Origin of the sequence: Mycobacterium sp. IEC1808, from assembly GCF_002101935.1 — a bacterium.
GTDB lineage: Bacteria > Actinomycetota > Actinomycetes > Mycobacteriales > Mycobacteriaceae > Mycobacterium.
Genome location: NZ_LQPV01000006.1, coordinates 110,190 through 165,735 on the forward strand (window position 1 = coordinate 110,190; position 55,546 = coordinate 165,735).

At 65.7% G+C, this 55,546-nt stretch carries 56 protein-coding genes, 5 tRNA genes and 1 pseudogene (1 of these 62 running past the window's edge); 31 read left to right on the forward strand and 31 right to left on the reverse strand.

Annotation, left to right across the window (positions count from 1 at the left end; genetic code table 11):
- The first annotated feature begins 63 nt into the window (after positions 1 to 63).
- The 6 genes from AWB92_RS03975 (at position 64) to pstB (ending at position 5,834) form a co-directional block, all read left to right on the forward strand.
- On the forward strand, positions 64 to 840 hold the full coding sequence (locus AWB92_RS03975) for a response regulator transcription factor (RefSeq protein ID WP_068179233.1): 777 nt from the start codon (positions 64 to 66) through the stop codon (positions 838 to 840).
- Positions 837 to 1,760: a mycothiol synthase gene (gene mshD / locus AWB92_RS03980; RefSeq protein ID WP_085184171.1), complete on the forward strand. Its 924-nt coding sequence runs from the start codon at positions 837 to 839 to the stop codon at positions 1,758 to 1,760. Before AWB92_RS03975 ends, mshD begins: the two co-directional genes overlap by 4 nt.
- Positions 1,761 to 1,918: 158 nt before the next feature.
- Complete coding sequence (gene pstS, locus AWB92_RS03985; protein WP_241523355.1) at positions 1,919 to 3,043, forward strand: phosphate ABC transporter substrate-binding protein PstS; 1,125 nt, start codon at positions 1,919 to 1,921, stop codon at positions 3,041 to 3,043.
- Between the two features lie 44 nt (positions 3,044 to 3,087).
- Positions 3,088 to 4,134: a phosphate ABC transporter permease subunit PstC gene (gene pstC / locus AWB92_RS03990; protein WP_085184350.1), complete on the forward strand. Its 1,047-nt coding sequence runs from the start codon at positions 3,088 to 3,090 to the stop codon at positions 4,132 to 4,134.
- The gene (gene pstA, locus AWB92_RS03995) at positions 4,131 to 5,045 is read left to right on the forward strand and encodes a phosphate ABC transporter permease PstA (protein WP_068179226.1); all 915 of its coding nucleotides are present in this window, start codon (positions 4,131 to 4,133) and stop codon (positions 5,043 to 5,045) included. Before pstC ends, pstA begins: the two co-directional genes overlap by 4 nt.
- Before the next feature lie 12 nt (positions 5,046 to 5,057).
- Positions 5,058 to 5,834, forward strand: a complete 777-nt coding sequence (gene pstB / locus AWB92_RS04000) for a phosphate ABC transporter ATP-binding protein PstB (protein WP_068179224.1) — start codon at positions 5,058 to 5,060, stop codon at positions 5,832 to 5,834.
- Here pstB and phoU read toward each other — a convergent pair.
- The 5 genes from phoU to AWB92_RS04025 all read right to left on the reverse strand — a co-directional run bounded on the left by phoU (position 5,831) and on the right by AWB92_RS04025 (position 11,775).
- Positions 5,831 to 6,499 (reverse strand): phosphate signaling complex protein PhoU, encoded by a 669-nt coding sequence (gene phoU, locus AWB92_RS04005; protein ID WP_085184173.1) that lies wholly within the window; start codon positions 6,497 to 6,499, stop codon positions 5,831 to 5,833. The two genes, pstB and phoU, sit on opposite strands and share 4 nt — an antisense overlap.
- A 58-nt stretch (positions 6,500 to 6,557) precedes the next feature.
- Complete coding sequence (locus AWB92_RS04010; RefSeq protein ID WP_085184174.1) at positions 6,558 to 8,657, reverse strand: LCP family protein; 2,100 nt, start codon at positions 8,655 to 8,657, stop codon at positions 6,558 to 6,560.
- 204 nt (positions 8,658 to 8,861) lie between these two features.
- Positions 8,862 to 9,995, reverse strand: coding sequence for a tRNA dihydrouridine synthase DusB (dusB, locus tag AWB92_RS04015; protein WP_085184175.1), 1,134 nt, complete (start codon positions 9,993 to 9,995; stop codon positions 8,862 to 8,864).
- A gap of 16 nt (positions 9,996 to 10,011) precedes the next feature.
- The gene (locus tag AWB92_RS04020; protein WP_068111083.1) at positions 10,012 to 11,028 is read right to left on the reverse strand and encodes an acyl-ACP desaturase; all 1,017 of its coding nucleotides are present in this window, start codon (positions 11,026 to 11,028) and stop codon (positions 10,012 to 10,014) included.
- Between the two features lie 132 nt (positions 11,029 to 11,160).
- On the reverse strand, positions 11,161 to 11,775 hold the full coding sequence (locus tag AWB92_RS04025; protein ID WP_085184176.1) for a TetR/AcrR family transcriptional regulator: 615 nt from the start codon (positions 11,773 to 11,775) through the stop codon (positions 11,161 to 11,163).
- Between the two features lie 67 nt (positions 11,776 to 11,842).
- On the opposite strand from AWB92_RS04025, the gene AWB92_RS04030 reads away from it, so the two are divergent.
- Positions 11,843 to 12,856: an oxygenase MpaB family protein gene (locus AWB92_RS04030; protein ID WP_085184177.1), complete on the forward strand. Its 1,014-nt coding sequence runs from the start codon at positions 11,843 to 11,845 to the stop codon at positions 12,854 to 12,856.
- Between the two features lie 25 nt (positions 12,857 to 12,881).
- Here the strand turns inward: AWB92_RS04030 and AWB92_RS30320 are convergent, their stop codons facing one another.
- The 3 genes and pseudogenes from AWB92_RS30320 to AWB92_RS04045 all read right to left on the reverse strand — a co-directional run bounded on the left by AWB92_RS30320 (position 12,882) and on the right by AWB92_RS04045 (position 14,017).
- Entirely contained in the window at positions 12,882 to 13,085 is a 204-nt protein-coding gene (locus tag AWB92_RS30320) for a zinc transporter Slc39a7 (RefSeq protein WP_085184178.1), read from the reverse strand.
- Positions 13,082 to 13,498, reverse strand: a complete 417-nt coding sequence (locus tag AWB92_RS04040; RefSeq protein ID WP_085184179.1) for a metalloregulator ArsR/SmtB family transcription factor — start codon at positions 13,496 to 13,498, stop codon at positions 13,082 to 13,084. The genes AWB92_RS30320 and AWB92_RS04040 overlap by 4 nt, the downstream gene beginning before the upstream one ends.
- 18 nt (positions 13,499 to 13,516) lie before the next feature.
- Positions 13,517 to 14,017, reverse strand: a pseudogene (locus AWB92_RS04045) (nucleoside deaminase).
- A gap of 93 nt (positions 14,018 to 14,110) precedes the next feature.
- Here AWB92_RS04045 and AWB92_RS04050 point away from each other — a divergent pair.
- Positions 14,111 to 15,010, forward strand: coding sequence for a class I SAM-dependent methyltransferase (locus tag AWB92_RS04050; RefSeq protein WP_085184180.1), 900 nt, complete (start codon positions 14,111 to 14,113; stop codon positions 15,008 to 15,010).
- On the opposite strand, the gene AWB92_RS04055 is transcribed toward AWB92_RS04050, so the two are convergent.
- Both AWB92_RS04055 and AWB92_RS04060 read right to left on the reverse strand, forming a co-directional pair.
- Positions 15,000 to 15,809 (reverse strand): TIGR04255 family protein, encoded by an 810-nt coding sequence (locus AWB92_RS04055; protein ID WP_068179196.1) that lies wholly within the window; start codon positions 15,807 to 15,809, stop codon positions 15,000 to 15,002. The two genes, AWB92_RS04050 and AWB92_RS04055, sit on opposite strands and share 11 nt — an antisense overlap.
- A 114-nt stretch (positions 15,810 to 15,923) precedes the next feature.
- Positions 15,924 to 15,996, reverse strand: a tRNA-Lys gene (locus AWB92_RS04060).
- A 135-nt stretch (positions 15,997 to 16,131) separates the two neighbouring features.
- Here AWB92_RS04060 and AWB92_RS04065 point away from each other — a divergent pair.
- From AWB92_RS04065 to AWB92_RS04075, 3 genes are all read left to right on the forward strand, one after another.
- Positions 16,132 to 16,204: transfer RNA gene (locus tag AWB92_RS04065), tRNA-Glu, on the forward strand.
- Positions 16,205 to 16,233: 29 nt separating this feature from the next.
- Positions 16,234 to 16,310 (forward strand) — tRNA-Asp (locus AWB92_RS04070).
- Positions 16,311 to 16,336: 26 nt separating this feature from the next.
- Positions 16,337 to 16,413, forward strand: a tRNA-Phe gene (locus tag AWB92_RS04075).
- Between the two features lie 32 nt (positions 16,414 to 16,445).
- On the opposite strand, the gene AWB92_RS04080 is transcribed toward AWB92_RS04075, so the two are convergent.
- The 5 genes from AWB92_RS04080 to AWB92_RS04100 form a co-directional block, all read right to left on the reverse strand.
- Positions 16,446 to 17,603, reverse strand: coding sequence for a site-specific integrase (locus tag AWB92_RS04080; protein ID WP_008263933.1), 1,158 nt, complete (start codon positions 17,601 to 17,603; stop codon positions 16,446 to 16,448).
- Positions 17,604 to 17,837 (reverse strand): helix-turn-helix domain-containing protein, encoded by a 234-nt coding sequence (locus AWB92_RS30325; RefSeq protein WP_008263943.1) that lies wholly within the window; start codon positions 17,835 to 17,837, stop codon positions 17,604 to 17,606.
- A 10-nt stretch (positions 17,838 to 17,847) separates the two neighbouring features.
- The gene (locus AWB92_RS04090; RefSeq protein ID WP_020821580.1) at positions 17,848 to 19,194 is read right to left on the reverse strand and encodes a hypothetical protein; all 1,347 of its coding nucleotides are present in this window, start codon (positions 19,192 to 19,194) and stop codon (positions 17,848 to 17,850) included.
- Positions 19,191 to 19,613: a hypothetical protein gene (locus tag AWB92_RS04095; RefSeq protein WP_008263947.1), complete on the reverse strand. Its 423-nt coding sequence runs from the start codon at positions 19,611 to 19,613 to the stop codon at positions 19,191 to 19,193. Before AWB92_RS04095 ends, AWB92_RS04090 begins: the two co-directional genes overlap by 4 nt.
- Positions 19,614 to 19,712: 99 nt before the next feature.
- Positions 19,713 to 20,507 (reverse strand): GntR family transcriptional regulator, encoded by a 795-nt coding sequence (locus AWB92_RS04100; protein WP_020821582.1) that lies wholly within the window; start codon positions 20,505 to 20,507, stop codon positions 19,713 to 19,715.
- Positions 20,508 to 20,586: 79 nt separating this feature from the next.
- On the opposite strand from AWB92_RS04100, the gene AWB92_RS04105 reads away from it, so the two are divergent.
- A complete protein-coding gene (locus tag AWB92_RS04105; protein ID WP_008263949.1) occupies positions 20,587 to 21,018 on the forward strand; it encodes an NUDIX hydrolase in 432 nt (143 codons plus the stop codon).
- Between the two features lie 7 nt (positions 21,019 to 21,025).
- Here the strand turns inward: AWB92_RS04105 and AWB92_RS04110 are convergent, their stop codons facing one another.
- Positions 21,026 to 22,594 carry a hypothetical protein gene (locus tag AWB92_RS04110; RefSeq protein ID WP_224097130.1) on the reverse strand — a complete coding sequence of 523 codons (1,569 nt, stop codon included), beginning with the start codon at positions 22,592 to 22,594 and terminating at the stop codon, positions 21,026 to 21,028.
- 264 nt (positions 22,595 to 22,858) lie between these two features.
- Between AWB92_RS04110 and AWB92_RS04115 the strand changes: the two genes are divergently transcribed.
- The gene (locus tag AWB92_RS04115) at positions 22,859 to 23,305 is read left to right on the forward strand and encodes a DUF6188 family protein (RefSeq protein WP_014710938.1); all 447 of its coding nucleotides are present in this window, start codon (positions 22,859 to 22,861) and stop codon (positions 23,303 to 23,305) included.
- Positions 23,306 to 23,333: 28 nt separating this feature from the next.
- On the opposite strand, the gene AWB92_RS04120 is transcribed toward AWB92_RS04115, so the two are convergent.
- Both AWB92_RS04120 and AWB92_RS04125 read right to left on the reverse strand, forming a co-directional pair.
- Positions 23,334 to 24,230 (reverse strand): alpha/beta hydrolase, encoded by an 897-nt coding sequence (locus tag AWB92_RS04120; RefSeq protein WP_014710939.1) that lies wholly within the window; start codon positions 24,228 to 24,230, stop codon positions 23,334 to 23,336.
- Complete coding sequence (locus tag AWB92_RS04125; RefSeq protein WP_024636820.1) at positions 24,227 to 27,313, reverse strand: MMPL family transporter; 3,087 nt, start codon at positions 27,311 to 27,313, stop codon at positions 24,227 to 24,229. Before AWB92_RS04125 ends, AWB92_RS04120 begins: the two co-directional genes overlap by 4 nt.
- 796 nt (positions 27,314 to 28,109) lie before the next feature.
- On the opposite strand from AWB92_RS04125, the gene AWB92_RS04130 reads away from it, so the two are divergent.
- Entirely contained in the window at positions 28,110 to 28,745 is a 636-nt protein-coding gene (locus tag AWB92_RS04130; protein ID WP_014710941.1) for a TetR/AcrR family transcriptional regulator, read from the forward strand.
- A gap of 58 nt (positions 28,746 to 28,803) precedes the next feature.
- Here AWB92_RS04130 and AWB92_RS04135 read toward each other — a convergent pair whose 3' ends face one another.
- Entirely contained in the window at positions 28,804 to 29,997 is a 1,194-nt protein-coding gene (locus tag AWB92_RS04135; protein ID WP_014710942.1) for a cytochrome P450, read from the reverse strand.
- 83 nt (positions 29,998 to 30,080) lie between these two features.
- Between AWB92_RS04135 and AWB92_RS04140 the strand changes: the two genes are divergently transcribed.
- Positions 30,081 to 30,662 (forward strand): TetR/AcrR family transcriptional regulator, encoded by a 582-nt coding sequence (locus AWB92_RS04140; protein WP_014710943.1) that lies wholly within the window; start codon positions 30,081 to 30,083, stop codon positions 30,660 to 30,662.
- 57 nt (positions 30,663 to 30,719) lie between these two features.
- On the opposite strand, the gene AWB92_RS29265 is transcribed toward AWB92_RS04140, so the two are convergent.
- Positions 30,720 to 31,031 (reverse strand): hypothetical protein, encoded by a 312-nt coding sequence (locus AWB92_RS29265; protein ID WP_131806047.1) that lies wholly within the window; start codon positions 31,029 to 31,031, stop codon positions 30,720 to 30,722.
- A 59-nt stretch (positions 31,032 to 31,090) separates the two neighbouring features.
- Positions 31,091 to 32,464, reverse strand: a complete 1,374-nt coding sequence (locus AWB92_RS04145; protein WP_224097131.1) for a hypothetical protein — start codon at positions 32,462 to 32,464, stop codon at positions 31,091 to 31,093.
- Between the two features lie 302 nt (positions 32,465 to 32,766).
- Here AWB92_RS04145 and AWB92_RS04150 point away from each other — a divergent pair.
- A tRNA-Phe gene (locus tag AWB92_RS04150) sits at positions 32,767 to 32,834 on the forward strand.
- A gap of 1 nt (position 32,835) precedes the next feature.
- Here the strand turns inward: AWB92_RS04150 and AWB92_RS04155 are convergent.
- From AWB92_RS04155 to AWB92_RS04170, 4 genes are all read right to left on the reverse strand, one after another.
- Positions 32,836 to 34,488 (reverse strand): PE-PPE domain-containing protein, encoded by a 1,653-nt coding sequence (locus AWB92_RS04155; protein WP_085184181.1) that lies wholly within the window; start codon positions 34,486 to 34,488, stop codon positions 32,836 to 32,838.
- Positions 34,489 to 34,541: 53 nt separating this feature from the next.
- Positions 34,542 to 34,994 carry a tautomerase family protein gene (locus AWB92_RS04160; RefSeq protein WP_085184182.1) on the reverse strand — a complete coding sequence of 151 codons (453 nt, stop codon included), beginning with the start codon at positions 34,992 to 34,994 and terminating at the stop codon, positions 34,542 to 34,544.
- A 12-nt stretch (positions 34,995 to 35,006) separates the two neighbouring features.
- The gene (locus AWB92_RS04165) at positions 35,007 to 36,125 is read right to left on the reverse strand and encodes an LLM class flavin-dependent oxidoreductase (RefSeq protein ID WP_277622278.1); all 1,119 of its coding nucleotides are present in this window, start codon (positions 36,123 to 36,125) and stop codon (positions 35,007 to 35,009) included.
- A gap of 109 nt (positions 36,126 to 36,234) precedes the next feature.
- The gene (locus AWB92_RS04170) at positions 36,235 to 37,947 is read right to left on the reverse strand and encodes a CocE/NonD family hydrolase (protein WP_085184184.1); all 1,713 of its coding nucleotides are present in this window, start codon (positions 37,945 to 37,947) and stop codon (positions 36,235 to 36,237) included.
- Between the two features lie 62 nt (positions 37,948 to 38,009).
- On the opposite strand from AWB92_RS04170, the gene AWB92_RS04175 reads away from it, so the two are divergent.
- The 7 genes from AWB92_RS04175 to AWB92_RS04205 all read left to right on the forward strand — a co-directional run bounded on the left by AWB92_RS04175 (position 38,010) and on the right by AWB92_RS04205 (position 44,269).
- Positions 38,010 to 38,615 carry a TetR family transcriptional regulator gene (locus tag AWB92_RS04175; protein ID WP_085184185.1) on the forward strand — a complete coding sequence of 202 codons (606 nt, stop codon included), beginning with the start codon at positions 38,010 to 38,012 and terminating at the stop codon, positions 38,613 to 38,615.
- A gap of 36 nt (positions 38,616 to 38,651) precedes the next feature.
- Positions 38,652 to 39,338 carry a M15 family metallopeptidase gene (locus tag AWB92_RS04180; RefSeq protein ID WP_085184351.1) on the forward strand — a complete coding sequence of 229 codons (687 nt, stop codon included), beginning with the start codon at positions 38,652 to 38,654 and terminating at the stop codon, positions 39,336 to 39,338.
- Positions 39,339 to 39,397: 59 nt separating this feature from the next.
- Entirely contained in the window at positions 39,398 to 40,210 is an 813-nt protein-coding gene (locus AWB92_RS04185; protein ID WP_085184186.1) for a methyltransferase domain-containing protein, read from the forward strand.
- 77 nt (positions 40,211 to 40,287) lie between these two features.
- Positions 40,288 to 41,865: a methylmalonyl-CoA mutase family protein gene (locus tag AWB92_RS04190; RefSeq protein WP_085184187.1), complete on the forward strand. Its 1,578-nt coding sequence runs from the start codon at positions 40,288 to 40,290 to the stop codon at positions 41,863 to 41,865.
- Entirely contained in the window at positions 41,866 to 42,294 is a 429-nt protein-coding gene (locus tag AWB92_RS04195; RefSeq protein ID WP_085184188.1) for a cobalamin-dependent protein, read from the forward strand.
- Positions 42,279 to 43,235, forward strand: coding sequence for an LLM class F420-dependent oxidoreductase (locus AWB92_RS04200; RefSeq protein WP_085184189.1), 957 nt, complete (start codon positions 42,279 to 42,281; stop codon positions 43,233 to 43,235). The genes AWB92_RS04195 and AWB92_RS04200 overlap by 16 nt, the downstream gene beginning before the upstream one ends.
- Positions 43,232 to 44,269: a CoA transferase gene (locus tag AWB92_RS04205; RefSeq protein WP_085184190.1), complete on the forward strand. Its 1,038-nt coding sequence runs from the start codon at positions 43,232 to 43,234 to the stop codon at positions 44,267 to 44,269. The genes AWB92_RS04200 and AWB92_RS04205 overlap by 4 nt, the downstream gene beginning before the upstream one ends.
- Here AWB92_RS04205 and AWB92_RS04210 read toward each other — a convergent pair.
- Positions 44,255 to 45,169: a LysR family transcriptional regulator gene (locus tag AWB92_RS04210; RefSeq protein ID WP_085184191.1), complete on the reverse strand. Its 915-nt coding sequence runs from the start codon at positions 45,167 to 45,169 to the stop codon at positions 44,255 to 44,257. The genes AWB92_RS04205 and AWB92_RS04210 overlap by 15 nt on opposite strands.
- 164 nt (positions 45,170 to 45,333) lie before the next feature.
- Between AWB92_RS04210 and AWB92_RS04215 the strand changes: the two genes are divergently transcribed.
- Positions 45,334 to 46,227: an SDR family oxidoreductase gene (locus tag AWB92_RS04215; RefSeq protein ID WP_085184192.1), complete on the forward strand. Its 894-nt coding sequence runs from the start codon at positions 45,334 to 45,336 to the stop codon at positions 46,225 to 46,227.
- Complete coding sequence (locus tag AWB92_RS04220) at positions 46,224 to 47,147, forward strand: LLM class flavin-dependent oxidoreductase (RefSeq protein ID WP_085184193.1); 924 nt, start codon at positions 46,224 to 46,226, stop codon at positions 47,145 to 47,147. The genes AWB92_RS04215 and AWB92_RS04220 overlap by 4 nt, the downstream gene beginning before the upstream one ends.
- Before the next feature lie 88 nt (positions 47,148 to 47,235).
- Here AWB92_RS04220 and AWB92_RS04225 read toward each other — a convergent pair whose 3' ends face one another.
- From AWB92_RS04225 to AWB92_RS04235, 3 genes are read right to left on the reverse strand one after another with little or no spacing between them, the layout of a single operon-like run.
- Positions 47,236 to 48,498, reverse strand: coding sequence for an amidohydrolase family protein (locus AWB92_RS04225; protein WP_085184194.1), 1,263 nt, complete (start codon positions 48,496 to 48,498; stop codon positions 47,236 to 47,238).
- 13 nt (positions 48,499 to 48,511) lie between these two features.
- Positions 48,512 to 48,826, reverse strand: a complete 315-nt coding sequence (locus tag AWB92_RS04230) for a DUF4286 family protein (RefSeq protein WP_085184195.1) — start codon at positions 48,824 to 48,826, stop codon at positions 48,512 to 48,514.
- Positions 48,827 to 48,845: 19 nt separating this feature from the next.
- Positions 48,846 to 49,205 (reverse strand): 2Fe-2S iron-sulfur cluster-binding protein, encoded by a 360-nt coding sequence (locus AWB92_RS04235; RefSeq protein ID WP_241523356.1) that lies wholly within the window; start codon positions 49,203 to 49,205, stop codon positions 48,846 to 48,848.
- 86 nt (positions 49,206 to 49,291) lie between these two features.
- On the opposite strand from AWB92_RS04235, the gene AWB92_RS04240 reads away from it, so the two are divergent.
- From AWB92_RS04240 to AWB92_RS04255, 4 genes are read left to right on the forward strand one after another with little or no spacing between them, the layout of a single operon-like run.
- Positions 49,292 to 50,695 (forward strand): class I adenylate-forming enzyme family protein, encoded by a 1,404-nt coding sequence (locus AWB92_RS04240; protein ID WP_085184197.1) that lies wholly within the window; start codon positions 49,292 to 49,294, stop codon positions 50,693 to 50,695.
- The gene (locus tag AWB92_RS04245) at positions 50,673 to 51,578 is read left to right on the forward strand and encodes an acyl-CoA dehydrogenase family protein (RefSeq protein ID WP_085184352.1); all 906 of its coding nucleotides are present in this window, start codon (positions 50,673 to 50,675) and stop codon (positions 51,576 to 51,578) included. The genes AWB92_RS04240 and AWB92_RS04245 overlap by 23 nt, the downstream gene beginning before the upstream one ends.
- Positions 51,565 to 52,662 carry an acyl-CoA dehydrogenase family protein gene (locus AWB92_RS04250; RefSeq protein ID WP_068179144.1) on the forward strand — a complete coding sequence of 366 codons (1,098 nt, stop codon included), beginning with the start codon at positions 51,565 to 51,567 and terminating at the stop codon, positions 52,660 to 52,662. Before AWB92_RS04245 ends, AWB92_RS04250 begins: the two co-directional genes overlap by 14 nt.
- Positions 52,663 to 53,430 carry an enoyl-CoA hydratase/isomerase family protein gene (locus tag AWB92_RS04255; RefSeq protein ID WP_085184198.1) on the forward strand — a complete coding sequence of 256 codons (768 nt, stop codon included), beginning with the start codon at positions 52,663 to 52,665 and terminating at the stop codon, positions 53,428 to 53,430.
- Between the two features lie 57 nt (positions 53,431 to 53,487).
- Here AWB92_RS04255 and AWB92_RS04260 read toward each other — a convergent pair whose 3' ends face one another.
- Positions 53,488 to 54,378 (reverse strand): proline iminopeptidase-family hydrolase, encoded by an 891-nt coding sequence (locus tag AWB92_RS04260; RefSeq protein ID WP_085184199.1) that lies wholly within the window; start codon positions 54,376 to 54,378, stop codon positions 53,488 to 53,490.
- Between the two features lie 85 nt (positions 54,379 to 54,463).
- Positions 54,464 to 54,697: a hypothetical protein gene (locus AWB92_RS04265; RefSeq protein ID WP_085184200.1), complete on the reverse strand. Its 234-nt coding sequence runs from the start codon at positions 54,695 to 54,697 to the stop codon at positions 54,464 to 54,466.
- Positions 54,698 to 54,839: 142 nt separating this feature from the next.
- On the opposite strand from AWB92_RS04265, the gene AWB92_RS04270 reads away from it, so the two are divergent.
- On the forward strand, positions 54,840 to 55,358 hold the full coding sequence (locus tag AWB92_RS04270; RefSeq protein WP_085184201.1) for a phenolic acid decarboxylase: 519 nt from the start codon (positions 54,840 to 54,842) through the stop codon (positions 55,356 to 55,358).
- 102 nt (positions 55,359 to 55,460) lie between these two features.
- Positions 55,461 to 55,546: the beginning of a thiolase family protein gene (locus AWB92_RS04275; RefSeq protein WP_085184353.1), read on the forward strand. Its footprint extends 1,054 nt past the window's final position; 86 of the gene's 1,140 nt are visible here — the first part of the coding sequence; it begins with the start codon at positions 55,461 to 55,463; its stop codon lies off the right edge, out of view.

Below are 55,546 nucleotides of genomic sequence, written 5' to 3' on the forward strand. Positions count from 1 at the left end.
AACCAACGCGTCGTGGCGTTATCGAAATTGGGAGACGCCTTTCCCACGATTTGGAGGGGCTTTTTGGAGCTTTTACTGCTGACCTCGGAGCTGCATCCCGATCCGGTGCTGCCGTCGTTGTCGTTGCTTCCCCACACCATTCGGACGGCGCCGCCAGAACCCTCCTCGTTGCTGGAGGCCGGAACCGCGGACGCCGTGCTCGTCGACGCGCGCACCGACCTGTCGTCGGCGCGCGGGCTGTGCCGGCTGCTGAGCACGGCGGGCCGGTCGGTCCCCGTCCTGGCGGTGGTGAGCGAAGGCGGCCTGGTCGCCGTGAGCGCCGACTGGGGACTCGACGAGATCCTGCTGCCCAGCACCGGGCCCGCCGAGATCGACGCGCGGCTGCGGCTGGTGGTCGGCCGCCGCGGCGGGCTGGCCGACCAGGAGAGTGCCGGCAAGGTCAGCCTCGGCGAGCTCGTGATCGATGAGGGCACCTACACCGCGAGGCTGCGGGGCCGCCCCCTCGATCTGACCTACAAAGAGTTCGAGTTGCTCAAGTACCTGGCCCAGCACGCGGGCCGGGTCTTCACCCGGGCGCAACTGCTGCACGAAGTGTGGGGTTACGACTTCTTCGGCGGCACCCGCACGGTCGACGTCCACGTGCGTCGGCTTCGGGCCAAACTCGGCCCGGAGTACGAGGCCTTGATCGGCACGGTGCGCAACGTGGGTTACAAGGCCGTCCGCCCGGCGCGCGGCCGCGCGCCGTTGTCCGGACCCGATGATGTCGACGCCGTCGACGACGCCGAGCCCGACGCCGAGGAGCTGCAACACCCGCTGGGCGACCCGCTGCGCAGTCAGTGAATTCGCCGGAGTGGCGCTCCGCTCTGACCCCCGATGAGCAGCGGGAGGTGCGCGAAATCGTCTCGGCGGCAACCGATTTCGACGGCGTGGCGCCGGTCGGCGAACAGGTGCTGCGTGAACTCGGGCACGACCGCACCGAGCACCTGCTGGTCACCGGCGGCCACCCGGGCCCGATCGACGGCTATCTGAATCTCAGCCCGCCCCGCGACGGCGGCGCGGGCATGGCCGAAATGGTGGTGCACCCACAGGCGCGCCGGCGCGGTATCGGTGCGGCGATGGGGCGCGCTGCGGTGGCCAAGACCGCCGGGCGCAACCAATTCTGGGCGCACGGCACCCTGGAGCCGGCCCGGGCGACGGCGTCGGCGCTCGGCCTCGTCGCGGTCCGCGAGCTGGTCCAGATGCGACGATCGCTGCGTGACGCCGGCGACCCGGTGCCGCCCGTTCCCGGGGTGCAGATCCGTACCTACCGAGGCACGTCCGACGACGCCGAGCTGTTGCGGGTCAACAACGCCGCGTTCGCCTACCACCCCGAACAGGGCGGGTGGACCGAGGCCGACTTGGCGGAGCGGCGCAGCGAACCCTGGTTCGACCCGGCCGGCTTGTTCCTGGCGTTCGGCGCCCCCGATGGCGACGAGGCGGGCAGGCTGCTCGGCTTCCACTGGACCAAAGTCCACCTTGACCGGCCGGGCATCGGGGAGGTCTACGTCGTCGGCGTCGACCCCGCGGCGCAGGGCCGGCGCCTGGGGCAGACGCTGACGGCCATCGGAATTCAGTACCTGGCAGGCCGGCTGTCCGGCTTGGCCGAGCCGACCGTGATGCTCTACGTGGAGTCCGACAACGTCGCCGCCGTGCGGACTTACCAGCGCCTCGGGTTCACCACCTACAGCGTCGACACCGCGTACGCGCCCGCGCCCGGCTGACGCTAGCCGTGTGGACGCGAAGTGTTCACATTGCATTCATCTCTACCGACTTCTGTGGGTCTAGTCGCCGCATATTTTCGCGGTGGCTTGGCAACCTCCTTGGGGAAGCGGCCGGCGACGCCCGCACGCGTCCCGGAATGCGTCAGAAAGCGAGATCGGTGAGGCTCGACAGGCAGGGGAGGGCGCTGGCGAGGGTCGCGCTGGCGCTGGCCGTTTGCGGTGGAGCCCTGACCGCCTGCCACAGCGACGACAACCACAGCGGCGCTTCGCCGACCACCCTCTCGGGACCAACCGGTACGGCGGGGTGCGGCGGGAAGAACGGGTTGACGGCGGAGGGCTCGACCGCTCAGCAGAACGCGATGTCGCTGTTCAACCAGGTCTGGGGACAGTACTGCCCGGGCAAGGGCGTGTCGTACAACCCGACCGGGTCGGGCGCCGGCCGCGAGCAGTTCATCGCGGGCCACGTCGACTTCGCGGGAACGGATTCCCCGCTGGTCGCCGACCAGATCGGCCCGGCCGCCAAGCGCTGCGACGGAAACCCGGCGTGGGACCTGCCGCTCGTCTTCGGCCCGGTCGCGCTGGTGTACAACCTGCCTGGCGTTTCGAACCTGGTTCTCAGCAGTGACGCCCTGGCCAAGGTCTTCAGCGGCCGGATCACGGTCTGGAACGACCCGATACTCGCGGCGCTCAATCCCGGCGTGGCGCTACCCGCTACCAAAGTGGTGCCGATCTACCGGTCGGACTCCTCGGGAACGACCGACAACGTCCAGAAGTATTTGACGGCCGCCGCGCCGCAGAGTTGGACCCGCGGCGTGGGCACCGAGTTCCAGGGCGGCATCGGTGAAGGGGCCGCGAAGTCGGCCGGCGTGATCCAGGCCGTGCGGTCCACACCCGGTGCCATCGGCTACGTCGAGAAGGGGTTTGCCGACCAGGGCGGTTTGCCGTATGCCCTGATCGACACCGGCAACGGCGTGGTTCCGCTCACCGGCGACACCGCCAACAAGGCCATCCAGGCGGCCAGCTTCGTGGCCGATGGCAACGATCTGGTGCTCGATCTGAACCCGATGTACGCCGCCCAGCAGCCGGGCGCCTACCCGCTGGTGCTGGCGACTTACGAGATCGTCTGCTCGAAGGGCTACGACCCGGCCACCTCCGCGGCGATCAAATCGTTCCTCGGCGTGGCGGCGACCAACGGGCAGCAGGGCCTCGCGTCCGCCGGTTATGTCCCGCTGACCGATAAGGTCAAGGGGCGATTGGTTACCGCGATCAACGCCATGCAGTGACCGGTGGGCGCAATGAGCGACAGCACGACTGTGACGGAATCACAGTGACAGAGTCTTCGATCCCGAACCCTTCCGCAGCGGGTGCGGGTGCGGTCGTCGCTGCGCCCTTTCCGGAATCGCCCGTCGTGCCGATCAGCCCGTGGGGACGCGCCCAGCCGCGCATGGCGGACCGGATATTCCGTTGGCTCGCCAGGGGTTCGGGCGTTCTCATCGTGGTGCTGATCGCCGCCATCGGCGGATTCTTGTTGTTGCGTGCGATCCCGGCCCTGAAGCGCAACCACGAGAACTTCTTCACCTACGGCGGTAGCTGGGTCACCACCGACACGTCGGCCATGCATTTCGGAATCCCCGATCTGCTGCAGGTCACCCTGTTCGTCTCGGTGTTCGCCTTGGTCCTGGCCATGCCGGTCGCCCTGGGCGTCGCCCTGTTCATCACGCAGTACGCACCGCGGCGGCTCGCCGGTCCGCTGTCCTACGCGGTCGATCTGCTCGCCGCGGTTCCCTCGATCGTCTACGGCGTGTGGGGCCTGTACGTCCTGGCGCCGCAGCTGCGACCGGTCGCCAACTGGCTGAATCACAGCCTCGGTTGGTGCTTCCTGTTCGCCACCGGCAACGCGTCGGTGGCGGGCGGCGGCACCATCTTCACGGGCGGGATCGTGTTGGCGGTGATGATTCTGCCGATCATCACCGCGGTCACCCGGGAAGTGTTCGTCCAGACACCGCACGAGGAGATCGAGGCGGCACTGGCCCTCGGCGCCACCCGGTGGGAAGTGGTCAAGACGACCGTGCTGCCCTTCGGGCGATCCGGATACGTCAGTGGCGCGATGCTGGGCCTGGGCCGCGCCCTGGGCGAGACGGTCGCGCTGCTGATCATCTTGCGGGGCACCCAGGCGGCATTCGGGTGGTCGCTGTTCGACGGCGGCTCGACCTTCGCGACCAAGATCGCCGGCGCGGCAGCGGAATTCGACGACCGCTACGAGGCCGGCGCCTACATCGCCGCGGGGCTGGTCCTGTTCGTGCTTACCTTCCTGGTCGACACCCTGGCCCGTGGCGCCGCGGCCGGGGCCCGCAGCCGCAGGGGCCGCCGATGACCTCGATGCTCGATCGTCCGCTCAAGGCGCGGGCGTTGTCCGATCTCGGCCGGCGCCGCCGGGTCGCAGACAACACCGCGACGGTGTTGGTGACGCTGGCCATGGTGATCGCCGTGATCCCGTTGCTGTTGGTGCTGTGCTCCGTAATCGCCAAGGGGCTCAAGGTGATCGCCTCCACCGCGTGGTGGACGCATTCCCAGGCCGGCATGACGGCGTTCGTCGCCGGCGGTGGCGCCTACCACGCGATCGTGGGAACGCTGCTGCAGGGATTGGTGTGCGCCCTCATCTCGGTGCCGATCGGCATCATGGTGGCGATCTATCTGGTCGAATACGGGGGCAGCACACCGCTGGGCAGGCTGGCCTCGTTCATGGTCGACATCCTGTCCGGCGTGCCCTCGATCGTGGCGGCGTTGTTCATCTACGCGCTGTGGGTGTCGACGCTGGGGCTGCCCCGCTCCCAATTCGCGGTGTCGCTGGCGTTGGTCCTGATGATGCTGCCGGTGATCGTGCGGGCCACCGAGGAGATGCTCCGGATCGTGCCGGTGGATCTGCGGGAGGCCAGCTACGCGCTGGGCATCCCGAAGTGGAAAACCATTGCCAGCGTCGTGATTCCCACCGGGCTGTCCGGCATCATCACCGGGATAATGCTGGCGGTGGCCAGGGTGCTCGGTGAGACGGCGCCCCTGCTGATCCTCGTCGGTTATTCGCAGTCGATGAACTTCGACATCTTCCACGGATTCATGGGATCGTTGCCCGGCATGATGTACGACCAGACCGTGGCGGGCGCGGGCGTCAACCCGGTACCCACGGATCGGTTGTGGGGTGCGGCGCTAACCCTCATTCTGGTCATCGCGGTCATCAATGTCGGGGCCAGGGTGATCGCGAAATTCTATGCCCCCAGGAAGTCGTAGGCAGGAGCACTAGTGGCCAAGCGGTTGGACCTCAAGTCCATCAACATCTACTACGGGTCGTTCAAGGCGGTCGCCGATGTGACGATGTCGATCCTGCCCCGCAGCGTGACCGCGTTCATCGGTTCGTCGGGCTGCGGCAAGACGACCGTGCTGCGCACCTTGAACCGGATGCATGAGGTGATCCCCGGTGCGCGTGTCGAGGGCAGCGTGCTGCTCGACGATCAAGACATCTACGCCCCGGGCGTCGACCCGGTCGGGGTGCGCCGGGCGATCGGGATGGTGTTCCAGCGGCCGAATCCGTTCCCCGCTATGTCCATTCGGGACAACGTCGTCGCCGGCCTGAAGCTGCAAGGCGTACGCAATCGCAAGCTGCTCGACGAGACGGCCGAACACTCGCTGCGCGGGGCGAACCTGTGGGAAGAGGTCAAGGATCGGTTGGACCGGCCCGGCGGTGGACTATCCGGCGGCCAGCAGCAGCGCCTGTGCATCGCACGCGCCATCGCCGTGCAACCCGATGTGTTGCTCATGGACGAGCCGTGCTCCGCGCTGGACCCGATCTCGACGCTGGCCATCGAAGAACTGATCAGCGAGTTGAAGCAGGACTACACCATCGTCATCGTGACGCACAACATGCAGCAGGCCGCCCGGGTAAGCGATCAGACCGCGTTCTTCAACCTGGAAGCCACCGGAAAGCCCGGCAAGCTCATCGAGGTCGACGACACCGAGAAGATTTTCTCCAACCCGACGCAGAAGGCGACGGAGGACTACATCTCCGGCCGCTTCGGCTAGCGCGAAGTCGGTTTGGTGTCGTCCTCGGGAAGATGCCCGGTCGCCTGGAAAATGACCCGCCGCGCCACTTCCACGGCGTGGTCGGCGAAGCGCTCGTAGAAGCGGCCCAGCAACGTCACGTCCACCGCGGCGGCGACGCCGTACTTCCATTCACGGTCCATCAGCACCGAGAACAAATGCCGGTGCAGATCATCCATGGCGTCGTCTTCCTCACGGATCCGGGCGGCCTTCTCCGGGTCGCGTGACAACACCACCTCTTGGGCGTTGTTGCCCAATTCGACTGCGACCCTACCCATTTCGGCGAAGTATCCGTTGACCTCTTCGGGCAGCGCGTGCTGAGGATGGCGCCGGCGCGCGATTTTGGCCACGTGCAGGGCCAGCGCGCCCATCCGGTCGATGTCGGCCACCATCTGGATCGCACTGACGATGGACCGCAGGTCACCGGCGACCGGTGCCTGCAGCGCCAGCAGCACGAACGCGCTTTCCTCGGCCTGGGCGCTCAGTGTCGCGATCTTCTCGTGGTCGGAAATCACCTGTTCGGCCAGCACCAGATCCGCCTGCAGCAGCGCCTGGGTGGCCTGCTCCATGGCGATACCCGCCAGCCCGCACATCTCGCCCAGGCGCTCGGATAACTCGGTGAGCTGCTCGTGGTAGGCCGTCCGCATGCTGCCAAGCCTACGTTCTCGATGCCGGAAACGGGTGACGCGGTAGCGCCAAAATTCTTTACTCGCAGGTGGTGTCGGCCGCGTTAGTGACCGTCAGGTCGTCGGGCAGCTTGGTCGGGGTGTTGCCGGACCCGCGCTCGATCTGCATGCTGATCGACGAGCCGCTGGGCGCGGGAGTGGCGACGGAGTTGAAGTCCGGCCCCAGCACCACCTGGATGACTTGCCCGTAGCCCGACACCCGCTGGACCTTCGCGTTGGCGAACGACGAGGCGACCGTGGCCGCGGCCTGCTCGTTGCCGGGCGAGAACAACACGGTCGTCGTGTTCACCGAACTGGGATAGTCATCCGGCGTCATCACGTTGAACCCGTTCCGCTTGAGCTGGCTGGTCGCGGTGGCGGCCAACCCGCTCTGCGTGGTGGCGTTCGATACCCGGACCGTGATGTCTTGCGGCGCGGTCGTCGTCACCTGCTGGTGTTGGGCTTCCGGGGCCGCGGTGGGGCTGGGCGCCTTTTTGGTGGTCGGGGCCTTGGTTGAGCCCGAGCCGGACCCCTGCGCGGACGACTTCCCCAAATTCAGCGCGTTCTGGTCGTTTTCCTCGGGGAGCGGGTCGTCGTTGATGATCGCGTCGAAAAGCGCACGCATGTCGGCCATCCGCGGCGGCTCGTCGCCGTTCTGGTCCGTCACGCCGGTGGGCACGGTGACAAACGTCATGTGTCCGGCCGCCATGCCCTGCAATGACTGGCCGAGCTGGACCAGGTCCTTGGTCTTGACGTTGTCCACGTAGGTGTCGTTGATGACCATGTTGACGACGTTGTTGAGCTTGTTGAGGTCAAGCAACGTGTCCTCGGAGATCAGCGAGCGCAACAGCGACGACAGGAACAGCTGTTGGCGCTTGATGCGGCCGTAGTCACCGTTGGTCTCGGTGGTGACCTGGCGGGCCCGCACGTAGTTCAGCGCGGTCGGTCCGTCGAGCACTTGGCGTCCCCCGTGCTCGAGGACTGTGCCCAGTTCGTAGTCGTGAATCGGTGTGCTGCTGCATACTTCGATGCCGCCGAGGGCATCGACCATCTTCGCGAAGCCGGCGAAGTCGACGCCGATGAAGTGGTTGATGCTCAGGCCGGACAGCTTCTGAATCTCCTTGACCAGACACTTCGGGCCGCCGAAGGCGAAGGTGGAGTTCAGCTTGGTCTCGGTGTAGACCATCTTCGGACCCCAGGTCTTGGTCTTCTGGTCGTACAGGGGTCCGTACTTGCCGGTGTCCGGGTTCCACGCCTCGCATTGGATCGGGGTGATCGCGAGGTCGCGGGGGAACGACACCGCCACCACGCGTTTGCGGTTGGCGGGAATGTTGACCAGCATCACGGTGTCCGACCGCGTCCCGCCGGCGTCCTCGGTGTCCCCGGCACCCATGTTGGCGTTCTCCCCAGAGCGGGAGTCCATCCCGACGATCAAGAAGTCCTCGTCGCCGTACTGGCCGCCGGGGTCGCGGATGTCGCTCGAGTTCGGGTCGAGTGCGTTGATGATGTTGAGGCGGTTGTTCTTCGACGCGCTCCACTGCCACGCCCCGCCGGTCAGGACCAGCGCCAGCACGGCCGAGAACGCCGCCATCGAGCGCGCGGCCAGCAATATCGGGCGCCGCCGTCGCTTGGCCTTCGGCTCGAGGTTCTCGGATCCCGCCCCGGGGCCCGGGCCGCCCTCGGCCTCGTCGGGCTCGAACTCGTCGTAATCCGCGTAGTCGGCTGTCCCCAGGTCGGGCAGCTCCGACGGCGGGTCGAGCAGATAGGCCGGGGCGTCGATCACCTGCGTTTCCTGCAGGTCGATCGGCGGGTCGGGCTCGGGCTCGGGAGGCTCGGAGGGCTCGGGGTCGGGCGCGACGCGGTGGCGACTGCGCCGGCTGGTGCTCGGGGCCCCGACCTTGGCGATCAGCTCGGCGACGGTGAGCCCGCCGTCCGTGTGGCACCCGCTTTTCTCGGTCTCGGCGGGCGGCTCGGCGGGGTCGACGGCCTCGACGGGCTCATCCGGGGCCGGCTCGGTCAGCCAGCGGTGGACGCTGTGATCGGACGGTGGTTGCGCGAACCGCTCCCACGGGGCGGCTCCCGGCGTCGGCTGCGGGGTGCGCCGATGGCCACGAGTGGCGTCAGTGCCGCCATCACCCATGTCCTATCGGCCTCCAAAACTCTGATGCAACTCCGATGCGACGCCGGGACTAGCCATCAGCGCCGCGAGCCGCGCCACCCGTGGTCACGCGGTGTTCTCACGCTCCCGCGGCGGCACGCAACCGACCCCCACCGAAGCGCAATGCAGCAAGGTCCACATCGTACTGAGTTATCGGCGCGGACGCGATTTCGAGCGTGTTAACGCTTAGCCACCCGAGTGCATCACGTCCGCCCCCGCGGGCACCGTGCAGTCGTCGGGGTCGGTCAGCCAGCCCTCGGGAAGGGCCACCCGGGCCGGTGAACCCTGCCGGCCACGAGGACCGCACGCGGCGTCCGGAAACGGGACGGTGCGGTCCAACCGGTCGAGCAGAGTGTCGAGCTCATCCAACGTCGTGACCATCGCCAGTGCGCGCCGCAACTCCGATCCGGCGGGAAAGCCGTGCAGGTACCAGGCGACGTGCTTGCGGATGTCGCGCATGCCCTTGTCCTCGCCGAAATGCGTGGCCAGCAGCCGGCCGTGCCGGCGCACAATGTCGGCGACCTCGCCCAGGGTGGGCGGCGTCGGGGCCGGGGTGCCGGTGAACGCGGCCGACAACTCGGCGAAGAGCCAGGGCCGGCCTAGGCAACCGCGACCGATGACCACGCCGTCGCATCCCGTGCTGGCCATCATCGCCAGCGCATCGCTGGCGTCGTAAATGTCGCCGTTGCCGAGCACCGGGATGGTCCGTACCTGCTGCTTGAGAAGGGCGATCTGGTCCCAGTCGGCCGTCCCCGAGTAGCGCTGCGCCGCCGTGCGGGCGTGCAACGCGACCGCGGCCGCGCCCTCGGCCTCGGCGATGCGGCCGGCGTCCAGGTGGGTGTGGTGCTCGTCGTCGATGCCGATGCGGAACTTCACGGTCACCGGAATGCGGGTGCCCTCGGTGGCCCGCACGGCCGCGGCCACGATCTGGCCGAACAGCCGCCGCTTGAACGGCAGCGCGGCCCCGCCGCCCCGCTTGGTGACCTTGGGCACCGGGCAGCCGAAGTTCATGTCGATGTGGTCGGCCAGGCCTTCGTCCGCGATCATCCTGGCGGCTGCGTAGGTGGTCGCGGGGTCGACGGTGTACAGCTGCAGTGAGCGGGGCGACTCGTCGGGCGCGAACGTCGTCATGTGCATCGTGGCCGGATGCCGCTCCACCAGGGCGCGCGCGGTCACCATCTCGCAGACGTACAGCCCGCTGACCGTGCCGACCTTGGATAGCTCCAGCTCACGGCACAGAGTCCGGAACGCGACGTTGGTTACGCCCGCCATCGGGGCCAGCACCACCGGGCTGGCGAGCGTGATCGGACCGATACGCAAGGCGTCTACCGAAGGGTCACCGACGACTCATGGCGAGCTTGCCGGCGGTCTTGTGCAGCTCGTAGGCGGTGGTCTTCTTGCCGGTCCGGGCCTCGCGGTCGAGCTGGCGCTGCTTGGACACCTCGAACTTGTCGCAGGACGCCTCGAGTTCCTTGATTAGCACGCCGAGGTCGTCACGCAATTCGGCCGCCTCGCCGGTGAAGTCCTCGCGCTCGAAGATGCGCCACTTCTTCAGAATCGGCATGACGACGTCGTCGAGGTGGATACGCGGGTCGTACACACCACCCATGGCGATGATCACGGCCTTGCGCCGGAACTCGGGCACCTGGAAGCCGGGCATCTGGAAGTTCCGCAGGATCAGGTGCAGCGCCTTCATCGCCGTGTTGGGGGCGAGCTCGAACGCGGCCTCGCTGACGTCGCGATAGAAGATCATGTGCAGGTTCTCGTCGGCCGAGATCTTGGCCATGAGTTGCTCGGCGACGGGATCGTTGCAGGCCTTGCCGGTGTTGCGGTGCGAAATCCTGGTGGCCAGTTCCTGGAAACTGACGTACAAGACGGAGTGGGTGAGGGTCTCGGCGAAGTACTCGCCCTGGTGGTTCTGGCCCGGGCTGAAGCCCCGGTTGACCACCTCGAGGCGCAGCAACTCCAGCTCGACGGGGTCGACCGCGCGGGTCACCACCAGGTAGTCGCGCAGCGCGATGCCGTGCCGGTTCTCCTCGGCGGTCCACCGGTTGACCCACTGGCCCCAGGCGCCGTCCATACCCATATTCATCGCGATCTCGCGGTGGTATGACGGCAGGTTGTCCTCGGTGACCAGGTTCTGCACCATCGCCACCTGCGCGACGTCGGACAGCTTGCTCTCCTCGGGGTGCCAGTCCTGTCCGCCGAGCGCGTAGTAGTTCTTGCCGTCCGACCACGGGATGTAGTCGTGCGGGTTCCAGGGCTTGTGCACGCTCAGATGCCGGTTCAGGTACTTCTCCACGACCGGTTCGAGTTCATGCAAAAGCTGTAAGTCCGTCAGCTCCGCTGACATGGCCCCTCCAGTTATCTGTGTCTGCGGGTAGCAGTCAATATATCTGTGTCCCCCGGTAGCATCAAGTTCCTCGGCGGCGCGGCACGCCGCAGTTTTCAAAGGGCTAACCGCTTCGGGGTGTGGGCGAAACCGCTACTCGGATTTGTCCTGCTCGGCCGGGGGTACGTAGGGCGCCGCCGCGTTGAAGAGCATGTTGACGCAATAGTCGATGAACTGCTTGCGGGTCGCCGCGAGCTGGCCGTTCAGGTAGGCGGTGAACAGGCTCGTCAGCCCGCCGACCAGGCTGGTGGCGATCATTTTCTGCAGCACCGGATCGCCGATGCGCGACAGCTTGCGCTGCAGCAGGTCGATGAAGTTGGGCATCCACTCGGCACCCGACCGGGTCAATACCGGCTCCACCGCGGGGGCCAGCAGCAGCACCCGTCCCCGCACGGGATCGTCGACCATGAGCTCGACGAATTGTTCGACGGCCTCGCGCGGCGTCTTCGCCGAAACCAGGGTGTCCATCGCCCGCGCGCAGACATCGTCATAGACGGCGCGCACGAATTCGTCGCGGTCGGAGAAGCTTTCGTAGAAGTAGCGTTCGGTCAGCGCGGCTTTCCGGCACACCGCACGGACCGTCAGCGCGGGGCCGCTGTCGCTGCCGAGCAGCTGCACGCCCGCGGTGATGAGATTGTCGCGGCGCAGGGCGAGGCGGCTCTCTAGGGGAACGCCGGTCCAACGACCCCGTCGTTGACCCGTCTGCACATCGCTCCTAAGCTCTAAAGTGACAACGCATGTAGTCAGAATTGCCGATACTTACAGGGATCTAATAGTGACCCAACATACGTCCGCAGCGCGCCCGCTGAACAGCGGCGCCCCCGACGGCGTGGCCGGCGGGTGTCCGGTGTCGCCGCTGGGCTACGCCTCGCCACCCGCCCCGCTCGGCCCCGATTCATTGACCTGGCGGTACTTCGGGGACTGGCGCGGCATGCTGCAGGGCCCCTGGGCAGGATCCATGCAGAACATGCATCCGCAACTCGGTGCGGCGGTCATCGATCACTCGACGTTCTTCCGGGAGCGCTGGCCACGCCTGCTGCGCTCGCTATACCCGATTGGCGGTGTCGTCTTCGATGGCGAGCGCGCCCCGGACACGGGTGCCGAGGTGCGCGACTATCACACCGACATCAAGGGTGTCGACGAACAGGGCCGCCGCTACCACGCGCTGAACCCGGACGTCTTCTACTGGGCGCACGCCACCTTTTTCGTCGGCACAATCCATGTGGCAGAGCGGTTTTGCGGGGGGCTGACCGACGCGCAGCGGCGCCAGCTCTTCGACGAACATGTCGAGTGGTATCGCATGTACGGCATGAGCATGCGGCCGGTTCCGGCGTCCTGGGAAGAATTCCAAGAGTACTGGGACCACATGTGCCGCAACGTGTTAGAGGACAACTACGCGGCCCGCGCCGTCCTCGATCTGACCGAGTTGGCCAAACCGCCTTTCGCCCAGTGGCTTCCGGATCGGTTATGGGTCGCGCAGCGCAAACTGATGGCGCAGTTCTTCGTCTGGCTCACCGTCGGCCTCTACGATCCGCCGGTGCGCGAGCTGATGGGGTATCGGTGGTCGCGCCGCGACGAATGGCTGCACCGCCGATTCGGCGACCTCGTTCGCCTCGTCTTTGCCTGCGTGCCAACGCGATACCGCAAACACCCGCGGGCGCGCGCCGGCTTCGATCGCGCGACCGGCCGAATCCCTTGCGACACACCACTGGTGCAGACGCCGGCGCGCAACCTACCGCCGTTGGACGAGCGCGACAATCCGAAGCATTACTGCCCGAACGTCTCCTAGCCCGCGGCCTTCGGGGCGGGTGGCGTCACTCGTGAGCGTGGCTGTGCGACCCTTCGAGGTCGGACTGGTGCACGTGCTGATGAGTGTGTTCGGTTCCGTCGTCGTGGGTGTGGGCGTGTTCGTGTGTGACATGGTCATGCTCGTGGGTGGTGTGCGCATGTGAGTGAGTGCCGTCGGCATGTCGGTGCTCGTGCGCGTGCGGCGCGTCATGGGTGTGCTGTTCGGTCATCGTTTACCTTCCGAGTGTGAAACGGTTTGTCGTTTAGGGCCGTTCGGCGACGACACGGCCTTCAGCACGCTCTCGCCCCGGTGATGGGGCGGCACGCCCGGACCGGCGTGCTCCGCGTTGCGGACCGCATCGATGACGAGTTGGCGGACGTGGTCGTTCTCCAGGCTGTAGAAGATGGTGGTTCCCTCGCGACGCGTCTGGACCAACCGCGCCATCCGCAGCTTGGCCAGGTGCTGGGAAACCGATGGCGCGGGCTTTCCCACGTGTTCGGCCAGTTCGTTGACCGACATCTCGCGGTTGGTCAGCGACCAAAGCACCTGCACGCGGGTGGCGTCGGCGAGCATCCGAAAAACCTCGACAACCAGGCTGGCTTGGTCATCGGGCAAGCGGCCTTCGCTATTACCTGCATGCATACGCAGATAGTAGCCGCTTCACCCCGGCGGGACGACCGTCGACTGGCGTTGCCCGCCGTTGCGCTCGTTCCAGAACCGGTAAACATCCACCGCGGCTTCTTCGGGTTGGTAGCGCATCGGCAGCCGACGGTGGTCCCAGGCCTTGGCGAATTCGTCGTAGAAGGTGGCGACTTCGAAGTACTTCCGGTCGTCGAGGTAGTACTGCTCGTAGGCCTCGCGCGTGGTGAGGAAGACGACTTCGCGGGGCGAGCAGTATTACAGCGAGCCCAGGCACATCGGGCACGGGTGGGCCAGCACGTAAATGGTGCTTTCGACCAGGTGCTCGGTGCCGAGTCGCATGCACGCCTCCCGGATCGCCAGTATCTCCGCGTGCGCGGTCGGGTCGTGCGTTTGGGCCACCTTGTTGGCGCTCTCGGCGAGGACCTGGCCGTCGTTGACGATCACCGTGGCGAACGGGCGACCGCCCTCGGCGACGTTCTGGCGGGCAAGCTCGATCGTCCGTTGGGCGAAGTCCGTCACAGGTACGCAGGGTAGTCCCGAGCGGGCACGCGATCAGCGCTGTGATAGTAACTAGACTGTCTATATTTTTCGGCTTGGGGACGAGGGAATCTCATGGCGCGCACCGATCGTGATCGTTGGGACTTGGCGACGAGCGTCGGGGCGACGGCGACCATGGTCGCCGCCCAGCGGGCGCTGTCGACCGACGAGAAGTTGATCGACGACCCCTACGCGGCGCCGTTGGTTCGCGCCGTCGGCATCGACGTCTACGTGCGGTTGGTGAACGGCGAGATCCCGGTCGGCGGGGAATCCGAGTTCGACCCGCAGCGCATGGCCCGGGCGATGGCCTGCCGCACCAGGTTCTACGACCGGTTCTTCCTCGACGCCGCGCTAAGCGGCGTCAACCAGGTCGTCATCCTCGCGTCGGGACTTGACGCGCGCGCGTACCGCCTGCCGTGGCCGGCGGGCACCGTCGTCTACGAGGTCGACATGCCGGAGGTGATCGAGTTCAAGACGTCGACGCTGCGCGACCTCGGCGCCGAGCCGACCGCCGAGCGGCGCACCGTCGCCATCGACCTGCGCGACGACTGGGCCGCGGCGCTGCGGGCGGCCGGGTTCGATCCGCAGGCTCCCGCGGCATGGAGCGCCGAAGGCCTACTGGTATATCTGCCCGACGAGGCGCAGGACGCGCTGTTCGACAACATCACCGCGCTGAGCGCCCCCGGCAGCCGCCTGGCTTTCGAATTCGTGCCCGACACAACCATTTTCGCCGACGGGCGGTGGCGCGCACACCACGACCGGATGAGCGAACTCGGGTTTGAGATCGACTTCAACGAGCTCGTCTACCACGGCCACCGCAGCCACATCCTGGACCATCTGAACCAGCGCGGCTGGCGGACGTCATCGCAAACCACGAAGGAGTTGCATGCGGCCAATGGCTTCGTCTATCCCGACGACGAACTCGCCGAGGCCTTCGGCGACGTGACTTACAGCAGCGCGACGCTCAGCGGCTGAGCAGGTCGTCCTTCAGGCGGTTGGTGAGCATCTCCTGGAACACCGTGCGCGCCGGGTCGTACAGGTCCTGGAAGGTGACCAGCACCGTGTTCCGGTCGTATTCGGGGATAGATCCCAGTGGAGTCCAGAAGCTGTCGATGTCCATCAGGAAGAACGGTCCCTGCTGGGCCGGCATGGTCCGGCGCAGGTGATAGCTCGCGTCCAGCGCCTGACCCACGCCCGGGCCGTAGCGCACGATCATCGACTTGCCCGGCTGCGCTTCGCGGTAGACCGCCGCGCCCTGCCATTCGGTCAGGGTCAGGCCGGCGGGCGCGATGCGCTGCGGCCCGAGCAGCGGCTCGGCGATCCAGTTGCTCCATTCGATGCGGCCATCCACACCCTGCGGGACCCGGATCTCGAGAACGTAGCGCAGGCCGAGACGTTCCACCCCGACGATCGGCGAGAACTGCGCGCGGGCGTCGATGACGCGCATCACCAGGTCAAGCAGCGCCTCGAAGTTGCTGTACGCGGTGGTCTCGATCACCACCGCCTGCGCTTTCATCGAGGCGGCGAGGGTGTTGTCGCGGTTGACGTAACGGACGAACCGCTCGGCGGCCGGTTGCGGTTGTCCGCCGGCGCCCATCGCCCAGGCCACGTCCTGCGCCTGGCGTTCGATGGGAAGCAGATCCGCGAGCAGACGCCTGAGTTCCCCACTCGATGACTCCGTGAGGGAATCCGTTGCCGGGTGACGGATTTCCATGGTTACCAGCGCTACTGGCGCGTTTGGGTAGGCCGCATCGACACTCATATCGCCGAGCATAGTCATGCCGTCCGGCGGTCAAACCGGGGCATACCGCGTGTCGGCCGGGGCGGTGAGCCCCGCAGATCGGCCTGGGCGCCGCCGGGCATCTCGCGGGTAATAAGCGCTGGTCAGTGCCCCCACTAGGACTCGAACCTAGGACCTGCGGATTAAAAGTCCGTAGCTCTACCAACTGAGCTATAGGGGCGCGAAGGTTCAGGATACTTCGTCCGGGACGGCGCTCGAACGCCGCTCGTTTGAGGATTGGGCCCGTGGTGACCTAAGCTTGCTTGGCTCCCAACGGTAACTGCGTTGCGAGTGCCCCCGAAGTGATTCGGTTCTGGCCCCCATCGTCTAGTGGCCTAGGACGCCGCCCTTTCACGGCGGTAGCACGGGTTCGAATCCCGTTGGGGGTACGCGACGCGGAGACGCGGAGCAAGAGCGAGGCCCTGTGGCGCAGTTGGTTAGCGCGCCGCCCTGTCACGGCGGAGGTCGCGGGTTCGAGTCCCGTCAGGGTCGCCAACACGGCGAGGCACTCAATGCCTTCCGGCCAGGTAGCTCAGTCGGTACGAGCGTCCGCCTGAAAAGCGGAAGGTCGGCGGTTCGATCCCGCCCCTGGCCACCAGTCTTGAGCTGCACGGACGCGGTGATGGCACTCTATGGATGGTTCGGTGTGTCCGGTTCCTGTCCGTTCGCCCGGTTTTTGGCGACGTCCTGAAGCCGGTCGAGATTCGTGGCTACGTGGTCGAGTTCGTCTGAATAGAGGTCGCTGTAGATGTTCGCGGTGACGGTCGGCGTCGAGTGCCCCATCGTCTTCTGGACGTAGCGGAGGTCGGCGCCGGAGGCCCGGGCCAGGCTGGCGTAGGTGTGGCGCAGGTCGTGAATCGTCAGCGGCACCAGTCCGGTTTTCTTTAGGGCTTCGTTCCAGTCGGTATGCCGGCGCCAGTTGTTTGATCTGAGGAACCCGCCATTTGGCGAGGTGATTGCATGTTCTGTGGGCGCGCGATTATCGATCCTTGGTTTGAGCGCGTCGATGACGATTTGGGGGAGTGGGACGGTTCGGGCGGCGGCGCGAGTTTTTGGCGGCCCGACGATGATCCGGCCTTCCACTTCTGGCGCGGCCTGGCGGACATAGAGCCGACGCGCAGTTAGGTCGATGTCGCCGACCCGCAGGCCGACGAGTTCGGACCAGCGCAGGCCGGTGAAGGCGAGGATGATCACCACGTCGCCGTGGTCGCCGCATGCGGCTGCCAGGGCGGCGACTTCGGTGGCGGTCAGATAGCGGTGGCGTTCTCGGGTGGGTATCCGCCCGGATGACACCCCGTCAGCCGGGTTGCTGTGGATTCGACCGTCCTCGCGCGCCATGTCGAGAATCGACCGCAGCAGCCGCAGCGTGGCGAGTTTGGCCCAGGGACCGACGGTCATGGAATCGATGAATTGCTGTATATCCTTTCGGCTGATTTCATCAACCGGGACGTGGCCGAAACGCGGACTGATGCGTAGTTCCCAATGCTGGGTGTAGCCGCTCCAGGTCTTGGGCGACACTGCGGGGCGTTTCAACGCGCTGTATTGCGTCCAGACAGCGGCGAGTTTGGCCCGGCCAAGTCGGGGGTCGAAGCGTCTGGCGCCGATCGCCGCTTCGCCATCCCGGTCGGCCTTGAATGCCCGCGCCTCTCGCAAGGTGGCGAACGTCGACGACGTCTCAGCCCATCCCGACGGGGAGTCTGAATCACGCACCAGGTAGCGCACTTGATAGCGCGGCAGACCGGCCGAATTGATCCGCTTTCGGATACCGCGCGGGACCGATCCGGCCACTTAGCGACGCACCTTACGAAGCCATGCGCGGACTTCAGCTGCGTCCCAACGTCTTACGCGATCAGATAGCGTGTAGCAGGGCGGTCCCACGTCTGCGCCGTGTTCGCGCAATGCGCCCCATCGACTCACCGTCGCAGCGGACACGCCAAGCAGCTCGGCCACCTGCTCCGCTGTTAGAAGCTCTGGAAAGGTCGCTGTCGCGGTGGCGCTGGTTTTGATGCCGAGGGTTGTCATGCCGATGTCCTCAGTTCTCTGCTGAACCAGCGCGACTTGAGCTTGTAGGCCCGTATTCTTGTGCGACAGAACGGATTAGCGAATCGGGCCAGAAGTCGGCGCGTACTCGCATCGTTGACCCGTCTTCGGCGATGACGTATCCGGTACCAGGCTCATTTGGGTTGATCCGATGCGCGGGGGCGGCGTCGGCGAGGCCGTCACCCAAGACCATGGCGACTTCGTCGCGTGAGCGCAGCCGCAGTGCGACGGTTTGGGTGAACAACCCGCGCATGGGCAGAATCTCCTTGCGAGGGTCCTGCATGAATGCGGCGACCACGATGCCTACAGCCCTACCCTTTGTCAGGATGCGTGAGAGTGAGCCCGCAACTTGCTTCCTCAGTGCCGCGTCCGTCATGTATGCGGTCAAGCCCGCGAATTCATCGATGAGCAGCACGACGAGCGGTTCGGCGGTGCTCGGTGTGTGCGAACGCGCTCGGCCGGCCATCCTGCGACCGCGGCTGTCTAGTAGCTCCTCCAAGTTGGTCAGCAGTCTCGCGGCGTTGGCCTCGGTCGTCGCAATGCCGCTGAATAGTGCAGACCCGACTGACACTTCGATCCCGTACTTGAGATCCACGGCGAACAGCCGCACGGTTCCCGCCTTGATGGCTGGGCCTAATCCGCCTGCAATGCCCCAAAAAACGGAGCCCTTGCCCGCACCCGAGCACCCAACAGTGAGGGTGTGCAGGCCGGCGACGCGCAGAGTCCATGCCGACCCATTCTCACGCCGGCCGACCTCGACGCCCGTCGGCTCGACGCTGGTTGGGAATGCAGCGGTCTCTGCCTCTGAAAGGCATTGTTTCATAACGAATTCCACGCGAACCGTGCCGGGGCCGATCAGTGTCGAGCGGGCGGAATGCGCCCCGACAGCGTCACGAATTGCGGGGACCGCGTTTTCGAGGTCGTCCACCGTCTGGCCGGTCCGTGTTCGGACTGTCATCCGTAGGCAGTCGCCGAACATGCTCACCCCGAGAAGGCGAGGATGAGTCCAAACTGTCCTCGTCCTGCTCTTGCCCTGTGCGTCCGTGCGTGTGACGTGCTCGGGAGTCGACAACCCGCAGGCCTTGGCAACCCGTGGCCAGGAGATCGATGCCCAGATCAGCCATCGGGCCCGACATGCTGGTGTTGCAACATAACGCCCAAATGTGGCGGGGGAACGCACTCTCCAAACGACGAGCGAAACGGCGACCACGCCGATCACCGCAATGAGCCACATGGCGCCGACCGCCAGCAGGTGCGTGAGGTCAAAGAAGTCGATGCCGGCGTCGGGATCTGGAATCGAATACGGATCGCTAGGTACTACGGGGTCGTACGGACTCATGCTGACACCCGGTCTCCCGCTGAGGACCCCGCCTTGCCGGTGTCCGCAGTCATACCCGAGGCCCGAAACGACCACGCGATGCGGCCGGATTCGCTCGAACGGTCTACGTACGGCAATATGTATAGTTCCTCGAAAATCACTGGTGTGAAGGGCATTCCGGCAGTGTTCGGTGGGCACACAGGCTGCTTGGGCGTTGCGAACTTGACGGTGAGAGTGCGCGCTCGCTTACTAGCTGTCGGGTCGCCGTCGAGGACTTCGACCTGCCACAACGGAGCGCCTGATTCTCGATCAGTCGCCTGGACCTTGTTGTCCTTCGTCGACCGCTCGTAATCGATCACCGCCGTCACGTCGGACACCACAAACGCTTTGCGTGGGAAAACCTGCTGGTGTGACACCTTGAGCCATTTCGGCACAGACATTTGTCGACCTTTCATGAGAACTGCTCTAGACAAGTTGAGGTTACATAGTCGTCTAGAGGAGTGCAACGGTCGACGCCCAGTTGATCGAAGACTTTGGGCTCAGCGGGCCGGGAACTCGTATTCGAGCAGGTAGGCGGAAGCAACTTTCACCGTGTCGCAGACCTCAACCGCCACGTCATTCGCGTCATATGCGGTTCGCAGCACTGTCAATACGGGAACGCCTGGTTCGAGTTCCAGTTGCCGCCGTTCTTCGGGAGTGGGCATTCGGGCTGCGACCTCCTCGGTGAAGTGACCGAGTACGTGGCCATTCTCTTCCAGTCGGGCGTAGATGCCCCCGGGCCCAGTGTCCACCTGCTCGATCCTCGTGCCTTCGGCGAAAGCAGCCGGGATGAAGGAGACCGCCGTTTCAACCGGTCGGCCATTCGCCAGGTAGCGGCGCGATCGCACGACGATGTCATCGTCCGGTGATAATCGAAGTCGTTCCGCTACAAACGAATTCGGCTTCTCGCGGCTCACCGCAATATTGTCGACTTGCGGCGAGTAACCCGATTTCTCGGCCTCGACGGTAAACGCCGCCTTGCCTGCCGCGCGATGCTGTCGCGCGAATCGATCCGACGCGAGCCGGCGGATGGGGGGCGTCGGGCGAATAAACACCCCGCGGCCATGCTGCGAGACGACCAGTCCCTCGGAACGAAGCTCCTGCACAGCTTGTCTTACCGTCATGCGTGCCACACCGAAATGCTCGATAAGTTCCGTCTCAGACGGCAGTCGTTCCCCGGGAGCTAGCCGGTTGGAACGGATCGCTTCTCGCAACATGCCCGCGATCTGCCGATATGGCGGCTTGTCATCGGCTCTGTCGATTTGTCCAAGTTGCAGCACCCGCTGGCCTTCCATCACATGTCTAGACGACTAGTCTAGGAAGCCAGTCAACCCGTGTCTCTTCTGCCGGCATCGAACAAGGAGGACCCCAGAAATGGCAACCTCGCCTAAGCACTCGGTCAGTGTCGCCGGCATCGTAGTGCGTGACGATGATCGCGTTCTCGTGATCAGGCGGGACGACAACGGCCACTGGGAAGCCCCTGGTGGTGTACTCGAACTAGGCGAATCTTTTGAGGACGGTGTTCGGCGCGAAGTCCTTGAGGAAACCGGATTGACGGTGAAGGTAGAACGTCTCACCGGCGTTTACAAGAACCTGACCCATGGGATTGTCGCTCTGGTCTACCGCTGCCATCCGGCCGATGGGGACACTCACCCCACTGCGGAAGCCCGCGAGGTTCGTTGGATGACAAGGGAGGAAGTTCAGTCAGCGATGAATCCTGCATTCGCGGTGCGTGTACTGGACGCGTTCGACGAAGAAACTCATTCGCGGGTCCATGACGGCGTCAACCTCGTGTCGGGCTGCTAGGGGTCCACTACACGCTGTCCGGATGTAATCCGAACAGTGCTTGATAGAACACTGCTCGCTTTGGGGGCGCTGGCTCGACCTCGCCCGGACGAGCCTGCACGCATCCCAGGAACGCACTAGACGACGGCGCATTCGCCGGTTTGTTCCGGACGATAAGTTTCGTGAACGCTTCGATGTACTCGAGCGCCGCTCGGATGAGGGTGAAACCGGTTGTCGCAAGGTCGGCCACCATTGACGAACCGGTAAAGGGCGAAACAGGTTCGGTCTGCCACACTCCCAGCGCGTCGTAGTGGTGCTGAGTCATCTCATTGTCGGCACCGAGGGCTAACTCGGGAATCACACTGAGATTCAGCGCCACGTTCATCGTGTTGCCGTAGCTGCGGCCAGGGTGGGTGTCGACGGCAAGAACGCCATCGTGGATGTGATTCCTCAACTGCTTGCAGAGCCACGCATACACCCGCAGGCGCGTCACGTCACCCAAAAGTGACTGGTCGTACTGCGTTCGCACTTCCTTGTCGATGAAGGTCCGCGAGTCGAGTGATCCCCGAGCCTTTTTCCGATCAACTGACGGGTCGACCATCGCTTGGTAAGCACGCCCGAAAATATCGAAAACTGCTGCAAGATAGAGTAATTCACGGTCAAAAGCTTCAGCGGTAGCCTCGGCAACATCTTCGTTCCGCTTCCCGTCCAGCGGGTTCGACAGCGCGGCCAGCAGATCGTCGAACGCGCGCGCTGCACGTCTCAGGCGGATGCGAACCGACGTGAATGCCTCTGCGGCCTCAGGTCCACCTTTAGCGGCAGCCGCAAACATTGAAGCGGCATCGAAGTATGGCAATCCGCTGACCGTGCCCCAGTCGTAAAGATTGACGATGGTCGCAGTCGACTCCGTCGTCTCCCAGCTTCCGCCACCCACCAACATGCCGCGCTCGACCGTCACAACCGGATTGCTAGTCACCCGCAAGTAGTGACCGATGAGTGGTACAGCCGCGTCGGGTGTCACGCTGACGACCACATCGTTGTCGGCGACATCTGTTCGTCCCGCAGTGGGGGCGGTGGTGACGATGGCATCGATGCCAACAGCCCCGGCGGCGGCAGCATAGGCAGCTGCACGATGTCGCTGATCGAGCGTCAACGGGGGGAGGCCGTCCGGCGCATCGTGCTCATCGAGCTGCTGGTACGCGGCGAAGAACCGAGCCTTGGACCAGGCACGGTAGCTCTCGCCACGAGCGGTGCTGACGGAGAACTCGGCCGCGTCGCAGAACTTGCCTGCGTCAGCTACGTTCGTGAAATTGACGGTGTGGCAAGGCGGTTCATCGAGCAACTCGGTCCACCCGCTCGGAGCTTCCGTTGCCGCCGGGATCAATAGGTGCACCTCGATCTCGTCGCGCGTCAGGAACCCGGTGATGTAGCCCTCCTCCGGCGGCTCCGCGATGGTCCCGACATCAATGCCCAGCCGCACCGGGCGCGTTGCCGGCCTCAATGGGTACAGAGGCTCCAACTTCGAGTCTCTCGTCGGCGGCCGAACGTAGCGCATGAAGCGCCAGTTGGGCCGGCCGGATGGGATGGTGATCGCCATATTGGGATGGTCGCACTTGGGGATGACAACTCAGATCGGTCCGTAGTGTTCGCATTCCGACGACTGCATGCATACGGCAGGTCAACCGACCGCAGCCACACCAGAGCCGCACGGCAGGGGAGGCGCGCGAGCGCATTGATCGAGGTTTGCAGCGCATTCTTGATGCATGGAACGCCCGCGATAGCGCATAGGAATACTAATAGTATCGTTGCGCTACTATCGGTAGCATAGATGGGACTCACCGACGCGTCGAAGGGGGCGGTTATGCACACGCAATGGATTGAGCAATGCACCGTTCAGCGAGTCTCGCTGCACGAAGGGCTCATACTCGACCTCGACGGTTACAACGAATTGGTGATTTCCCGACCGCTGCGACTGACCCTCCCGCCGGCAGGAGCCTGGCCGTCGGATGAAGTGTTGATCGACCCCATCAACCTTTCGCCCGAGGAGCGGCCACTGTTGGACCTTGCCGGAGCGATCTGCACGCGCGCCTGGTGCGACGACGACGGGGCCTTACATCTCTGTTTCTCCCCCGGCCACCGCATCGACGTCGACCCGGATGTAGCGGCGACCTCGTGGGAACTCTATGGCAAGTGTCACGGATACGTGGCGTGTCTGCCGCGAGGTCGCGTCCGAGCGATTCGGCACGACCTTCCTGTCGACGAGAATGACTCAGACGCAACACAACCCAAAGCCATGGCACATCAGTAGCCCGGGTGGCTGAAGACTCGCTGGATGCTTATGTCAGGGTCCTCATGGCGCGGTCGAGGAAGTCGGTAACCGCGGCGGTGAACGCGTCGTTGTTGTCGCCGGCAACCATGTGACCGGTGCCGGTGACGTCCGTCGTTTCGGCGTGCCTGACGAGCTGGCGGAATTCGCTGACGGTTTCCTGGGAGACTACGTCTGAAAGTGCCCCGCGTACCAACAGCGTTGGGGCCGTGATTCGACGTGCTCCTTCGGCGAGGAATCCGCTGATGGCGTCGAACTCCTCGCTGCCCGTCATGAGATTGCCTTGGAGGACATCGAAGTTGGAGCTGATGAAGGCCGGGTCCCAGCGCCAGATCCATCGGCCATCGCTACGTTGGCGCAGAACCTTGTGCAGGCCGTCGAGATTTTCGGGTCGCGCGCGGCGTGGGTTGTATTCGGCGATGACATCGGCGGCATCATTGAGCGTGCCGAATCCGTCGGGGTGTCCGGCCATGAATGACAGGATGCGACGGGCCCCATGAAATTCCATTCGCGGGGTGATGTCGACCAGGACAACGGCTGCCCAGAGGTCGGGTGGGGCCAGCAGATGGGTAGCGAGGATGATCAGCCCACCCAGCGACGCGCCGACGACGGCGGGGGGACTGTCGGCGCTGACGTGTCCTCGTACCGAGATCAGATCGGACACAAACCGTTCGATGTCATATTGTCCGCTCGGGTCCCAGTCGCTGTCGCCGTGACCTCGTGTGTCGTAGGCGACGACGGTGTAGCCGTGGGAATAGAGTCGACGGGCGGTGGTGGCCCACGCGTGACGGTTCTGGCCGCCGCCATGGAGCAGCAACACGACGGGGTGAGTCGCGGCGTGCCGGTAGCAATCGGCCACGAGAGTGATCCCGTCGCTGGTGCGGATGCGCTCTCGGCCAATTGTCATGTGGTCCGGTGTGGTCGGCCGTTGTGAGTCGAGGATTTCCGTTGCGGCCACCAGCTGGCCTCGCGCAGGAGCGTAGCGATCGCGGGCACCGTGAGGGTGCGAACGACGAAGGTGTCGAGTAGTAGGCCGCAGCCGACGATGAATCCGACTTGGATCATGATTCCGACAGAGCCGACCATCAGGCCGAACATACTCGCGGCGAAGATGAGCCCGGCTGAGGTGATGACTGAACCGGTGTTTGCGACCGTGCGTAGCACGCCGACGCGAATGTTGTGAGCGGATTCTTCGCGTAACCGCGAGATCAGCAGCATGTTGTAGTCGGCGCCGACGGCGACCAGGATGATGAACGCCACAAGCGGTACGGGCCAGGCGATTTCCTTACCCAGGCCGTATTGGAAGACGAGCGTCCCAATGCCCAGTGCCGCGCCATAGTTGAGTACGACCGTACCGAGGAGGTAGAGCGGGGCCAGCAAGGCACGCAGGAGAAGGACAAGGATCACTCCGACGATGACGAGCGTGGCGATCGCCAGCAGATGAAAGTCGGCCGACAGCAGGCGCTGAATATCGGAGTTGACGGCGGGGAAACCGGCCATCGATATCGTGGCGTTGGCCAGGGAGGTGTTCGGGCGTGCGGCCCCGGCAACTTCGGTGATTTTCTGAGCGAGATCCATCGCTTGGCTGCTGTAGGGGTTGTAGCTCGATTCGATCGCGAAGCGGGCGGTCTTGCCATCGGCCGACATAAAATGTTTTGCCACATCGGCGAACTGGCGATTCTCGAAGGTGTTGGCGGGCAGGTAAAAGCCGCTGGCGTTGTCCGAACCGGCGCTGGACCGCGCGGAATTTTGTAATTGGGTGGCGACCTGACTCATGCCGGACAACATTTCGATGTTGCTGTCGGCAAGGGTGTGCACGCCGGTGGCCAGGGCTTGTGCACCCGACGCGAGCTGGCTGATGCCGTTTTGGAGGCGGCGGATATTGCCGGCCATGTCGGCGGGATCGCCGAGTGCTCCGAAAGCCTTGTTCAGCGAGGTGACCGTGCTCTGCAGATCTGCTACGGTGCCCGCCGCATTGTCGCTGCCCGGCTGGTACATGTCGCCCAGGTTGGCGAGCTGGCTGAAAAAGCCGCCATCGCGCAAGGTCACCAGAATCTGCACCTGATCGCGGATCTGGGCACACTCGGGTGTGGTGGCACACCACGGGGAGGTGTTGAGCGCACCAACCAGCGGATCGATCGTGGCGATCGCGTTTTGGGCTTGTTGAGCTTCTTGACGCAGTCCCGGCCCGGTTCGGATCGCTTGATCGATGGTTGGTGTGGTAGCCGAAAGTTGCTGCAGCAGAGGGCGAAAGTGTTGAAATTGCGATCCGCTGGACTGGGCTTGGGTAAGGACCGCGGTCAGCGGTGTCAATGCCGTGCGCAGGGTGGTGTCAAGTTGCGCCAGGCCGCCGGCGAGTTGGTCGGCGCCACTGGTGAGTTTGGCCAGGTCGTCCTTATGGGCGTCTCCCTTGGCGACCGCGCCGGCCATCTTGTTGCCGATCTGGCCGTTTTGCCACGAGAGCTGTGCCTGATCGAGGCGTGCACCGGTGGGCCGAGTGACACCGGAAACCTTGGTGACGCCCGGCAATTGCGACACTCGAGACGCCATTTCATCTAGGTCGGCTAGGCCTTTACTGGTGCGCATATCTGTGGGTGATTCGACGACCATGAACTGTGTGATGACGATATCTTTGCGGAAATGCCTATCCAGCAAGCGATAGCCCTCATTGCTGGTGGTCGTCGCCGGCTGTCCTTGCCGATCGTCGTAGCTGATGTGCATAGTCAGCGCGACAGCCGCGAGGCCTAATACAAGTGCCAGGCTGGCGGCCAGCAGTGGGGCGGGTCGGCGGACCACGGCCACGGCGATCCAGTTCCAGTATCGGCGCGTGCGGTCAGCTTTGGGTTCGCCAATGCCATGTTTCGCGGCAAGCGCCAATACCGGAGGAAACAACGTTACTGTAGCTGCGACTCCGACAAAGACAGCGATCGCGCACGCCGGGCCTAATGCGCTAAATACGCTCAGCTTCGCAAAGACCAAGGATAGAAACGCAAACGCCACAGTCGCGGCGGAAGCCATGATCACCCGCCCGATGGTGGCGGTTGCGTTAATCACAGCCAGGTCAGCCGAAATCATCTGGCGGCGCTGCTCGTGATACCGGCTGATCAGAAACACGGAATAATCGGTGCCGGCACCCAACAAGATGGCAGTCATGAACGCAATCGTGAATTGCGACACCGGCATTCCTGATTCGCCCAGCGCCGAGAGCACCCCGCGCCCGACCGCCAGGCTCACACCGATCACGAGCAATGGCAGCAACGCGGTAACTAGTGACCGATAGATGACCAGCAAAATCACCGCGATCAGACCGGCTGTCACGATGGAGATGCCAATCAAATCCTGCTCAGCCGAATCGATTAGATCGCTGAATGTCGCGGGAGGTCCGGTTACACGAACGATCGTGGACGTACCGCTAAACGACTCGGCGACAATAGCGCGCACCGCCCGAACGGATTCCGCCGCTCTAGGATCGCCGAGCGTGCCAGCTACCCCGACCGGCACATACCACGCCTTGCCATCCTGGCTCATCGCCTGACCCGCAGTAACGGGGTCGGCTAACAGATCCTGAACCAGTCGCACGTGCTGGGAGTCGGCACGCAACCGCGAAACCATCGTTTTGTAGCGCTGACGCACCGGCGCAGTCAGGCCCGTCGGGTCCTCGAATGCAACAAAGACGGTGGTCTTGGACCCCTGCTCGCCGAATGCCGTGCCCATCCGGTCAACCGTCTGCAGCGATGGAGCATCAGGGGGGACCAGATTCACCGACTGCTGTTTCACAACGGTTTCCAGCTGGGGGAACAGCATCGCCAGGACGCCGGCGGTCACCACCCACGCCCCGATGACCAGCACCTTATGTCGGATGCTGAACCCCGCCAGGCGAGCTAGTCGATCACTGTATGCGCCCTCGCCCGCCGCGACCTTGCGAAGTTGCTCCCGAACTGGGCGACTCAGCGTCGCCACCCCCGAGGAAACCCACCCGTTGTCCGCCATCCCCCACCTCCGTTATCCCAAAAGAAACTAACGGTGTCGGAACAGTACCGCTAGTACCCTTTCGCTTCGTCGCCGAAACCGCGACAGGCGTGCACCCGTCGACCGCTACCGCACTACTCACCTGGATTGGCCCGAGAGCACCCCGCAGGCGACGGACCAGCATTTCGCGCCTGGCGCGACGTGCCCCTCGGCGCGCAGGTTGATTGACCGTGACGACGCACCGTCGCCGAAATTCTGAAAGGTTCATGAACGCCGCAGACGAAAAGCCAGCCGGGAAGTTAGCCTGGTGGGATCGTCGTGCACGTGGTTGTACATTTCCCGGTTCATCAAATTGTCGTCCAGGTATGAGCAGTAGCGAGGCGGGTAATGCCGAGGACGAACGCGGTCTTGGTCCGGCGGCGTTCGGTGGATGTCACTGGTAATGGTGCGGCCGCTGAGCCTGAAACCGCGAGCCGCACTCATCCACACTTGGGTCCTGGTTAGCGCAAGCAGCGCATTCATCGCAGAACGCCATCCTCGGCGTGTGCGAGTCCCTGCCGCACAAGTTGGGAGGGTTCGTGGGATGGCCTCATGAACCGACATGCCAGCCGTGCATTGGTGGCCTTTTGGACCACGGGTTGTTCGAGCCGTTGCCTGATCACGAATCCCCCTACTACGCACAAACCCCTACGAATAACTGTACTATTGGTAGCGCTATGCTACCAACAGTAGCGTTAGTTGGGTAGTGGCTGGATCAATCGCCAATGCAGATGCGATTCGGTGCGGGCCAGGTATGCGTAGGGTTTACGGTGACCATATGGAGCGCGACGGTTTTGACATGCCGGTCGACGACGATGTCGATCCGCGCCTGGTGCGCTCCCGGACCCGGCTATTAGATGCAGCCACCAAACTCCTCAGCGCCGGCGGGATTGAAGCCGTCACCATAGACGCGGTCACCAAGGCCTCTAAAGTTGCGCGCACGACCCTCTATCGCCACTTCAGCAGCTCCACTCAACTACTGGCCGCCACATTTGAACGGCTGCTGCCGCAGGTTCACCTTCCGCCGGCGACGGGATCGTTGCGCGACCAACTCATCGAACTGTTGAGCCGACAGGCCACGCTGTTCCAGGAGGCGCCGCTGCACGTCACCACACTGGCTTGGGTCGCGCTTGGCCCAACATCAAACAGCACTCAGGAGACCTACGATCGGCACGCGCTGCGGACCCGGATCATCGAGCAGTATCGCCAGCCGTTCGATCTACTTTTGCAAAGCCCCGAAGCCTGCGCCGACCTCGATGAATTCGACCCCGAGCTGATCCTGTGCCAACTCGTGGGGCCGGTCGCCTTCGCGCGCCTCACCGGGCTGCGTGCCATCGATCGTCAAGACTGTGAGCGCATCGTCGATGACTTCCTCGCCGCGCACCGCCGCAAGGTCGACGAGCCCGCATCGTAGTGATCCCGCTCCGCGGGAATGGCGCCGCCCCAGCCGCTCTGCCTGACGCGCAGTTCGGCTAATTTGCCGACCACGAGATAGGCAAAGACATATAGCCCCGGATGAGGCCCGACCGCAGGCGCTGCGCGTTCTCTAGGTCGACTTCCCAGTTGGGCACTCGGGCCAGCAGGGCGCGCAACGCTATCCGGGCCTCCATCCGCGCTAATGACGCACCGAGACAGAAGTGGATACCTCGGCCGAACGCCACTTGATGTTCGGGTTTGCGCCCGATATCGAACACGTCGGGATCAGCAAACACTCGTTCGTCACGGTTAGCCGAGCCGAACAACAGCAGCACTGAATCACCGACGGACATCGTGACGCCATGCAGCGTGACGTCGCGGGTCAGAGTTCGTGAAAGTCCTTGCACCGGTGAGTCATACCGGAGGAGCTCCTCAACTGCGGGACCAAGCAAGTTGTCATCGGCGACTAGTCGTCGGCGAATGTCGGGATCGCTCGCAAGCACTACTGCGGCGTTGCTGAGCAGGTTCGAGGTGGTCTCATGGCCTGCGATGAGCAGCAACAGGCAAAAGCCAAGGAGGTCCTCGTCAGTAAGACGCTTTCCGTCGATCTCGGCGGACACCAAGGCCGACATCAAGTCGCCGCGCGGTTCGCGTCGACGCTCGGCGAGGAAGTCGGTGAAGTAGGCATAGACGGCCGCAGCCGCGGCCAGCCCCTCGCCCATCTCACCGCGCGCCGGATTGGACTGGACCATCGTGGTTGACCACTGCCGAAACTGTGCGCGGTCCTCGCGAGGAATGCCGAGCAAATCAGCGATCACCATGGCCGGCAGGACGGCGGCAAAGTCGGCGGCAAAGTCAACCGACCCTGCGCCCCGGTCAAGGCAATCTGATAAATCCTCCGCCAGGTCCTCAATCCCACTACTTAACGCCGCGATGCGCCGCGGGGTGAACGCCTTGCTTACCAACGCGCGCAGCTGATCGTGTCGCGGGGGATCCATCAAAATCATCATGGGCAAGAACGATGCGTGGAAATCTGAGCCCGGTGGAGTTGGAAATATGCCGTCCACGGATGAGTAGGTGTGATGGTCAAGCAGCGCGCTGACGACATCTTCGTGGCGACTGAAAACCCACGTGTTGGAATCGGCTGCGCGATACAGCGGGGCTTTGTCGCGCAGCTGCCGGTAGATGGGGTAGAGATCGTCCTGAATCGTCGCATCGAACGGGTCGTAGCGAAGTTGCACCGTCGTCATCTGAGCTCCTACCGCTGTGAATCTAATTATACGGCTGTCTAATCCAGTAGTTTAGACTGTAAGTCCAACCGAGAGGAGCGTCAATGCGCGAGGTTCCGCGAAAAATTGCCGACCGCCTGCCGCCGGCGGCGGCACTTTTCGCAGACCGCGGGCTCAACGACACCAAGATCGAAGACGTCGCCGCCACCACCGGCATCGCCAAGGCCACCCTTTACTACTACTTCGCCGGCAAAGAGGAAATACTCGCCTTCCTCCTCGAAGACGTCCTACAGCAAGTCGCGCACGAGGTCGCCGCAGTCGTGGAGGCAGAAGGCTCCGCCGCTCAGCGCCTGCACGCAGTCATCAGTGCCCAGCTGCGCGTGATGGCACAGAGACCCGCCGTCTGCCGCGCTCTCATCGGGGAACTGGGCCGCGCCGCCCGCATGCCCGTCATCGCCGACATGATCAGCGCCGCATACTTCGCACCCGTCGAGACGTTACTTCGCGCTGGCGCCGGCGACGGCTCACTCGTGACCCTCGACAACCCAGCAGTTGCCGCGATCGCGCTATTCGGTGCCGTCACGACCAGCGCACTGACCTACCTAGTGCTTGACGATGCGCTCGACGAAGATCGAATTGCCAGAACAATTCACGACCTCGTTTTTGTCGGTTTACGACCGCGCTAGCCGTCCCCCGCACCGCGTGGACGGTAGTGCGCAGCTGAGCATGGCCCGCGACTCGGACTATCCGGAGCATCCAGGCGACGCGGGGTCGTCGGAGTGAGCTACAGACAGCGCGTGACGCAGCGGATGAAGTACGGCTGGCCCACCCGTATGCACCGCCAGCCGCAGCTGCTCAATGACTGTGTGCACCTGACGTCGCTCTTCAGTGTCGGAAAGTCCGAATTCATAAAGCTCCCAACGATATTTATGATCCTCCAGCCGCAGGAGTAGCTCGTTGATCACGTTGTCCAGGTCCATCTGCTCAGCGGCCAATTCCTGATGATTCCTCGGCCGCTCACCATCCGGCAGGCGCGGCGACAGTTCGATGGTCACGTGCTAAGCGTATGTAGCCGGTTGCTGCAATGCGACGGTCAGAGGTGAATTGCGTTAGATCACTTACGGCCCGCGAGTTGTTCGTCGCGCACCGCCTTCGCCCGATCCGCCGATAACGCTGCCGCGAGCTGGGATGCGAACGCTGGTCCGTCGTTCACAAGGGCGTAGCCACCCGCGAAGCCGCCTTGGCGGCAGAGAAGTCGCCTCCGACAGACGTTGCGGTGGCGTACTTTGCCAGTCTTGGAGTTTGTTCGTTGAACTGCGACGCGGGTCATTCGCGGAACGAGTGCGGTGGGGAAGCAGTGGGTGCAATCGCTATGAATGGCCTGTGAGCGAGACCACCGACGGATGATCCTTCGGGCCGTCAGGTATGCGTCCTGGGCGATCTCAACGACTGCGGTTGCTCGTTCCAACCCGTGGACCCCCCAAAAGCGACCCGGTCCGCGGCCCGGCCGCCGCCAGGCCTCCGGAACGATGTGCTGGTATTCCTTGTCGCCCAATCTATTCGGTGATGAGTGCTTCGTGAAGTAGATCGCCAAGCGTTTGGGGTCGCAAGCACGCAATCCGTTGAGGCTGTCGATAGCCGTACCGGCGCGCAAGTGGCGTGTGCGTTGTTCAGGGTCGGGATGGGCGACGACTTCCGCCCATTCCTGCGACAACCATTCGCTGAACCTACGGCCTGATCGACCGACGGTATACGGGGGAGCCATCCATAGGTGAATGTGTGGTGCGCCGCGGCGTTGAAATTCCATCTTCCAGATGTAGCGCGCTGGTTCACCCCATTCGCGCTGAAATCGTTTGCGCCACAGCATCATATGTCGCTTTACGCTGGCTCCATCGGGTGCGACCGATTCCCAGTCGCCGGGGTAGGTCAGCGTGACCATCGCGGGTACCCGTCCGCTTTCCACCATCGGCGTGTAGTCCAGCTCGGCGAAGGTGCGGCACATCGCCGCACGCGACTTGCGGGACCATTCGGTGATCGCACGGCCCGACGGGTCAGGCACATCACGACCGGCCTTTATGCGGTCTACCTCGCCCGCTACGTCCTGCATGTGCTGGCCCACGGTCCGCTCAGATGCCTTCTCCGCGCGAACGGGATTGGTCCAGCCGAGACGGACGACGCCCGGGCCGATCGTGATCCGGAATCGCCCGCACTCAGGTTCGACATCCAGCCGGTCCCGTCCATGCGCCCATGGTTCGGCCGGTTCGAACAGCGCCGCTGCCGAGGCCACCATGTTGGGCCTCGGGAACCGCAGCCCCAAGGCATCCGAGGCCGACAGTTCCGCATCAACAATGCCGTCGACGGTGTCGCGGACACTTTTGGCGCATATAACAAGCCCGTTGGTCCCAGCCGGAACACGGTCTACGCCGCTCCCGCCGTCCGACCGACCGCTACCGCTCTCGCGCCCTGCGGCCTTGCCGGCCTCGGGCACTCGCGGTCTACCGGCGTCCGCCGCTCCGTCCGTGTTCCGGCTGGCCGTTCGGGTTGTGTCCGGCCGAAGGGTGAGTCGCTCCGCAATCGAGCTCGTTGAATGCGCGCTCGACCTCGTGATGCCGGGCATCGGGTACCTGCTCCCCGGGAGCCCCCAGCGCGCATCACTGAGTGACGGGCGATGAAGGGTCCCTTGTCGGGAGTGCTGTCACCGTGTCCGGTCTGTGTCCGATCGCCGGACGAGCAGCCTGCGTCAGACGCGCTCAGCGCGGCGTATTTGACGTATGGGAGTCATTAAACCGCAGGCCAGCGGCCGTTCCATCCACCTGAAAAGCGGAAGGTCGGCGGTTCGATCCCGCCCCTGGCCACCAATCAGAAGTTGCCGTACGGCGTCCCAGTCACGATCGAATAGGCGGCCTCCCCGAGGACCGCCAGCTCCAAACCGCCTGCGAGCGGGAGCAATCCGACGTCTGCGGCGATCGGATAGCCGATCGCGTTGACCAGACCGGCCAGGGGCTGACCGTTGACCATCTGGCTCACCCCGTTGAGGAACAGGTTCAGGTCGTAGGACGGCAACGAGACCAGGACCGCGGTGGTGATGTCCGCCGTCGGCAGCAGCGTCGAGTAGGCGGTCGAGAACGCGGTCGTCGCCGTCCCGACGATCTGGGTGTTCGCCGACTCCAGGCTCAAGATCAGGTCGGTTGGCGTGGGCGGCCCGGTGGGCAGGGCCAGGGTGCCGGGCGATGACGAGAACGACGTCAGCGCCTGCGAGATGTCCTGCAGCGACGGGAGCCGCGGGGGTAACTCGGCGTAGAGGTCGCCGATCGCGGCGCCGATGCCCTGGTGGATCCCACTGACCAGGGCGGGCCCCAGGGCGGCGGTGTCGCTGAGCGGCGGCAAGTATCCGAACGGCGTCGTCACGTTGGCCGGCCCGGTGGACCAGCCATAATTCGGATCGCCGTAGCCCCAGTTGACCAGGGGTCTCAGGACCGGCTGCACCAGATCGGCGATCGGGTTGCCGACATAGGCGATGTGCCGCACCGGATCCAGCAGCGGCAGGTTCTGGGTCGGAATCATGTAGAAGGTGGTGGTCGTCGGTCCCTGCGTCGGCTGGACGACCGCCGAATTGATCTGCGTCGGCGTGAGATTTTCGTAGCCCCCGTGCACGGTCACCATTCCCACCACCGCATTCAAGTCGGCGAAGATATCGATCGGGTATTGCGGAAAGTCGGCCCAGCCGTCGTACTCGAGGGTGTAGACCTTGGTCACGAAGTCATTGGTCGGCATCGGACCAAGTGTCGAAAAACCCAACGTCGGGAGATTCAAACCCGGGAAGCGCGCATCCCAGCCCCCGTTGGGATTCATCGAATTACCAAGCAGCACAAAGTTTATCGGCAAATTGCTCGGCGTGCCGGCCGGGTCCAGCAGCAGCATTTCCAGTGCGGCGATGTTGGCGCCCTGTGAATAACCGAGAACGTTGACGGTGTTTCCGGCGGCGAGCTGTTGTTGGATCGCGTTGTTCAGGGCCGTGACGCCCCGCGCGATCGATATGTTTTGCATCAAGTCCTTGATGCTGCTGTCCGGATATTCGCCTGCCGGCATGAACAGGGCTTGGACAAGGCCGACGGGAAAATTGGGCGCCACGTACTTGCTGACGACGTTCGCGACAAAGGTTGCGGGAGGGAAGGGCATTCCGCTGCCGCCCAGGACGAAAGTGACGGGCGGGTCAGCCAGCGGCGCCGCGCCGACGGCCTCGGCGTTGGCGTAGGCGTTGCCGGCCGCGGTCAGCGTCTCGGCGAACGCACCGTGAACCGCCGCGGCGCGACCGATCAGCGCCTGCCACTCCTGGCCGTACGCGTTGAATAGGCCCGCAACCGCCTCGGACACCTCGTCGGCGGCGGCCGCCGCCACGCCGGTCGTCCTGCCCGCGACGGCTGCCGCGGCGCCGTCAAGCGTTGTCCGGATCGCCGCAACGTTGGCCGCCGCGGTCGCCAAGACCTGCGGCTGCGCCAGCACGTACGCCATCGGTCCCTCCCTCGCACGCCAGCATAGGGCGGTCCGGCGGGCGGGGCGGGCGTTCAGGCCAGGCGATCGTCGGGCAAGTCCTCGGCCACAAGGCCTTTCACCTGTTGGTAGTAGATGACCTTGCCGCCACCGGCCCAATTGCCCTCGGGGATCTCATGAATCAGCGTCCAAACGTGAAACGCCCGCGGTCCCTGCGGCTCGATTCCCGCCGCGGCGCACACCGCGCCGTGCACGTCGGCGGCGAGCTGTTCCTTGCGGTGCTGATCCAGCGCCCCTGCGAACACGGTCAGGTCGACCCGGAAGCGCGGCGCGCCCGGGCCGCGGCCGCCGACCGAGAGCTGGTCGGCTTCCATCGCGTGTAGGTACACCAACGTGTTGTCCCGCAGAAACGGTGTGTCCGGGGCGCGTTCGGCGCGCAGCAGCGCGGTCACCAGCTCGTCGGCCAGCCGCCCCAACGCGTCGTCGTCCACCGAGCCGCGCACGAAAGTCAGGTCGATCATCGGCATCGGTACACCGCCTCACAGCTTTCGCAGGCCGCGCACGACCTTGACGTAGGGCGCGGTCGCGGATGCGCTCTTGCGCAGACTCGGTTGGATGGCACCGGCGTTGCCGACGACGAGGTACCGCAGCCCGTTGTCACGGAAGTCTGCGATCTGCTCGATTACCTCGTCGGGGGTGCCCACCGCGAACAACTCCCGCACCAGCGATCGCGGCGCCTTGGCCGCGTAGGCAAGTGCCGTTTGCTCGTCGATGGTTTGCGGGATGAGGTCCTGCACTCCGGTGAAGTCGGTCCCCATCGGATGTTCCGCGCCGTGGCGGGCCCAGTCTTTGGCCGGACAGTTCAGCGTGAACACCCGCGCGATGTCGCTGTCGACGACCTCGTCGACCTCGTCGCGGGACCGGCCGGTGACGATGAACCGGATCAGCGCGGGGGTGATGGCCATGGGGTCACGTCCGGCGTCGGAGGCCGCCGTGCGCACGATGTCGAGTTGCTCGCCGTACTCGGTCGCGCGGGTCGTCCCGGGGAACCAGCCGTCGGCGTATCGCCCGGTGGCGCGCATCATTCGGGGACCGTGCGCCGCGATCCAGATTTGCGGCCATTTGCCCTTGTACGGCGGCAGCGCGAAAGTGGCCTTGTGCAAAGGGAAGAACGGCGAGTCGCGGGTGACCAACTTGCCGTTGGAGTTCCACAGCGCCCGGATGGTGGCCACCGCCTCCTCGAAGCGCGCAACCGGCTTGGACCAGTCGACGCCGTAGGGCGCGTTGCTTTCCCGCTCGCCGGTTCCGATGCCGAGCACCGAGCGGCCGCGGGTGAGCAGGTGCAGCGACGCGGCGGCCTGCGCGGTGACGGCCGGGTTGCGCCTGCCGGTGTCGGTCACGGCGATTCCCAGGCGCATGCGGCCGAGCCGGTTGCGGCCGGCCAGGTAACCGAGCATCGTCCATGGCTCGAGGTGGGCGTCCATCTTGGGAATGATCTTTGCCGCGCCAACGTGCTTGGGGGTCCACATCGACGGCGGCAGCACCGAATTGAGATGGTCGGCCACCCAGAAGGAGTCGGCTCCGCAGGCGAGTCCGGTCAGGTAGTCGGCGTGGATCAACGGCTTCGGGCCGAAGCGCGAATTAATCGTGTTATGCATGACGCCCACGCCGAGACCGGCCATTGTCTTCGCTCCTTCGAGCCGCCGGCCACAGACTAGCCGATCGGCTACTCGGGACGATAGATCACGCAGCGCGGTTCATCAATGGTCAGCCGAGCACCGGGACCAGCAGCCGCGACGACGAGCGAACCGTGTTCAAGCTGCTGGTCCCGACGCTCGCGTGGCGGAAGTTCATGATCACGGGAGCCGACGGGTCCTGGTCATCGCTGGTGAGAATCAGGCGGATGCGGTGACCGGCCCTGAACCGTCGGGCGTTGGGGACCAACGGAATTCGATACTCGACGTCCTCGCCGAGCGGTACCCCCCGCGCGGTACGGCACGGCAACGCGGGCGCGCCGGGGCGGCTGGTCGCCTCGTCGACCTCGCGCATGCTGGCGCGTAGCCAGCCGGCCGTCACGTCGGTGGCCTCGCCGTCGGGCGCCACATCCTGCAGCGTCGCCATCCAAGCGGTATCGATCGCGGTCGCCGAGGCGACCAGCTGCAACTCGATGTCGCCGACCACGTCGAGGTCCGTATCGAGAGGTCCGCTCGTCCAGGTCAGCGCCGACGGCGGATCGATTTCGCTGGGCTTGACGCGGCCCAGGCCGGGGCCCAGGACCATGAATTCGCGACCGCCCGGCTCGCCCTCGTCCTCGCTCAGCCTGCCGTCGGTGCGCAGGGCGAGTTCGCGATGCGGTGCCTGCGACGGCGGCCACGAGTCCGCGGTGCGCCACTCGTCGGCGCCGGGCAAAAAGTACCGGATCGGTGGCCCGTCGGTGATCCCGGTGTCGAGCCCCTTCAGCCAATGGTCGTACCAGGCCAGCGCCTCAATGTGCATGCTCTCCCACGGCCAGGTCAGCCCGTACTTGCCCAGCATGCCGATCCGCACACATGCGTTGTCCGACAACCCTTTCCACGTGGTGAAGGTTGAGGGAAGGTGCAGCGGCACGTTTTCCCAGTCGCACCCGAGGTAGACCGGGACGTCGATTTCCTTGAGCAGCGGCAACAGGTTTCGCTCTTCCCACCATTCGTCGCGGGTCGGGTGCTTGAGGACGGCCTCTTGCCACAGCTCGTCCCACGGGTGCGGGTTGTGCGGCAGGCGAAGAACCCGGCGCAGCATGGTCACCGCCGCCTCGCCGTTGGCGGTCTCGAATTTCTTGTGCACGCGTGGGCTTTTCAGTACGCGCCGGGCCAGGCCGACCGGCTTGCTGCGCCAGAGCCTGTCGCTGCGTTCGGCGGTCAGGCCCGTCATGGCGAGGAACGGTGTGACAAACGACGAACTGAGCAGGCCATGGTGGTTCGCGCCGTCGTACAGGTCCGCGGTCACGGCCAGCGGGAAGATCGCCTTGAGGTGCGGCGGCCGCTCGACGGCCGCCTCGAGCTGGGTCATCGCGAAGTAGCTGATGCCGATCATGCCGACGTTCCCGTCGCACCATGGTTGGGCTGCGACCCACTCGACGAGATCGTGCACGTCCCGGCGCTCCTGAGCGTCGAACAAGCCGAAGGTGCCCTCCGAACCGCAGGTGCCGCGCAAGTTGGCGATGACGTGCGCGTAGCCGCGTGGCACCCAGAAGTCCGTCACGCCGGCCTCGATGAAACCGGCCGGGGCGCCCAGGTCCTGTACCTGCCGCGGATAGGGCGAGGCCGCGAGCAGCGCCGGGAACCGGCCGTCGGCCGCGGGCCGATGAACATCGGCCAACAGCCTGGTGCCGTCGCGCATGGCGATGGCGGTGTTGATGTCGCTGCGCTTCGCGTGTCGCGGCTCGCTGAGGTTGCGGTATTGCCGGCCGGTGGTCTGGGGGCCGTTCAGCGTCGTGATCATAGTTTCACGCTACGTTGAAACTAGTCTCAACGCAAGATGAAATTTCACGGTATGGTGAGACCGTGGCAAAACGGTCGATCACCCCGGGCCCGCGCGACGAGCGTGGCGTGCTGGCCGCGCGCATCGTCGGCGCGGCCCGCGACGAATTCGCCGAACACGGCTGGGCCGGCACGGCGATTCGGGCCGTCGCCCGCGCGGCGGACGTCGATCCCGCGCTGATCTACCACTACTTCGGTTCCAAGGAGGGGCTGCTCGACGCCGCCACCACGCCGCCGCAGAAGTGGCTCGATTCGGTCACCGCGACGTGGGCCACGCCCAAGTCCGAACTTGGCGAGCGACTGATCCGCAACGTGCTCGACATCTGGGCCGACGAGGACGTCGGCGCCGCGCTGCGCGCGGTGGTGCTGACCGCCGCCCACGAGGCCAAGACCCGCGAAAAGCTGCGGCTGATCGTGGAGGGCGGCCTGATCGGCGGATCCACCCTCGGGGACGACGAGGACGAGCGGCGGCGACGCAGCGGCCTGATCGCCAGCCAGCTGATCGGGTTCGCGTTGTTGCGCTACGTCTGGAAGATCGAGCCGATCGCCTCGATGCCCGAGGACGAGGTGGTGGCCGCGATGGCGCCCAACCTGCAGCGCTACGTCGACGGCGACATCGCCGCGAATTGAGCGTGATGCGAGCGGGTGAACCGCGAGAATGAGCAAATGCGTCTGACGGTTGTGCTCGGGGTAGCCCTTGCTTTGGTCGCCAGTGCCGCGCCCGCGCAGGCCAATCCCGATGTTCCCCCGGTCAGCGACGCTGCGCGCGCGGCCGGGTTCGTCGACGTCCGCAGCGTGGTCCCCGACGCCATCATCGATCTGCGCTACGCGACGACGAACAATTTCACCCACACGCAGTTGTATCCGTCCGACGCCCGGTGCCTGGTGCACCAGTCCATGGCCCCGGGGTTGGCGACGGCCGCGACGGCGCTGCGCCCGCAAGGCCATGTGTTGGTGTTCTGGGACTGCTACCGCCCGCACGATGTGCAGGTCAAGCTGTTCAACGCCGTGCCCAACCCGGCGTGGGTGGCTCGCCCGGGGGCGTATGCGCACAGCCACGAGTCCGGGCTATCGGTCGACCTGACGTTCACCAGCGTGCAGCAGCAGTGCCCGGCCGAGCGGCAGGTCGACGGTTTGTGTCTGGCCGACATGGGCACCGATTTCGACGACTTCTCCTCGCGCGCAACGGCTTACGCGACCCAGGGCGTCACCGCCGACGAGCAGGCGAACCGGGCCCGCTTGCGGGACGCCATGCAGTACGGCGGGCTGGCCCCTTACTCCGGGGAGTGGTGGCACTTCGACGGTCCGGGCGCAGCGGTCGACCGACCGATCCTCAACGTCCCAGTCGACTAGGTGTCTCGCATACTGAGACAGAAATATCATATTGTGAGTCACACGGCTAGGCTCGGACCATGGACGACGACCACCGGGCCCGCTACACGCACGGACATCACGAGTCGGTGCTACGCAGCCATCGGCGACGCACCGCGGAAGACTCCGCCGCCTACCTCCTGCCCCACCTGAAGCCAGGGTTGACCGTGCTGGACATCGGATGCGGCCCCGGGACCATCACCGCCGACCTTGCCGAACGGGTCGCCCCCGCGGCGGTGACGGCCGTCGATCAGGTCGCCGACGTCCTGGACGTGGCCCGCGCCGAGATCGAAGGGCGCGGCCTGTCGAACGTCACGTTCGCGACCGCCGACGTGCACCGCCTCGACTTTCCCGACGACGCGTTCGACGTCGTCCATGCCCATCAGGTGCTGCAGCACGTCGCCGATCCGGTGCGGGCGCTGCGGGAGATGCGGCGGGTGTGCCGGCCGGGCGGCATCGTCGCGGCGCGCGACGCCGACTACGCCGGCTTCATCTGGTTCCCAAAGCTTCCCGAGCTGGATCTGTGGCTCGATCTCTATCGCAAGGCGCACCGCGCCAACGGCAGCGAACCCGATGCCGGCCGGCGGCTGCTGTCGTGGGCGCTTCAGGCCGGCTTCGACGACGTCACCCCGACGGGCAGCGTCTGGTGCTACGCGACCCCCGATACCCGCGACTGGTGGGGCGGGATGTGGGCCGACCGAATCCTGCACTCCGACGTGGGTCGGGACCTGCTGGCGTCCGGGCTGGCCACCGCGACGCAGCTAGTGGAGATCTCCGCGGCGTGGCAGGCCTGGGCCGCCGCCCCGGATGGCTGGCTGTCGATGCCGCACGGCGAGATTCTCTGCCGCGCATAGCCTCGCGGCACCGCCGTTTTACCTGCTCAACCGTGTGGTATTGGCATTCTCTTTTTTTGCAAGTACGTTATTCACCGATGGATAATACGGCCCACACTCCGTCTGGTATCCCGCTGCGGCCCGTCTACGGGCCGGCGGACGTAACCGCGGCGCCTTCGCAGCCGGGGGAGTTCCCCTTCACCCGCGGCAACTTCGCGTCCGGCTACCGCGGCAAGCTCTGGACTTTCCGCCAGTACTCGGGATTCGGCACCGCCGAGGAATCCAACCGCCGTTACCGCTACCTGCTCGAGCAGGGCGGGACCGGGCTGTCGGTGGCGCTGGACCTGCCCACCCAGTGTGGGTACGACTCCGACGACCCCGAGTTCGGCGAGGAGGTCGGCCGCGTCGGCGTCGCGGTCGACACGCTGGCCGACTTCGAGATCCTGTTCGACGGCATCCCGCTGGACAAGCTCAGCACCAGCATGACGATCAACGGGACGGCCGCCATCCTGCTCGCGTTCTACGTCGCCGCCGCCGAGAAAAAAGGGATACCCCGGGCGAAGCTCACCGGGACCATCCAGAACGACATCCTCAAGGAGTACGCCTCGCGCGGAACCTGGATCTGGCCGCCGGAGCCGTCGCTGCGGTTGATCGCGGACACTATCGAGTTCTGCGCGGCCGAGGTTCCGAGGTTCAACGCGATCTCGGTGGCCGGCGCGCATTTCCGTGATGCCGGGGCCAACGCGGTGCAGGAGATGGCGTTCACCCTGGCCGACGGGGTGACCTACTGCGACACCGTGGTGGAGCGCGGCCGCATGACGATCGACCAGTTCGCACCCCAGATCTCGTTCTTCTTCTACACCCACGGCGACTTCTTCGAGGAGATCGCCAAATACCGTGCGGGGCGGCGTCGTTGGGCGACCATCGTGCGGGAGCGCTACGGCGCGACGACGGACAAAGCGGCGATGTTCCGGTTCGGCTGCGTCTGCGGTGGCGCGTCGCTCTACGCTCCGCAGGCGCACAACAACATCGTCCGGGTGGCCTACGAGGCGATGGCCGCGGTGCTGGGCGGTGTGCAGTCGATGTTCACGGCGGCCTGGGACGAGCCGTTCGCCCTGCCCACCGAGGAAACCACGACACTGGCGCTGCGCACCCAGCAGATCCTCGCCCACGAAACCGGAGTGGCCAGCGTCGCCGACCCGTTGGGCGGGTCCTACTTCGTGGAGGCCCTGACGGATGCGACCGAGGCCCGCATCATCGAGATCATGTGCGACCTCGAGCGGCACGGCGGCATGGTCCAGGCGATCGAGGACGGTTACCTGCAGGGCCTGATCGCCGACGAGGCGTTCAAGATGCATCAGGAAGTCGAAGCCGGCACCCGCCCCGTCGTGGGGGTGAACCGGTTCGTGACCGAAGAGCCGGAACACGACGTCGTCACCTACGAGCTCGACGCCGAAGGGCGCGATCTGCAGCTCAAACGATTATCCAAGGTCAAAGCCGAAAGGGATTCGGCCGCAGTCGAATCCAGCCTCGCAGCGCTGTCCCGTGCCGCCGAAGGAAACGACAACCTGATGCACAAGTTGATCGACTGCGCCAACGCCTATTGCACGGTCGGGGAAATGGTCTCGGCGCTCAAAGCGGTGTGGGGCGAGTTCCAGCAGCCGGTGGTGTTCTAGGTGGCGGTACGAATTCTGGTGGCCAAACCCGGCCTGGACGGACACGACCGCGGCGCGAAGATCGTCGCGCGCACGCTGCGCGACGCGGGCTTCGAGGTCATCTACACCGGCATCCGCCAGCGCATCGAAGACATCGCGTCGATCGCCGTCCACGAAGACGTCGCGGTCGTGGGCCTGAGCATCCTGTCGGGCGCGCATCTGGCGCTCACCGCGCGGACCGTCGAGGCGTTGCGCGCCGCCGACGCCGCGGACATCGCCGTCGTCGTCGGGGGAACCATCCCGCACGCCGACGTCCCCAAGCTGCTCTCCGCCGGCGCCGCGGCGGTATTCCCCACCGGGACACCGCTCGACGTTTTGGTGCGCGACATCCGCGCGCTGACCGGCACCCCGGACCCCGAAGCAAAGGAAACACAGTGCGCGTCGGAGTGATGATCGGCGCCGAGCGTGGCGACATGGCCCGCAAGGTGGAAAAGCTCGTCTCCGATATCGAATGGGCCGAATCCGCGGGGCTGGACACCGCGTGGATGCCGCAGGTGCCCAACGACTTCGACTGCCTGACCATGGTGTCGCTGATGGCCGCGCACAGCTCGCGCATCGAGCTCGGCACCGCGGTGGTGCCGCTGCAGGCCCAGCATCCCATCGCCCTTGCCCGCCAGGCGCTCTCGACGCACGCGGTCGCCGGCGGCCGATTGGCGTTGGGCGTCGGGCCGTCGCACCACTGGATCATCCGCGACATGCTGGGCTTGCCGTACGAGAAGCCCGCCGCCTACACGCGCGACTACCTGCAGGTGCTCAACGCCGCCATCGCCGGGCCCGGACCGGTCGACGTCGAGAACGATTCGTTCACGGTGCACAACCCGCTGGCGATCGGGGCCGACACCCCGATGCCGGTGCTGGTCGCCGCGCTGGGGCCGGTGATGCTGCAGATCGCCGGCGAACTCGCCGACGGCACCGTGTTGTGGATGGCCGACGAGCGCGCCATCGGCGACCACATCGCCCCGAAGATCACTAAGGCCGCCGCGGATGCCGGCCGGCCTGCGCCGCGGATTGTCGCGGGCATCCCGGTATGCCTTTGCGCGCCTGCACAAGTCGACGAGGCCAAGAAGCGGGCCAACCGCATCCTGGGCGAGGCCGAGGTGTCGCCGAACTACCAGCGGCTGCTCGACCGCGGCGACGCCCGCGACGTCGGTGACTTGTGCGCGGCCGGCGACGAGCATGCCATCCTGGCCCGGATGCGCCGATTCGCCGACGCCGGCGTGACCGACCTGTCGGTACGGCTGCTGCCGATCGGCGACAACCGGGACGAGCTCGTCGCCTCCAAGCGCCGCACCCGCGACATGATCGGCTCGCTCGCCGCGGAGTTGCGTTGACGGCCGACGCGGGCCCGCTGGCGGGAATACGCATCCTCGAGGTCGGCACCATGCTGGCCGGTCCGTACGCGACCATGCTGCTGGCCGACCTCGGCGCCGAGGTCACCAAGATCGAGCCGCGCGGCGGGGAGATCTCCCGCGGGGTCGGCGCCAGCTACTTCGCCAGCCTCAACCGCAACAAGTCCAGCGTCACGCTGGACCTGAATTCCGAAGCGGGACAGCGAAAGCTGGGTGAGCTGGCCGCCGAATCGCACGCGCTGCTGGTGAACCTCAAGCCGTCGGCCATCCGGCGGCTGGGCCTCACCTACGACGAGCTACGACGGCACAACGAGCGCATCGTCTGCGTCGCGATCACCGGATTCGGCCTATACGGCGGCGACGATCCGGCTTTTGATTATGTGGTCCAGGCGGGCGTCGGCACCGCCGCCCTGACCGGCGACCCGGACGGCCCGCCGACGCTGCCCGGCTACTCGTCGGCCGACAACTCCACCGGAATGTGCGCCGCACTGGGGCTTTTGGCCAAAATCATCTCCGGAACCGGCGGCCAGGTCGACGTATCACTGCGCGACGTGATGCTCTCGCAGCTCAACTACCACGCTGCGGCCTACCTCAACAACGGCGTCGAGCCGCAGCGGCGCCCCCATGGCGCCCACTCGTACTACGTTCCGGCTCAGCTCTTTCCAACCGCGGACGGACATTTGGCGCTGTTCATCACGCACGACGGCTTTTGGAAGTCGTTCGCCGCCGAGGCGGGTATCGGGGGATTCGAAACCATGGCCGAGCGCGTCGCCCGCCGCGACGAGGTGCTCGCCGTCGTGACGGCGATGCTGGCGACCGACACCGCCGCCGGGTGGGAACGGCGGCTGCGTCCCCTCGGCGTCCCGGCCGCGGCCGTCAGGACGCTGCCCGAAGCGCTCAAGGCGACGCCGGAAGTCGTTGTGACGGCGGGTGATTTCCGCCTCGTCGGCAGCCCGATCCACGTGTCGGGCTACGAGCCCGGCTACCGGCCACCGCCGGAACTAGCCGACGGCTGACGCGGGCGGCCCGGTGAGGTGGGCCTCGGCGAGTTTACGAAAGGCCGAGACGAGACGGCCGCGGTCGCCGGCGCGCGTCGCCAGAACGACGTGGCAGGGCTCGACGCCCTTCAATGGGACCGTGGTGATGTCGGGCCGCAGCGCGCTGCCGCGAAAGCCGGCCGTGATGGCTACCGCCTGCCCGGAGGCGATGACTTCGAACTTGTCCTCGAGCGCGTCGATGAACGGTCCATCGGGCGCTCGGCGCCCGTCCGGGCGGGGATCGATGCGCCAGAAGGCACTCCACGCAGGGTCGGAGTCCCGGATCCGCGGCATCGGTTCGTCGGCGATGTCGTCGAGGGTCACGAAATCCCGACCGGCCAGGCGGTGGTCGACGGACACGGCCAGCATCCGGGGCTCGTCGTAGAGGATGGTGACGTGCAGCCCGTCGGTCGGAAACGGTAGCCGGGTTACCACCGCGTCCACCCGGTGTCCGAGCAGAGCGTCGAGGGCCTGGCCCCAATCCAGATGTGACACTTGCACTTCGGCGTCCGGATGCTCGCGGCGCAGCTCGCGCACCGCGGGGGTGACGATCATCCCCGTGGTGTAGCCGATCGCGATGCGGCTGGGCTGCCCGGCGGCCCGGGCCTGGGCGGCGGCGTGCGCGGCGGAGCGCAGCAGCGCCCTGGCGCGGGGCAAAAACACCTCTCCGGCCTCGGTGAGGCGGGTGCCTTGCGGCGTTCGATCCAGCAGTCGAACGCCCAGCTGCTGCTCGAGTCGGCGGATCTGGCGGCTCAACGACGGCTGGGCGACGCGCAGCGCGCTCGCGGCCCGGCCGAAGTGGCGGTGTTCGGCGACCGCGACGAAATACCCGACAAGTCGCAGGTCGAGGTCGATAACCGGCGATGCCGATTCGGTCATGCGTGCAGTGTATCGCGATTGGTCGGGCTCGAATCTTGCGAAAAGGGCGCTCAAATGCGGCGATGCCAATTCGGTATCGCGCCATATGGAACAGGTCTTGGACATCCGGGGCGGGACGCCCATTGACTGGAAGTCGCGAATACGGTGCAACGAAAGGATCATCCATGCGGGTCTTTGTGACGGGCGCGAGCGGACACATCGGTTCGGCCGTCGTCAACGAACTCATGCAGGCGGGATACCAGGTCACCGGGCTTGCCCGCTCCGACGAGTCCGCCGCGGCGCTCGAGGTCAAAGGTGTGCGGGTGCACCGGGGCGACCTCGACGACCTCGACGGTCTACAGTCCGCCGCCGCGGCGGCGGACGGTGTCATCCACCTGGCCTTCAAACACGATTTCGACGATTTCGCGGGCGCCGCTGACACCGACCTGCGCGCCGTGCAGGCGATTGGCGAGGTGCTCGTCGGGTCCGACCGGCCCTTTGTCAGTACCTCGGGCACCCTGCTCCTGTCGCTGTTGGGGCAGGGCGGTCCGGCCACGGAACAGGACACGCTCGAAGGTGGACCGCGCGTCGACTCCGAGAACGCGGTGATCGCGCTGGCCAACCGCGGGGTGCGCTCCTCCGTGATCCGGCTCTCGCCGTTGGTTCACAGCGATCTCGACCACCACGGCTTCGCGCACCACCTCATCGCCACCGCCCGCGAGACCGGGAAGTCCGCGTACATCGGTGACGGCGCCAACCGCTGGCCCGGGGTCCACACCCTGGACGCCGCGCACCTGTACCGGCTGGCGCTCGAAAAGGCCCCTGGCGGAACGCGTTTGCACGGCGTGGCCGACGAGGGCGTGCCATTCCGCGATATCGCCGCCGTGATCGGCCGCCACCTCGAGGTGCCGACGGTCAGCATCCCAGCGGATGAAGCCGGTCATTTCGGCTTCCTTGCGCTCTTCGCCGCACTGGACAATCCGACGTCGAATGCGCTGACCCGCAAGGTGCTGGACTGGAAGCCCGAGGGGCCGGGGCTGCTGGAGGATCTCGATGCTGGCCACTACTTCGGACGGTGAGCGACACCGTGGCTGACGCGGTCGTCGACGCGACTCGAAAGGCGCTGGGGCCGGTGGGCGTATGTCTGCCCGTCTCGTTCACCGACACACCGTCCGCCGACGCGCTGCGCGAGACCGCGCACAGGCTGGAGCGGGCCGGATACCGCGCCGTGTGGACCAACGAGGTGATCGGCAAGGACGCCCTGGTGCAACTCGGCATGCTCCTGGCGGACACCGAGCGCATGGTGTTCGGCACCTGCATCGCCAACATCTGGGCGCGGCCCGCGCAGACCATGCACGCCGCGGCCGCCCAACTGGCGCAGGCGTATCCGGGTCGGCTCGTGCTGGGCATCGGGATCGGATATCCGGAGCAGGCGACGAGCGTCGGCCGGGAATTCGGGCGCCCACTCAGCACGATGCGCGACTACCTGGAAGGGATGAACGCCCCGACGTGGCCGCCCGCGCCGGACGCGCCCTACGCCCGCATCGTCGCCGCGAACGGGCCGAAGATGCTGGCGCTGGCGCGGGATCTCGCCGACGGGGCGCTGCCGGCCGGGCTACCGCACGAGTTCACCGCCCAGGCGCGCAGCGCGCTCGGACCGGACAAGCTCTTGGTGGTCGGCCTGTCGGTGGTTCGCGACATCCAGGCCGCCCGCGAGTCGGTGTCGGCGAGCCTCGCCGTGCCGTCCTATGCGTCCCGGCTGGCGGGGCTGGGCTACTCGTCGCGCGACATCGACGAAGTCAGCGACCGCCTGGTCAATTCCGCTGTCGCTCACGGTCATCCGGCGAACATCGCGCGCAGCATCCGCGCACACTTGGCCGCCGGAGCAGACCACGTCACGTTGCTGCCACCGGTCGGCGCCGAATTCAATGCCGCCGTCGATCAACTCGAGGAGCTGGGCCCGGCGCTGGCCGGGCTGGGGGAGCCGGCCGTGCCATGACACTCGAAGCTACCGAGCAGCTGCCCGAACGTGCGGCTGGCCGCACATTCGGGTTCGAGTGTGCGGCCAGCCGCACATTGGCGGTCGGCTACCGCGACGTGAGCTGTTTCTCCGCGTAGAGCCGCGCCCACTCGGCACGCGACCGGATGGAAACGTCGACGTCGGAAGCCTTGGCGCGCAGTGCTTTAACCGTCGCCTGATCGCGGGGGGTGCGGGCGAACGGATCCCAGCTGAAGAACCGGCAGGCGTTGGCCCAGGTGATCTTGTCGATGTCGGAGTCGTCGGCGCCGGCGGCGTTCAGCTCGGCCAACACCTGCTCGGGCGCATCGGGCCAAAAGCAGTCCGAGTGCGGGTAGTCGCACTCCCACGCGATGATGTCGATGCCGATCTCGTGGCGCAGTTTCAGCGACGTCTTGTCGGTGACGTAGCAGGCCAGCGAGTGTTCGCGGAACACGTCGCTGGGCAGCTTGTCGCCGAAATCGCGGCGCAGCCACTTCTGGTTGGTGTAGTGGCGGTCGCTGCGGTCCAAATAGAAGGGAATCCAACCGATGCCACCTTCGGAGAACGCGAACTTCAGCTCGGGGTAGTTGCGCATCGCGGGGCCCCACAACAGATCCTGCGCGCACATCGCCGAGACCTGGGTGGCCAGGATGATCATGTTGTCGATCGGCGCGTCGGGGGCCATGCTGATCGCGCCGAACCCGGTGCCGATGTGCAGGCACATCACCACGTTTTCTTCGGACAGCGTCCGGAAGACGGGGCCCCAGTAATGGTCGTCGTGATAGCTCGGAAGCCCTTCCAGGTGCGGCAGTTCCGGCATCGTGACGGCCCGACAGCCCTTGGCGGCGACGCGGCGGATCTCGGCGCACATGCCGTCGGGGGTCCAGGTCGGCAGGATCGCGATCGGGATGAACCGGTCGGGGTAGGAGCCGGCCCATTCGTCGATGTGCCAGTCGTTGTAGGCCGACACCATTACCAGGGTGACGTCTTCGCGCGTCATGTTGAGGTGCCGGGCGGAGAACCCGGTGAAGGTCGGGAAACACATCGACGCGAGGATGCCGTTGCGGTTCATGTCCCGGACGCGTTCGTGAACGTCGTAGACGCCCGGTCGCATTTCGGCGAAACCGGCTGGGTCGCGGCCCCATTCCTCGGCCGGCCACGACACCACGGCGTTCAGCCCGCTCACGCCCTGCGGCCTGCCCTGGTACATCCACTGGTCGACGCCGTTGTCGTCGACCATGACGATTGGCGCCTCGTCCTTGTATTTGGCGGGCACGTGGCGCAGGAACATGTCCGGCGGCTCGACAACGTGGTCGTCGATGCTCACCAGGATCAGGTCATCGACATTCATCGGATCGGTCCCTCTAGCCGCTGCATTCGGCGGTCGTCTCCAGCAGTCGGGGCACGGGCGCGGGATCCAACTGCAGGGCATCGGACATGTGCAGCTGGCCGGCGTTGGCGATCATGTTGTCCAACACGGCTTGAAGATCGTCGCCTTCGATTTCATAGATCGCGACGTATGGGCCATTCCCGTCGACCGGACGAAACCGGCGTGCCGAGACGATACCGTCGAGCGCCAGGAGTTCGGGCAGATGCACTTCGTCGTACCAGGTGTTGTACTCCTGCTCGCGGTCTGGCGAGCTCGGCCGGCTTTCGACGTACATGATTCCCTTGGCCATTGCCGCCGCCTCTCTGTGGCTACTCGTAGCGCACCGTGACGGAATCCGTGTCGGGTACGCCCTGGCAGGTCAGAATGTAGCCCTCGGCGACCTCGTCGTCGTCGAGAGCGTCGTTGACCCGCATCGTCACGTGGCCCTCCTCGAGCCTGGCCATGCACGTGCCGCAATTGCCGGCCTCGCAACTGAACGGCGGTTCCAGGCCGGCTCGCCGGGCGCTTTCCAACAGCGTTTCGCCGGGGACCAGCGGGACCGTCGCCTTCTTGCGGTCGAGGTGAATGGTCACCGTGCCGACCTTGGCGCCGGTATCGGATGCGGGATCTGTCACCCGTGGAGTCTCCTCGATGATCGTGGTGACCGTCGCCATGACCGCCCCTCCCATATTTGCATTCTTCAGTATAGAGAATACTATTCTCACAGAGCGATAGGGTCTTCTCAAGGCGTTCGGACTGCTGGAAGGAACGGGACGTGACCGAGCCGGCAGCGCTCGTGTTCGAGGAACGGCGGTTAAGTCCGCCGCAGCTCGACGCGTTGGCCGACGGGCTGGCCGCGACCTTGACGAAACGGGGTGTCATCGCAGGTCAGCGCGTGGCGGTCATGGCGTCGAACCGGCCCGAGTTTGTGGCCGCCCTGCTCGCGATCTGGCGCTTGGGCGCCACCGCGGTCCTGATCAGCCCCGCATGGAAGCGCGACGAGGTGGACCATGCGCTGGCGATCACCGGCCCCGCCCACGCCGTCGGGGACCATCCGGTGCTGGGCGGCCTGATGCCGATGTTTCACCTGGACGAACCGATCACCCCCGGGGAGCCGATAGCTGGGTCACCGCTGCCGCGCGCCGACGCGGTGCTGGCGTTCAGTTCCGGCACCACCGGTCTGCCGAAGGCCGTGCGCCACACGCACGCGGCGTTACAGGAGGCGGTTGGGCACTGGCGCGCGGCGCTGCAGCTGACGGGACGCGACCGGATTCAGGTCGCCACGCCGCCGTCGCACATCCTCGGCCTGCTCAACATCCTCACCGCGCTGCGGACCGGCGCCCGGATGCGGCTGCATCCGCGATTCGACATCGACCGGATGCTGCACACGATCGAGGAAGACCGCATCACAGTCGAAATGGCGGTGGCGCCCATCGCGTTGGCGATCGCCTCGCACCCCGGGCTCGAAACCTACGACCTGTCCTCGCTTCGCTTCATCATGTGGGGGGCAACGCCCGTCAGCCCCAGCGTCGCCGAGACAGTGACCCGGCGGACCGGCATCGGTTGGGTGCCCGCCTACGGCACCACGGAATTGCCTGTCATCGCGTGTAATCCGCTGCAGGGGGCGAGACTTGACTCGGTTGGCCGCCCGGTGCCGGGGGTGGACGTGCGCGTGGTCTCGTTGGAGACCGGCCAGCCCGTCGGCCCGGGAGAGGTCGGCGAGATCCAGGCGCGATCGCTGTCGTTGATGGCCGGCTATCTGCCCGCCGAGGCGACCGCCGAGGCGATCCGCGACGGCTGGTATCGCACCGGGGACGTCGGCTGGCTCGACGGCGCCGGTTGGCTGCGGATCACCGACCGCCTCAAGGAGATGATCAAAGTTCGCGGGTTCCAGGTCGCGCCCGCCGAGATCGAGACGGTGCTACACGGCCACCCGGCCGTCAAGGACTGTGCGGTGTTCGGCGTTCCCGACGGCATCAACGGTGAGGCGATCGTCGCCGCCGTCGCGCCGTGCGCGCCCGTCGACCCGTCCGACCTCACCGCCCGGGTGGACGAGAAGCTAGCGTCCTACAAACACCTGAGCCGCATCGTGTTCGTGGACGACATTCCGCGGCTGCCCTCGGGCAAGGTGCTGCGCCGAGTGCTGAAGGAGTCTTATGGATGTACGTCTGACAGCTGAACAGCAGCAGCTTCGCGACGCCGCCGCCAAGCTGGCCGACGATCTCGGACCCGGAGCCGTTGAAGACCTCGACGACTCGAACCGAATCACGCGGCTGGACAAGCAGATTGAAACGACGGGGTGGCGGTCGCTGCGCTCCGACGGTGCCTCCGGTGTCGAAGTGGCGGTCGTCGCAGAGGAATTCGGGCGCCGATTGGTCGACGCACCGTTCCTGGGGCCGGTACTGGCCGACGATCTGGCGCGTCACGTGGGTGCCGAAAGCGGCGGTCTGACCGTCGCAGTGGACGGCGGGGTGATCGACGCCCGCGGCGCGCGGCGGGCCCTATCGCTCTCCGGCACCACGGTCCTGGCCACCGACGTGGCCGCCGGTCGCGCCGGCGCCGACCTGACCCGTGCCGAGGCCGACGCGGTGGGGTCGCCGACGACTCTGGGTGAGGTGTCGTCCGACGTGGCCGGGCGGTGGCGGGCGCTGGCGCTGGTCACCACGACCGCGGACCTGGTCGGCATCGCGCGCGGCGCCCACGCGGTCGCCTGCGACTACGCGAAAATCCGTGAACAGTACGGCAAAACCATTGGCTCCTATCAGGCGATCGCACACCTGTTGGCCGAAAGCCTGGCGCTGATCGAAGGTTCGGTGAGCGTGCTGCGCCACGCGGCATGGGCGGTGGACGAGCTCGCGCCGCCCGAGGCGATCCGGGCCGCCCAGATCGCCAAGATCTACTGCGCGCGCGCGACGCGCACCGTCTGCGAGACGGCGGTTCAGGTGCACGGCGGCATCGGCAACACCTGGGAATGCATCGCCCACGTCTACCTGCGCCGCGCGCTGACATCGACCGAACTGTGGCCCGTCACGTGTAAGGAGATCGACTTTGGACTTTCGTGATTCGCCCGACGAAGCCGCCTTCCGGGAGCGCCTGCGGTCGTGGCTTGCGTTGCACGCCAAGGAGTATTCCGGCTCCGGGGACGAGTACTGGGAACGCATGGCCGACTGGCACCGGGCCCTCTACGACAACGGCTTTTTCGGGCTGTCCTGGCCCCGTGACTACGGCGGCCAGGACTTGGCACCCGTGTACGACGTCATCGTCGACGAGGAACTGGTGCGCGCCGGCGCTCCGCCCCGTCCCAGCGTGGGCTATCTGGTTTTCGGCATCGGGCGGCACGGCAGTGACGAGCTGCGGAAGCGCTTCCTGCCCGGCATCATCAACGGCACCGAGCGGTGGTGCCAGGGCTTCAGCGAGCCTGGCGCCGGCTCGGATCTGGCCTCGCTGACCACCACCGCCACCCTCGAGGGCGACACCTATGTCGTGCACGGGCACAAAATTTGGACCAGCTACTCCGATGTCGCAGACTGGTGTCTGCTGTTGGCCCGCACGGATCCCGATGCCAAACGCCACCGCGGCCTGTCGGCGTTCGTGCTCAATATGAAACAGCCTGGCGTGCAACAGCGCCCGTTGCGAATGATGAACGGCGTCACCAACGAATTCGGCCAGGTGTTCTTCGACGGCGCCACGGTGCCCGCGGACCGGATGGTCGGCGCCCCCGGCGAGGGCTGGGCCGTTGCCATGACCGTCGTCGGACACGAGCGTGAGCCCTCGACGCTCGGCTACGCGGCCCGATACGGCAAGCTGGTCCGAAACCTGTTCGCGCGCAACTCGAACGATCAACGACCGGTTCCCGAAGAGCTCGCGTGGGCGGCGGTCGAGTCGGAAATGCTGACCCATCACGTCCGGCGGCGCCTGTCCGAGCAGCTGGACGGCGTCTCACACGGCCCGGAGGGATCGCTCGACAAGCTGCTGATGACCTGGGTCGAGCAATCGGTGGGGCACGCCGCGCTAGCAGTCGCCGGGACCCGCGATCCGGACCTGCTCAGCGCCTATCTGTACAGTCGCGCGCAGAGCGTGATGGGCGGAACGTCACAGATACAGAAGAACATCATCGCCTCGCGGATCCTGGGATTGGGAGTCTGAATGTACGACATGCCAAGCGAAATCGATGTCCGCGCCGACGGGGCGTTACGGATCATCACGTTGAACCGCCCGGACGACCTCAACGCGGTCAACGACAATCTGCACGTCGGCCTCGCGCGGCTGTGGCAGCGGCTGACCGACGATCCCGAGGCGCGCGCGGCGGTGCTGACCGGCAGCGGCAAGGCATTTTCGGCCGGCGGAGATTTCGCCTACCTCCAAGAGCTGTCCCAGGACGCCGCCCTGCGCGCCAAGACCATCCGGGACGGACGCGAGATCGTGCTCGGCATGGCGCGATGCCGAATTCCCGTGGTGGCCGCCGTCAATGGGCCGGCTGTCGGCCTCGGCTGCAGCCTGGTCGCGCTGAGCGACATCGTCTACATCGCCGAGAACGCGTTCCTCGCCGACCCGCACGTGCAGGTGGGTCTGGTGGCAGCCGACGGCGGTCCGCTGACCTGGCCGCTGCACATCAGCCTGCTGCTGGCCAAGGAGTACGCGCTGACCGGAACCCGCATCAGCGCGCAGCGCGCCGTCGAGCTGGGATTGGCCAACCACGTGGCGGCCGACCCCGTCGTCGAGGCAATCGCCTGCGCCAAAAAGATTTTGGAATTGCCCCAGCAGGCGGTCGAGAGCACCAAGCGGGTGCTCAACATTCACTTGGAGCGCGCGGTGCTGGCCAGCCTGGACTACGCGCTTTCGGCCGAACACCAGTCGTTCACCACCGACGACTTCCGATCCATCGTCGCCAAGCTGAACGCCGGCAAGAACTGATCGGGCAGCCGCGAGCGTAACGACACTGCGAATTTCGGACCGGATTTCGCAGTGAGGTTACGCCCGCGACGAGTCGATGGAGCGCAGGAAGTCACGCATGACCTGGTCGAACTTCTCGGGCTCCTCGATGAACGGCATGTGAGCGCTGGACTCGAACAGCTCGAACCGCGAACCCGTTATGCGCCGGTGGATTTCCCATGCGTGTTCCGGCACGCATTCGTCGTATCTGCCCGCGACGACCAGGGTCGGCAACGAGATCTCGGGTAGCCGGTCGAACACGTCCCAGCTCTGGATGGTCCCGACGATGTGAAAGTCGCTCGGGCCGAACATCGTCTCGAAGATCTGTGTTCCCATGGTCCGGAACGCGTCCTCGAGGTCCCTGGGCCAGGGCCGCACGCGGCACAGATAGGTTTCATTCCAGGTGCGGATGGCGGCCTGGTATTCGGCGGCATGGGTGGTGCCGGCCGCTTCATGACGGTCGATGGCCGACTGGGTTGCCGGGTCCAGCTCGGATTTCAAGCGCGCCACCATGTTCGAGAACTCGGGTATCGACGCGATGCTGTTGGAGATCGTCAGGCTGGTCGCTCCCGAGGGCACATCGAGCGCAAATTGTTGCGCCAGCATTCCACCCCACGAGTTGCCGAAGATATGGAAGCGGCTCAGCCCCAAGCCCCTTACCACGGCGTCCATCTCGGCAACCGAACGCTCCATCGTCCAAAGTCCCGGGTCGGACGGACAGTCGGAATTCCCGCAGCCGAGCTGGTCCCAGAAGATCACCTCTCGCTCGTCGGCCAACCGCTGCAGCGAGCTCAAGTATTGGTGTGGCAGCCCGGGGCCTCCGTGGACCACGAGCAGTGGGTGACCAGTGCCACCACCGACCCGTTTGAACCACACGTTGCCGCCGGGAACCGCGATCGTCCCTTCAAGCAATGTCGCGTCACCGGTCATGCTCAGCCAAAGCCCCCTGGATCGGGTGTCGAGCCGCTATCTCACCAGCAGTGTAGGCAAGTCATGGCCCGTTGGCTTCGCGCAGCTACATCAGCCGACGCCAGAATTCGTCGTGGTCTGTTTCGTCTCGGGAAATGCGCGGTGCCACCGTGCCTTTGGGCTGAGCCCCGATGCCTGCCGGATCATTGCGCTGACCGATCGCAAAGCCGATCGCAAGGGCGACACCGGCGAGGGCGACGGCCCACAATGTCGCCATCCACGGCAGGTGCGTGAATGTGTCGCACCAACCCCAACCGCTTCCGCCGTCCCACATCGTCATTGCGTCGCCTCCCAACGTTCAATGCGTCCATCCGGAATAATACCCATAGGGGGTATATGCGTCAAGCGACCTGGGCCGCGGTCTGGCAGGATCGCCAACGAGACAGCTTTATCGCTCAGCCCACCGCGCAAGAGGGACGACAATGACCAGCGTCGCCAAACCGGTCCCCCCGCAAGACCTTTCGGGAATCGTCGGACACCGCTTCATCTACACCTACGCCAACGGCTGGCAGTACGAGATGTACGTCAAGAACGCCACCACCATCGACTACCGCATCCATTCCGGACATGTGGGCGGCCGCTGGGTCAAGGGGCAGCAGGTGAACCTCGTCCAACTGGACGACGACAACTACAAAGTCTCCTGGACGGAACCCACCGGCACCTGCGTGGCCGTCAACGTGCTGCCCGCCAAGCGCCGCATCCACGGCGTGATCTTCTTCCCGCAATGGGTCCGCATGCACGGCGAGCGCACCGTCTGCTTCCAGAACGAACATCTCGACGAGATGCGCGACTACCGGGACCAGGGCCCGACCTACCCAATCTACGAAGTCCCCGAATTCGCCTACATCACCCTGTTCGAGTACGTCGGGACCGACGACGAGACGGTGATCGACACCGCGCCCGAAAACCTGCCGCCGGGGTGGTCCGACCGCACCGGCTGACGGAGCATTGTTGCAACTCGTACTCTCAGAATGAGAGAATATGGTTCTCATGAAATGCGGGTGGCTTCCGTCCGCATTGCGCTCGCCGAACTGGAGAAACCCGTGCCCGAAGCCGTCATCGTGTCCGCCCTGCGCACCCCCATCGGCACCGCCCGCAAGGGGACGCTGCGCGATACCAGCGCGTTCGA

Bases quoted from the DNA above. Each gene is read 5' to 3' on its own strand.
- pstA (WP_068179226.1), top strand. From the start codon at position 4,131: ATGACCTCGATGCTCGATCGTCCGCTCAAGGCGCGGGCGTTGTCCGAT.
- phoU (WP_085184173.1), bottom strand. From the start codon at position 6,499: ATGCGGACGGCCTACCACGAGCAGCTCACCGAGTTATCCGAGCGCCTG.
- AWB92_RS04010 (WP_085184174.1), bottom strand. From the start codon at position 8,657: ATGGGTGATGGCGGCACTGACGCCACTCGTGGCCATCGGCGCACCCCG.
- AWB92_RS04020 (WP_068111083.1), bottom strand. From the start codon at position 11,028: ATGTCAGCGGAGCTGACGGACTTACAGCTTTTGCATGAACTCGAACCG.
- AWB92_RS30320 (WP_085184178.1), bottom strand. From the start codon at position 13,085: ATGACCGAACAGCACACCCATGACGCGCCGCACGCGCACGAGCACCGA.
- AWB92_RS04040 (WP_085184179.1), bottom strand. From the start codon at position 13,498: ATGCATGCAGGTAATAGCGAAGGCCGCTTGCCCGATGACCAAGCCAGC.
- AWB92_RS04050 (WP_085184180.1), top strand. From the start codon at position 14,111: ATGGCGCGCACCGATCGTGATCGTTGGGACTTGGCGACGAGCGTCGGG.
- AWB92_RS04055 (WP_068179196.1), bottom strand. From the start codon at position 15,809: ATGCTCGGCGATATGAGTGTCGATGCGGCCTACCCAAACGCGCCAGTA.
- AWB92_RS30325 (WP_008263943.1), bottom strand. From the start codon at position 17,837: ATGACAACCCTCGGCATCAAAACCAGCGCCACCGCGACAGCGACCTTT.
- AWB92_RS04090 (WP_020821580.1), bottom strand. From the start codon at position 19,194: ATGAGTCCGTACGACCCCGTAGTACCTAGCGATCCGTATTCGATTCCA.
- AWB92_RS04095 (WP_008263947.1), bottom strand. From the start codon at position 19,613: ATGTCTGTGCCGAAATGGCTCAAGGTGTCACACCAGCAGGTTTTCCCA.
- AWB92_RS04100 (WP_020821582.1), bottom strand. From the start codon at position 20,507: ATGGAAGGCCAGCGGGTGCTGCAACTTGGACAAATCGACAGAGCCGAT.
- AWB92_RS04105 (WP_008263949.1), top strand. From the start codon at position 20,587: ATGGCAACCTCGCCTAAGCACTCGGTCAGTGTCGCCGGCATCGTAGTG.
- AWB92_RS04110 (WP_224097130.1), bottom strand. From the start codon at position 22,594: ATGGCGATCACCATCCCATCCGGCCGGCCCAACTGGCGCTTCATGCGC.
- AWB92_RS04115 (WP_014710938.1), top strand. From the start codon at position 22,859: ATGCACACGCAATGGATTGAGCAATGCACCGTTCAGCGAGTCTCGCTG.
- AWB92_RS04120 (WP_014710939.1), bottom strand. From the start codon at position 24,230: ATGACAATTGGCCGAGAGCGCATCCGCACCAGCGACGGGATCACTCTC.
- AWB92_RS04125 (WP_024636820.1), bottom strand. From the start codon at position 27,313: ATGGCGGACAACGGGTGGGTTTCCTCGGGGGTGGCGACGCTGAGTCGC.
- AWB92_RS04130 (WP_014710941.1), top strand. From the start codon at position 28,110: ATGGAGCGCGACGGTTTTGACATGCCGGTCGACGACGATGTCGATCCG.
- AWB92_RS04135 (WP_014710942.1), bottom strand. From the start codon at position 29,997: ATGACGACGGTGCAACTTCGCTACGACCCGTTCGATGCGACGATTCAG.
- AWB92_RS04140 (WP_014710943.1), top strand. From the start codon at position 30,081: ATGCGCGAGGTTCCGCGAAAAATTGCCGACCGCCTGCCGCCGGCGGCG.
- AWB92_RS04155 (WP_085184181.1), bottom strand. From the start codon at position 34,488: ATGGCGTACGTGCTGGCGCAGCCGCAGGTCTTGGCGACCGCGGCGGCC.
- AWB92_RS04160 (WP_085184182.1), bottom strand. From the start codon at position 34,994: ATGCCGATGATCGACCTGACTTTCGTGCGCGGCTCGGTGGACGACGAC.
- AWB92_RS04165 (WP_277622278.1), bottom strand. From the start codon at position 36,125: ATGCATAACACGATTAATTCGCGCTTCGGCCCGAAGCCGTTGATCCAC.
- AWB92_RS04170 (WP_085184184.1), bottom strand. From the start codon at position 37,947: ATGATCACGACGCTGAACGGCCCCCAGACCACCGGCCGGCAATACCGC.
- AWB92_RS04180 (WP_085184351.1), top strand. From the start codon at position 38,652: ATGCGTCTGACGGTTGTGCTCGGGGTAGCCCTTGCTTTGGTCGCCAGT.
- AWB92_RS04185 (WP_085184186.1), top strand. From the start codon at position 39,398: ATGGACGACGACCACCGGGCCCGCTACACGCACGGACATCACGAGTCG.
- AWB92_RS04190 (WP_085184187.1), top strand. From the start codon at position 40,288: ATGGATAATACGGCCCACACTCCGTCTGGTATCCCGCTGCGGCCCGTC.
- AWB92_RS04210 (WP_085184191.1), bottom strand. From the start codon at position 45,169: ATGACCGAATCGGCATCGCCGGTTATCGACCTCGACCTGCGACTTGTC.
- AWB92_RS04215 (WP_085184192.1), top strand. From the start codon at position 45,334: ATGCGGGTCTTTGTGACGGGCGCGAGCGGACACATCGGTTCGGCCGTC.
- AWB92_RS04225 (WP_085184194.1), bottom strand. From the start codon at position 48,498: ATGAATGTCGATGACCTGATCCTGGTGAGCATCGACGACCACGTTGTC.
- AWB92_RS04230 (WP_085184195.1), bottom strand. From the start codon at position 48,826: ATGGCCAAGGGAATCATGTACGTCGAAAGCCGGCCGAGCTCGCCAGAC.
- AWB92_RS04235 (WP_241523356.1), bottom strand. From the start codon at position 49,205: ATGGGAGGGGCGGTCATGGCGACGGTCACCACGATCATCGAGGAGACT.
- AWB92_RS04245 (WP_085184352.1), top strand. From the start codon at position 50,673: ATGGATGTACGTCTGACAGCTGAACAGCAGCAGCTTCGCGACGCCGCC.
- AWB92_RS04255 (WP_085184198.1), top strand. From the start codon at position 52,663: ATGTACGACATGCCAAGCGAAATCGATGTCCGCGCCGACGGGGCGTTA.
- AWB92_RS04260 (WP_085184199.1), bottom strand. From the start codon at position 54,378: ATGACCGGTGACGCGACATTGCTTGAAGGGACGATCGCGGTTCCCGGC.
- AWB92_RS04265 (WP_085184200.1), bottom strand. From the start codon at position 54,697: ATGACGATGTGGGACGGCGGAAGCGGTTGGGGTTGGTGCGACACATTC.
- AWB92_RS04270 (WP_085184201.1), top strand. From the start codon at position 54,840: ATGACCAGCGTCGCCAAACCGGTCCCCCCGCAAGACCTTTCGGGAATC.